Origin of the sequence: Nocardia carnea (assembly GCF_029869215.1) — a bacterium.
Taxonomy (GTDB): Bacteria; Actinomycetota; Actinomycetes; order Mycobacteriales; family Mycobacteriaceae; genus Nocardia; species Nocardia carnea_B.
Genome location: NZ_JARWPM010000449.1, coordinates 1 through 43,405, shown reverse-complemented (window position 1 = coordinate 43,405; position 43,405 = coordinate 1). Strand labels below are relative to the sequence as shown.

Sequence of the window (43,405 nt, the reverse complement as noted above, 5' to 3'; positions counted from 1 at the left end):
GGTCATTTCGATGGTTTGGTGCAGTGGGTGTTTCATCAGGCCGTTGAGCCCGTAGAAGCGGGTGACGCTGTGGTGCACGGCGTGGAACCGCCACAGGATCCCGATCTTGTGGCTGGCGTAGTGGGCCAGGGTGATCCCGAGGTCGGCGACCAGAACCGCGAGCGACACCTGCACCAGGAATGGCCAGCCGTGCGGCCAGATCCCGTTTCCGGGGATGAGCGCGGCCAAGGCGGGGATGGCGGCGATGCTGGCGAGGATGAGGGTTTCGTTGACGAAGGTGTGGACGGTGTCGCGGCCGGTGTCGCCGTGGGAGGTGTTCCAGGAGTCTTGATACGGCAGGAGTCGTTCGGCGGTGAACGACACCGCGACTGCGACGGCGAGCAGGACGATCAGCCAGGCTTTGTTGGCGCCGGTGGCGGCCAGGGCGATGCCGGCGCCGTTGATGCCGAGCAGCATGAACGGTGCGTAGCCGTAGCGGATGAGTGGTCGGGCGAGCGTGGACATGGATTCAGCCTCGCGTCCGCGCAGTGGTGTGGGCTTGAAGAAATCAGCCGACTTCCGTGCGGCCCGCAGGTTCTGGCCGCCAGCCGGTGGCAATGAGTGCCTCAGTGGGAGTGATACCGATCAACGCGCGGCAGGTGCGGGTGAGGTGTGCACTGTCGGCGAACCCGGCGGTGTGCGCGGCCTCGGTCAGCGAACCGCCAGCGCGCACGACACCGAACGCCTGACGCAGCCGTGTCCAGCGTCGCCACGCCGCATAAGGCAACCCGACCTCCGCGGCGAACACATGTGATAGGCGGCTGCCCGAGATGCCCACCCGGGCGGCGAGTTCGCCCAGCGTGGGTGGGCCGCCCGGCCACTCTGCCGCGGCCCGCAGCGCGTCGGCGACGACCGGATGCGTCCGCTGCCGCGCCGGGGCGACCGGCGGCACCGATGGGCGCGGGCGGGCGGCCGCAACCCAGCTGTCGGCCTGAGCGGTAGGCAGACCAACTAAGCGTGACACCGCCGCGTGCGCAGGGGCGCTGTCGGGATCGAGAAACGCCACGAACCCGGTGGTGCCTGGCTCGGCGTTCACCTTATGGCTGACGCCTGGCGGGATGATCGCCGCCTGCGCCGCCGTGGTGTGCCCGGTCGCATCGGTGAGGGTAAGCGCCCCGTGAGCGACGAACAACATTTGGACCGCCGCATGCGCGTGCGCGGTCGCGTCCCCGATGCGGCCGGTGAATGCCATCAATCCCGGGGTGAACGCCACCCCGCCGCGCCACCGCGCCACCGCCCCAGGGGTGGTCGGTGGCGCGGCGACGGCGGTCATGACGGTGAACCGGCCAGCGCGGGCGCGGGTTTGGTCGCCGCGGGTGGGGCTGGGTCGAGGGGTTTGGTGCGGCCGGCGCGGACACCGTTGGCGATGACGACGATCTCGGCGAGCTCGTGCACCAGCACCACCGCCGCCAAGCCGAGGACCCCGAACAGCGCCAGCGGGATCAGCACTGTGATCAATACCAGGGATAGCCCGACGTTCTGCAGCATGATCAACCGGGCGCGGCGCGCATGGTCGAGTGCGCGGGGCAGGTGGCGCAGGTCTTCGCCCATCAATGCGACGTCGGCGGTTTCGATGGCCACGTCGGTGCCCATCGCGCCCATCGCGATCCCGAGATCGGCGGTGGCCAGGGCGGGTGCGTCGTTGACGCCGTCGCCGACCATCGCGGTGAATCGCTGTTTGCGCAGTTCGGTGACGATGCGGGCCTTGTCCTCGGGGCGCAGGTCGGCGTGCACGGTATCGATTCCCGCTTCGGTGGCCAGGGCTTCGGCGGTGCGGGTGTTGTCGCCGGTCAGCATCGACACCTTGGCTCCGCCGGCGTGCAGGCGGGCGATGACCTCGCGGGCCTCCGGTCGCAACTCATCGCGGACGGCGATCGCCCCGATTACGGTGCCGTTGTCCTCGATCAGGACCGCGGTCGCACCGGCGCGCTGCATGCGTTCCACGTCGGTGGCCAGCGCCGCGGCCTCGATCCAGCCGGGGCGGCCCAGCCGCGCCGGGCGTCCGTCGACCCGGCCGGTCAGCCCTGCGCCGGTGACGGCTTCGACGTCGGTGGCGGGGGTGACGGTGTCGGCGGCGGCGAGGATCGCGCGGGCGAGGGGGTGCTCGCTGCGCGATTCCAGCGCGGCCGCGACCGCCAGCACGCGGTCTCGATCGGCACCGTCGACGGTGGCGATTTCGACGACGGTGGGGTTGTTGGCGGTCAGGGTGCCGGTCTTGTCGAGCGCGACCTGGCGGACCTTGCCCATCGCTTCCAGGGCGGCGCCGCCCTTGACCAGCACACCCAGCTTGCTCGCCGCGCCGATCGCGGCGACGACGGTGACCGGCACCGAGATCGCCAGCGCACACGGCGAGGCCGCGACCAGCATCACCAGCGCGCGTTCGATCCAGACCACCGGATCACCCAGCAGCGTACCGATCACCGCGATCGCGGCGGCGGCCACCATGATCCCGGGGACCAGGGGTTTGGCGATCTTGTCGGCCAGGCGCTGGGCTTCGCCCTTGCGGGCCTGTTCGGCTTCCACGATCCGCACGATCCGGGCCAGGGAGTTGTCCTCGGCAGTGGTGGTGACCTCCACGTGCAGGGCGCCGGTGCCGTTGATCGACCCGGCGAACACCTCTGCGCCGGGGCCGGCTTCGACCGGCACCGATTCCCCGGTGATCGCCGAAACATCCAGCGCGCTACGCCCTTCGGTGATCACACCGTCGGTGGCGACCCGTTCGCCGGGGCGCACCAGCATCCGGTCTCCGACCCGCAACTCCGCCGGGGCGACGACGGTTTCGGTATCGTCGCGCAGCACGGTGGCGCGGTCGGGGACCAGGTTCAGCAGGGCGCGCAGGCCGCGGCGAGTGCGCGCGACCGCGTACTCCTCGAGGCCCTCGCTGATGGAGAACAGGAACGCCAGCATCGCGGCTTCGCCGACCTCGCCGAGGATCACCGCGCCGATCGCGGCGATCGTCATCAGCGTCCCGACGCCGATCTTGCCCTTCGCCAGCCGTTTCAAGGTCGAGGGCACGAAGGTATAGGCACCGGCCAGCAGCGCTGCGATCTCCAGACCCAGCTCCACCGGGCGCGGGCCGCCGGTCCAGCCGACGATCAGCGCCGCGACCAGCAACAGCCCGGCCACCGCGGCCGCGCGCAGCTCGGTGACCTCCCAGAGCTTTTCCGGCTCCCGCTCCTCGGCCTCATCGTTCTCGCCGGTCGGTTCGTCGTGGCCGCAGCCGCACGCGTCGCTCATCCCCGCACCTCCACGTTTTCTGTCGCCGAAGTTGCGGCGGAATCGGTACCGTAATTCGGGCACAATGCCACCGCGTTCCCGGTCGCGGCCAGCAAGGTCTCTGCGGAGGCCAGCAGGTCCATCAGCTCGGGTCGGGCCAGGCTGTAGAACACCTGACGACCCTGCGGGCGCCCGACGACCAGCCCGCAGTCGCGCAGGCACGCCACATGCGCCGACACCGTCGACTGCGCCAGCCCGAGCCCTGCCATCAGGTCCGCGACCCGCGCCTCACCGGCTGCCAGCCGATGCACGATCGCCAACCGCGTCCCGTCGGAGAGGCTGTGGAACAACGCCACCGCCGGATCCAGGCCTTGCGCACCGGCCAGGCATCCATCACCACTACTCATCGCCATAAGACGATGATAGCGTGAATTCAGAATCAATCGTGCTTTGGCGATCACATCGAGAGAAGGCGATACCGATGGCGGGTGGTCACAAAGGAGCCGCGTGGGCCGGCGTGAGCGGGCGGGGTGAGCGGTGATGGCGATCGCCGCACTCCTCGTGTTCGCGGTGTTCGCGCTGGTGGCCGGAGGTGCGCGGGTGCTGATCCAGCGCCGCCGCACCGGCGACACCGGTATCCGGCAGTTCCGTCCGGCGCCCGGATCGGTGCAGTGGTGGGCGCACTGGGGATTCGTCACCGGTGGCCTGATCACCGGGCTGGCGGCACCGCTGGCCGACCTGTCCGGGCTGGCACCGGTCCCGCTCGCCGACCGACCCGCCGTCACCGTCACCGGTGCGGTCGTGGCCGTGGCGGGGGTGGCGGCGACCTTCGCCGCGCAGCTGGCCATGGGCGCCTCCTGGCGCATCGGCGTCGACGACACCGAACGCACCCGCCTGGTCACCACCGGGGTGTTCGCCTACGTGCGCAACCCGATCTTCACCGCCATGCTCGCCACCTTCGCCGGTCTGGCACTGATGGTGCCCAACCCGGTCGCGGTCACCGGCTACGCGCTGCTGCTGGCAGGTGTGCAGGCGCAGGTCCGCGCCGTCGAGGAACCCTACCTGCAGCAGGTCCACGGCCCCGCCTACAACGCCTACGCGGCCCGGGTGGGCCGGTTCGTGCCCGGCGTGGGACGCGAGCGGCCGATCCGGTAGCGACCGGCTGCCAATCCTTCGCTGGGAGGCTTGTTGCCCAGCCGGCCGATAACCGTTCCCTGCAGTGACCCGATTGGGCAGTCGAACCGGTGCGGGTACCGTGTGGGCGTGCTCTCCGATTTGTCCTCTTTGGCTGGAATGTGACGCTATGACTTCTCCGGTGCGCTCGCGGCGCAAACTGCGGATTCTGACGACGATCGCCGCTGTGTTCGTAGTGGTGGTGGCAGCGGTACTGGTGACCGCTGCCCGCGACAACGAGGGCGCGAGGTCCAGTGGTGAGTCGTCGAGTGCCGCGCCGGTGTCGGCCGTGCGCCCGGACAGTCATCGGCTATCCACCGCCGCCGACGGCAGGGTGACGCTGGTGGAGTTCCTCGACTTCGAATGCGAAGCATGCCGGGCTGCTTACCCGCTGGTCGAGCGACTGCGCGAAGAGTATGGTGACCGCGTCAGTTTCGTGGTGCGCTATTTCCCGATCCCCTCGCATTTCAACGCCGAACGGGCCGCGCGGTCGGTGGAAGCTGCCGCCCAGCAGGGTCGCTTCGAGCAGATGTATCAGCGCATGTACGAGACGCAGGCCGGATGGGGCGAGCAACGCGTTCCCGCCGATGAGGTCTTCCGCGGTTTCGCTGCCGACCTCGGACTCGACCTGGCCGCCTATGACGCCGCCTACAACGATCCTGCCACCTTGGATCGAGTGCGCAGCGATTTCAACGACGGTATCGCCCTGGGTGTACAAGGCACCCCCACTTTCTTTGTCAACGACGAAATGGTGACCGCGAACAGCTACGAAGACCTCGCCGAGGCTCTGGACAGCGCGCTGGGCTGAACGAGGGTCTGGCAGCACGGGGCTATATCCGCACACTGCGGGGGCAGGTAGACGTTGTTTCTCCGTGGGTCAGCGTTCGGCCCGGACGGCGTCGAGGTCTGAACGTATGCGGCGTGAAGCGAAGGCGTAGCGCGGCAGTCCAGTGGCCGATGTGGACCACAGGGACTGGGCGGCAAGGAGTCGAATACTACGTTGTGTAGTAGATTGGTCTTGCTTCTGTCCAACCGTGAAGAAGGAATCACTCGTGCTCGTGCGGTCTGCGTCTCGATGGTTGGTCATTGCTGTAGTCGTGATCGGGGCGCTGATCGTGGCGATCTGGCCGCGGTTGACTTCGACCGGGACCGGGCCTCTGGAAGTGGGTGTGACGTCGGGTGCGGCCACAGATTCTTTCGTGGATGCTCCCGAGGCCGGCCTCGCAGGTGCTGAGCGCCTGAAGCCATGCCCTACTCCCACTGCGTCGTCACCCGCTGAGGCGCCCCTGCGTGGCGCCTCGGTGCGGTGCCTGGGATCGGCGGCATCGGTCGATCTGGCAGCCGCACTGAGCGGGAAGCCGACCCTGATCAATTTGTGGGCGTCGTGGTGCGGGCCATGTCGGGAAGAGATCCCTGCGCTCGATGCGTATGCGAACGAGCCCGATTCGGTCCGTGTGGTGGGGATCAATGTGCAAGACGACCCTGTCGCTGCTCTCGGGCTGTTGACCGGTCTGGGTGTCGGATACGCATCGTTCGTCGATACCGGTGATGTACGCAGGGCGTTGTCCGTGCCCGCGGTATTGCCGCTGAGCTTTCTTGTCCAGCCGGATGGTTCGGTCGAGCGCATCACCACACCGGCAGTGTTCGGCAATTCCGCCCAGGTTCGTGCCGCGGTCAGTGAGGTAACCCGATGAGCCGGAAGCACGGCAAGCGAGTCGATTCGCAATCCGCCCCGCCCCGATCTCGGCAAACCCGATGGGTCACCGTGCTCGCGTTGTGTACATGCCTGGTGATCGCTGTGACCGGTTGCGCTTCCGGTTCGGATTCGGTCGCCACGGGTGGCGGCACCTTCGAGTTCGTTTCACCAGGTGGGCAGACCGACATTTTCTACGACCCGCCGGACAGTCGCGGCAAGATCGGGACCCTATCGGGGCCCGATCTCATGTCCGAGGACAAGATGTTGTCGGTGGCCGACTACGCCGGGCAGGTGGTGGTGATCAACCTGTGGGGCCAATGGTGCGGTCCATGCCGTGCCGAGGCCGATGATCTCGAACGCGTATATGCCGCCACGAAAAGCTTGGGAGTGCAGTTTCTGGGGATCAATGTCCGCGATTCCCAGCGTGAGAAAGCGCAGGATTTCGTCATCTCCTACAAGGTCGGCTATCCGTCGATCTATGACCCGTCGATGCGCACGCTGATCGCGCTCGGCGGCACCTATCCCACCAGTGTCATCCCCTCCACCCTGATCCTGGATCGACAGCATCGGGTGGCGGCGGTATTCCTGCGTGCCCTGCTGGCCGAGGATCTGCAACCGGTGATCGAACGCGTGGCGGCGGAACAATGACGGCGCTCGCCCAGGGACTCGGTGCCAGTTTCCAGACCGCCGCCGCAACCGGGCCGCTATTGCTCGCGCTCGCCGCCTGCATGCTCGCCGGTCTGGTGTCGTTCGCCTCGCCGTGCGTGGTGCCCCTGGTACCCGGCTACCTGTCTTATCTCGCTGGTGTCTCCGGCGCCGGCGCCGCTCCGAACACCGTCTCAGGTGAGCGGCGCTTCTCCGGAGATCGGTGGCGGGTGGCAGGGGCGGCAGCGTTGTTCGTCGCCGGTTTCACCGTGGTCTTCGTCTTGGCCACCGCGTCGGTATTCGGCGTTATCGGAGTGCTGCGGCTCAACGAGGACTTGCTCCAGCGAGTCGGTGGAGTGATCACAATCGTGATGGGGCTGGTGTTCGTCGGATTCATCCCGGCAATGCAGAAAGACACCCGCCTCGCCCCGCTACGCATTCCTTCGCTCGCGGGCGCGCCGCTGCTCGGCGGAGTATTCGGGTTGGGCTGGACCCCGTGTCTGGGACCTACCCTCGCCGGAGTGCTTTCGGTCGCTGCCGGAACCGAAGGTACGACTGCCGCGCGGGGCGTGGTGCTGATCATCGCCTACTGCCTCGGGCTCGGATTACCGTTCATCGTTCTCGGTTTCGGCTCTGCGAAAGCTTTGCGGGGAATCGGTTGGTTGCGCCGGCACGCCCGCACGATCCAGATCGCCGGCGGCGTCATGCTCGTCCTGGTGGGCGCAGCCCTGGTGAGCGGCGTGTGGGCACTGTTCATCGGCTGGTTGCGCAATGAATTCGTCACCGCGGTGGTACTCCCGATATGACCCGCCCCGGCCGTCGCCTCCGCGAGGATCAGGCCCGCTGGTCAAGTGTTTCGAGTGCTGCTCGTAAGCGGGCGGTGGCGTCCGCGGCGACCGGGCGGAGCTGCGGGTCGCTGGTGACTCCGACCATGAGGTCGGGGTTCATGGCTTCGACGTGGATCAGATCCGTGTCGTGGGGGTCGCGGCGCACGACGACGTTGCAGGGCAGCAGCAGCCCGATCTGGCGGTTGATGTCGACCGCCTGGTGGGCCAGGGGTGGGTTGCAGGCGCCGAGGATTCGGTAGTTCTCCATGTCGTGGCCGAGTTTGGCCTTCAACGTGGCTGCCATATCGATGTCGGTGAGGATGCCGAATCCTTGTCCGGCCAGGGCTTCCCGGACCGCGTCCACGGCGTCGTCGAAGTCGGTGTGCAATGTGGTCGACAGGGCGATTTCCATGACGTGAAGCACCTTCCTTGCTCGAGATGTCAGGCGTGGCCGGGTGGGCAGATTCCGGAGGTGATGCCCGTGCGGCGCATGAGTAGCGTGGCCGGGCACCAGCCCACCGCGCTGTAGAGCAGCAGGTTGGCGCCGACGAGTGCCGGTACGATCAGCCACCACGCCGATATCGTCGCGGCTGCAGCGGTCCCGGCCAGGACCAGTGTCCCGGCCAGCAGCGGTACCAGCCGGGCAATGGTCCAGCCTCTACTGGTCAGCGGTGAGCTCGGCATGATCTTCCTTTCTCGGATCCGTCCTCGCGAGATGGTTCCCCGGGGTCAGGCGAGGGCGAGGAACAGTTTTTCCAGTTCGGCCACGGTCAACGGGTCGCCGGATTCTTTCGTTTCATCGAGGCATTCGCGCAGTCCTGTGGCCAGGATTTTGAACCCGGCTCGGTCCAGGGCGCGTGAGACGGCCGCGAGTTGGGTGACTACGTCTTTGCAGTCGCGTCCCTGCTCGATCATGGTGATCACTCCGGCGAGCTGCCCGTGGGCCCGGCGCAGCCGGTTGAGTACCTGGGTGATGCTGTCTTCGTCGCCGATCACGGCGTCCTCCTTCATAGCCATCCGAATAACCCACAATACCCCCCGGGGTATATATATCGGCCTGTCAGTGATGGGCGAAACTGACCCGCGGCAGGACCCGGCGCAGCCAGGCCGGCGACCACCAGGCGGCACGGCCGGTGAGCCGCAGGATGACCGGTAGCAGGACCAGCCGCACGATCAGGGCGTCCAGCAGGACCGCGACGCCGAGGATGATGCCCATTTCCTTCGGGGGCAGCGGTTCGGCGAGGGCGAAGGTGAAGAACACCGCGACCATCACCGCCGCCGCCGCGAAGATGACCCGCCCGGAATGGGCCAGCCCCTCCACCGCCGCGGTCGCGGCATCACCGGTGCGTTCGTACTGTTCTTTGGCGCTGGCCAGCAGGAACACGGTGTAGTCCATCGCGATAGCGAAGATCATGGCGAAGAAGAACACCGGACCCCACCCGTCGAGGAACCCTTGCGGAGTGAAGCCGAGTAACCCGGCGCCGTGGCCGTCCTGGAAGATCAGCTTCGCCACCCCGAACGCCGCGGCGGTGGAGCCGAGGCTGACCAGGGTCCCCAGCGCGGCGATCAGCGGGGCCTGCAGCGCCACCAGCAGCAACACGAACCCCAGAACCAGAATCACCGAGACCACGATCGGCAGGTAGTCGTTCAGGGCCTGCTGCAGATCCAGGTTCTCCGCGGGTGCGCCCCCGACCAGGGCTTGGTCGGGCAACCGTTCCCGCAACCCGTCCAGAACTGGGCCCATGCGCTCATCGGAGGGATCCATAGCCGGCAGGGCCTGCATCATGACCCACCCGGAATCGTCGACGGCGGGCTGGGCGGGCGTCACCATCGCGATGCCCGCACCCGTCGCCGCCTCGGCGGTGTGGCCGGCCTGATCGGCAGGGGTGATGATCTGCAGCGCACCGGGCGCACCGTCACCGAGCTGACGCTGGACCAGCTCATAGCCCTGTCGCACCGGCGCCTGCTCAGGCACCACCTGGATCGAGGGCATCGCGACCTTCAACCCGAGAACCGGCAGCGCCAGCACGATCAACACCCCCGCCCCGGCAATCGCGAACGGCCACGGACGCTCATGCAGCAACCGCGCCCACCGGGCGAAACACGGCGACCGGTGCTGCTGCCGGGCCGCATACGGCAACGCCGCCGCATTGATCCGCTTCCCGAGCGCGCCGAGCGCGGCCGGCAGCAACGTCAGCGTCGCCGCCAGAACGAACACAACCGCGAGCATGATCCCCACCGCCATCGTGCGCACCGCCGGCGCCGGCACCAGCAACACCGCAGACAGGCTCACCAGCACAGTCAGACCCGACAGCACCACGGCCTTACCCGCGGTGGCCATCGTCTCGGCGACCGCCCGCCGCGCATCGGCGGTCTTGCTCAGGGCGTCACGGAATCGGGCCACCATGAACAGCGCATAGTCGATACCCAGCGCGAGGGCGAACATCATCGCGAAGTTCATCGCCCACACCGAAATCGGGGTCACCTGGTTCAGCAGCACCAGCCCACCGGCCGAGGCCACCAACCCGGCCACGGTCAGCAACAGCGGTAGTCCCGCTGCGACCAGTGAACCGAACGCCAGCACCATGATCAGTAGCGTGACCGGCCACGAAAACAGCTCCGCCTGGATCATCGCGTCGTGATTGGCCTTGTTGAAATCACTCCACAGCGCCGAGGCTCCCGTCGGATACACCTCGACACCCTCGCCTGAGAGCGCCGTCAGCGCCGCTTTGTGTTCGTCGACAGCCCGGACCATGTCATCGGCCGAGGCGTTCGCCCCCGCGATCAGAATGCCGGTATGCCCATCCGGGCTGATCGTCATCCCCGGCTGCGGGTCGATCACCTGCCCGAACCGGGAATCACCGGCGAATACCGTCGACACCTCGTCCAGCACCGTCTGCATCCGCGGATCGGAGAGCTGTGCGGCATCGGAATGCACCACCACCTGCACCGCCGCCGAGGAATTGCCGCCGAAATGTTGCTGCGCCAGCTCCCGAACCTGCACGGATTCCGAACCGTTGGCCTGCCACCCCGCACCGGCCAAGGAACTGAACACACTGGGCGCCGCAGCACCGAGCGTGACCAGCACTACCAGCCAGACCCCGAACACCACCCGGGCACGACCGGCCATCACGGACCCCAGCCGCGCGAGCGCCCCCGCACTCGTCCGACCGGGTCCAGCTGTACTCGGCGGCCGGTCCGTCGTCGTCTCCGTCATGGTCTTCTGCCCTCTCGGCCTGCGCCAGTTCTGCGTCCTAATACCCCCGGGGGTATTTGCCATCGGCGTCCAAGATATACCCCCCGGGGTATTACTGAAATGGGACTCTCGCCACAGCAGGGGTCCGGACGCCGGAGGAACGGAGACCGCCGTTCGCCGCGATACCTCGATTCCGCCGCGGCTACCCCGGAGCTGTCGCCCACCGTGATGGAGTTGGCGATGCGCTCACCTGGCCGCATGCCTGGTGATCGCGGTCGCGGAGTTCCCGCCGATGGTCTTGTGTTGATCCCGGCCCGAGGAGTTCGGCGCCCCGGGGAGGGCGCAGGCCACAAGCTCTGCTGCCCCATGGATGCGGTGGCGTACCCGCGCATATGCGAGTGGCCTGCGATATTTCGGGGTTTCCCCTGATGTGTGAGTCCCGGCCGGCTGGTTGAGTTGTGTCATGTCCGGTGACGCAACCAACGGTGAACTGGACCGTGTGGAGCGGATTTTCGATCGCCTCGCGGCCGGCTACGACCGGCAGATCGGCTGGTCTGAACGCCTGCTACTCGGTGATGCCCGCCGATGGGCGATCGGGGAAGCCCGCGGGGAAGTGGTCGAGATCGGTGTCGGCAGTGGGTTGAACCTGCCGCTCTATGGTGCCGGTGTCACACGGGTGATCGGTGTGGAGTTGTCCGAGCGGATGCTCGATCTCGCGCGCGGCCGGTTGGCGGCGGTGCCGGTGGAGTTGCGTCAGGGTGATGCCCAACAGCTCGATCTTCCTGCAGAGTCGGCAGATTCGGTGGTCTCGACCTACACGTTCTGCACGATCCCCGATCCGGGCGCCGCCGCAGCGGCGGCGTGGCGGGTACTGCGCCCGGGCGGTGTCTTCGTCGCGGTCGAGCACGGTCCGGCCCGTGCTCGACCGGTCGCGGCGGCGATGCGGATGTTGGAGCCGCTGGCGGTACGGTTCGCCGCGGACTACCTGACCCGGGAACCGGTCGGCTACCTCACCGCCGCAGGCTTCACCATCGAGCACTACGCCCGCACCGGTCGCGGCGGCGTCGTGTTCCGTGTCCTGGCCCGTAAACCCGAGTAGAGCCGGGGCCCAGGCGGGGAGACGAATCCCGGTATCGGCTCGGTCGCCGAAGGCGCCGCAATCCGGCAGTTGCCGCCCTGGTCGCGAACCGAAACCGAACCCCTGTCGCTGGCCTCCTGGCCGGGCCGAGAGGAGGGGTGATCCGGTCAGCTGTCGGGTGACTCGCGGGCGAGGCGCGCGACGGTGTGGATCACGTCGTCGACGAGGCGTTCGAACAGTTCGTCTGTGTCGGGCAATGCCTCGCGCTGTGCGCGTCGTAGCAGCGGTAGGTCGAGGCCGGGGTGGCTGTCGAGCCAGGCCTGGGGTACCAGGTGCCGGCGGTGTTCGGGATCTTCGGCATCGGCTCTGTAGTCGATGAAGAGTGCGAACCCGTAGAGGCGCACCAAAAGGTCGCTGTGGACGAACAGGGCATCTCGCAGATCGAGCCCGATCGCGACCAGGAACTCCAAAAACAGTTCCGGGGCGGTGAGGCGCTGGGCAGGTATGCGCGCCTCACCCACGCGTTCGTCGAGTGAAACCAGTAATGCGCGGGGGTGGCGCCGCGCCGTGTCGCGCAGCTCGCGGCAGTAGTTGCGTAGTCCGGCGCGCCAGTCGCCGGGGTCGAGCCGGGGGACCGGCCAGTGCGATAACCACAGCTCGACTGCCCGGTCGACGACCTCCTCGCGGTCCTGTACGTGCCGGTACAGGGCGCGAACGGTAACGCCCAGCTCTGCGGCGAGATCGTGCATCGTCACCGACCCGAACCCGCGGCGTCCCGCCAGTTCGAGCATGGTGGCGGCGATCGAATCGGCGGTGAGCGTCGCCCGGCCGCCACGTGTCACGGGGCTGCGGCGTCGACGGCCCGGGGGCAGTGGCTGGGGCATTCTCGACACACTAGAACATAGTTGACGTTCATGGTGCATTGACTTCAATGGCTCCGGTCCAGCACACTCGGTTGGCCGAGAATCTGCTGTTCCACTTCTCCGATGCGAGAACTCATGCCCGAAAGGGGCACCCCGATGACCGCTACACCGCTGCAAAATCATGACCTCGACCGTTTGGTCGCCGATCTGCAACAGCGCAGCGCAGCCCAGGTTCCGGCGATCACCGGCTACTTCGCCGACCGGGCAGACCGCGGCGTCGCCACCGACCTCGCTGACCTCGACACCGCCGCCGATGAATTTCTCTCCGACAAACTCGTTGCCTTGGAACACGACAAGGCACTGCTGTGCCATCGGTTGTGCCTGGCGATGCGCGCCCGGCGGGTTGTCGAGGTCGGTACTTCCTACGGTGTGTCGACGCTCTATCTTGCCCAGGCCGTCCGCCTGGTGGTCGAAGCCGACGGTGGAACCGGTGTGGTGGTCGGCACCGAGCACGAACCGGCCAAGGCTGCCGCCGCGCGCGATCACTTCATCGCCGCGGGACTCGACTCCTATATCGATTTGCGCGAGGGCGATGTTCGAGTGTCCCTACGAGATCTGGACACACCTGTCGACCTTGTGTTGATCGACATCTGGCCGGGCGTGGCCCGGCCCGCGCTCGAGGTGGTCGTCCCGAAGCTGCGCCGCGGCGGGGTGGTGTTGATCGACAACACCGAAAACCGGCCCGAGATCTACCGCGATGTCTTCGACTACATCGATGACCCCGCAAATGGCCTGGTCACTCAAACCTTGCCGTTTCGAGGGGGTTTGGAGATGGTGGTCAAAGGGTGAACACCGGACCAGGCGCCCAGCGAGTGGGCGCCTGGTCACGGACGTCGGGTGTGCTCGGCTTTCGGAGGTGGACCTCATGTTGTCGAGCAGGACCCAGTGGTTGCTCGGTCAGCTGGTCACCGAGACGCTGACGCCAGGAGTGCTGATCACCGGTTGATCGATCACCACCGTGAGAGTCGAGCCGGGGGTTCGCGCCGCTCGCTCGGCGAACTGGGAGATGTTCTCGGCGAGACGCTGTTTGGCCTGCGGCGTGAAGCTGGGCGGCAGCGTGCCCAGAACGGGGCCGAGGTTCATAGCGGTGATCGCCGCGGCTTCGGTGTGTGTCAGCTTCACGGTAACCGTGCTGTCGGAAGGCGTTACCGACACCGCCGACGCCGGTGCGCTTGTCAGCAGGAGACAGCCGAGGGGAGCGGTGATTGCGGTCAATGGGGCGAAGATTCTCACAGGATTCCTTTGCTGCTGTTGTGGAACGGGATCGATTGGGGAATCCGCCGGGCGTGTCCCGGGCCGTTCGGCGGATGAAAATTGCGTGTAGCGGCCGGTCTCGGCCTTGTATGCGGCGCAGCGGGGTGATCGCTCTCCGCGCCAGGTCACGGGGTGAGAAGGAGCCGATCGGTCAGGCCGGCGCCGGCTCCGGTTGGGCAGGTTTGGTGGGGCGCGACCGGTCGAGGTGATGCAGAGCCAGTGCGGAGATCGCGCCGATGGCGGCGAGACCGACCCAGACGAGGATTTCGGCACCGGCTTCCCGCGCCGCTCCCAGAACGGCTCCGGTCGCCAGGTTGCCGAGCAGGATGCCGACACCGACGATGGTGTTGTAGAAACCGTAATGGGTGGCTACGAGCCGGTTCCCGGCCAGCGATACGACAGTGTCCATTTCGAACGGGAACACCGTGGCCGTGCCGACGGCGAGCAGAGCCGCCGAGATCAGCAGCGCCGTGTAGGCAGCAACGACGCCGAAAGTGCCGACACCTGGCGCGATGGCCAGTGGTATGAACGCGACCGCGAGGATGCACATGCCGATCACCAGGGCGCGCCCGGTTCCGAATCGTCCGGCGAAGAACGTGGTGATGCGCAACTGGCCGGCGATTGCCACAATCGCGGACACCACGAACACCGCGGAAACCAATACCTGGGCGTGGGTGCCTGCGATGGCCTCGGCCTGCAGCGGCAGCGCCAAGTAGGTCTGGAACGACAACACGTAAGACCCGATCATCGCGACGGAGAACCACGCGAAGCGGCGATTGCCGGCAACGGTCCGCCAGTCGTGGAGCACCGAGGTCTTCTCCGCAGCCTCCGGGGCACGCCGGGTAGGCAGCGCACACAGTTGCGCTACGGTCAGCGCGGCGAAGACCACCGCCGCAACACCGGCCGTGGTTTGAAAGTCCAGGGCCATCAGCGCCAGACCCACCAGGGGACCTGCCAGTATTCCGGCCTGGTAGAACACGTTGAACACCGCGAAGGCTTCCACGCGGCGCTCTCCGGTATCGGCGGCCAGGTAGGCCCGGACAGCCGGATTGAACAAGGCGCCCGCGAAACCGGTCGCGGCCGACGCGATCAGCAAGGCTGGTAGTGAAGTCGCGAAGACGAGCAGCGCGAAGCCACCGGTGCGCAATAGGCATCCGGCGACGATGAGCGGTTTGTAACCCAGCCGGTCGGCGAGGGTGCCGCCGATGAGGAACATGCCCTGCTGAGAGAAGTTGCGGACGCCCAGCACCAGGCCCACGGCCCATGCGGCAAGGCCGAGCGGACCGGCCAGATACCCGGCCAGATACGGCATGAGCATGTAGAAGCCGAGGTTGATGCCGAATTGGTTGATCATCAGCAGTCGCGCCGGCAGGTCGAAGCTGCGGAATTTCGCCAGAAGCGTCACCGTGCCGCCTCCGAGTAGGTCGTGAGGGTGCGCGGGTCGATCACCGTGGTGCAGCGCGTCCAGGTCCGCACCACCCGTTGCTCGGGATGCTCGATGGTCTCCGGATCCAGCGGGGGTTCGGCATCGAGCAGGCCGTGCTCGGCGCAGTAGGCGTCGTTGTAGACCGTGTCGAAATAGCGGTGCGGACCATCGGGGAACACCGCGGCGATCCTTGTGCCCGGCTCGTGCATACGCGCTACCCATCCGGCCACCAGCGCCGCCGCGCCCACGCTCCAGCCACCGCTGGCGTAGTGGGTCGAGGCCAGGGCGCGGCAGGCCCAGACCGCGTCGGCCGGCCCGACCCAGTGCACCTCGTCGAAGGCGCCGTAGTCGACGTTGGCCGGGTAGATGCTCGAGCCCAGACCCCGCATCAGGCGAGGTTGGGCCGGCTGGCCGAAGATGGTGGAGCCTACGGTGTCTACACCGATGAGCTTCATCTCCGGCTGGAACCGTCGTAGTACTCGGGCCACTCCGGCGGAGTGCCCGCCCGTGCCGACCGCGCAGACCAGCACGTCGACTCCACCCACCTGATTGATCAGCTCCAAGGCGAGCGATTCGTAACCGGCGACGTTGTCGGGGTTGGTGTACTGGTCCGGGCACCATGAGCCGGGTTCGGCCGCCAGCAATTCCTCGACCCGTTCCCGGCGTGCCTGCTGCCAGCCGCCGGCCGGATGAGGTTCGGTCACCAGCTCGACCTGCGCCCCGTAGGCGGCCAGCATTCGGGAGACGATCGGTTCGAGTCCTGGATCGGTCACCACCGTGGTCGGATGCCCGGTGACGATCCCTGCCAGGGCCAAGCCGAGGCCCAGGGTTCCGCTGGTGGATTCGATGATGCGCGCTCCGGGCGCCAGATCGCCGCGTATCTCGGCTTGCCGCACCATATGGAGAGCGGGCCGGTCCTTCATACCGCCCGGGTTGGCGCCTTCGAGTTTCGCCCAGAAACCCCGGTCGGGTGGCGCCAAGGGGGGCCCGATCCACTGCACCGGGGTGTTACCGATCAATTCGTGGGGAGAACGGGCACAGCGTAGCGCCTCGCCCCAGGGTTCGGTGATATCCGCGAGAGACCGGGACATGACGACATCGTCCATGTGTGTCGCTTTCTGTATGAGCGCCGTGGCGGCGCCAGACGTATTTCGGGCAGCGGACACCGACCGCGCGGCCCTGTGGACCGTCGGCCTGGCGCTGGCCTGTCAGCGTCTGGAGATACAGAAACGGGTCAAGGTGTCACGGCCACCCGAAGACGTCGGCGGGCCGGTGGAGAAAGAAAATGCTGACGGTGGGAGGGGGCTCGCGACCACCGCTTGCACGCTTTGGCCGGGTGCGATGCGAGCTTTCGGTGTATCGGATCCGCCGGCCACGAACTCGTCGGCGGACATGTGACGGGCGTGCGGTTGCTCTTCGGGGGTACCGGCTGGAGTGCAGAACTCCGCCTCAGCGGCGCCGAAGGCCTCGACGCCGGAGGACGACGTGGTCGTCTGGTGAAGATGGTCGCGCTCGCTGTCGCAACCCGCGAGCGAGAACACCAGAACCAGGATCGCCATCACCCACGTCATGGCAAGGCGGTGGTGCGAGCGCTGCCGATCGCCCACCGGAACCTCCAATTGGTGACTCATTGCTATCGCGTGGGGTGCTGTTCTGTCCGGAGATGTACCGCCGCGGCGGAGGTTGATCTGCGGGCTGGGCGTGTCGCTGGTTGCCTGAGAGAAGTGGCCCACCCGGGTCGTTCCGCCCGGTTCCGCTTGGTGACGTGATGCGGCAATCGCTTGCCGCGTACCTCGTTTGGTGTGCGGAACGCCGTGAAAGCCGGAATGAAGCGGGCCTTCGATTTTTCCGGGGCCCGCAGCGCACAAGATGTGCCGGGTGAACCGGTGCGGGTGTCGAGCACGGGAGAACCATAGGCGCCCACGCGCCTCCAATCTGTGTCCGTGATCACCTTGTATGGCCATTCTCAGAAACTTCTCAGTCACGTGCCCGTAATGCGAGACGTGTAGCGGTGAAGTGATCATGATATTGCCGAATCGAAATGGGCAAAAGGTGTTTCGGCGTTGCCATCAGACGCCGAACCTGTCTGCGACTTCCGGAAGCGCGGCGGCGAGCCGATCCACGTGGTCGGCCGATGTGAACTGCGCCGGGGTGACACGCACACAATCGCCGCGCGCTACCCCGCCGCGCCGAACTGTGAAGATGCCGTGTTCGTCGAGCAGATGAGCGACGATGGCCTCGTTGTCGGCCTGCGACGTGCGGCCCCGGATTCGAAACGACGTGATCGCGCCGTGCATCGTGGGATCGTCGGGCGTCAATATTTCCAGGTTGCCGAGGTGCCGCACTCGCCGCACCCAGTAGTCGCGCAGGTACTGCAGGCGCGCTTGTTTCGCTGCCGCGCCGAGTGCGGTATGGCATTCCAGGGCGGTATTTATAGTCAGAAACGCTGCTGAGTCCAAGGTGCCGGAGTGCACCCGCGCGCGAATATCGTCGGGAGGATAGGTCCGGTCGCCGAACGCGATATCGGTATCGCCGAGGCGCTCATTGCGGATGTAGAGAAAACCGGTGCCGAGCGGGGCGTTGATCCACTTGTGCAACGAAAAACCGACGAAGTCGGCACCCAGATCGGCAATGGAGAAATCGAGCTGCCCCCAAGAATGCGCAGCGTCGACGATCACATCCACCCCGCGCTGCGCGGCCATCGCGACGATCTCCCGCACCGGGACGACCAGACCGGTGCGGTTGTTCATATGGCTGAGCAGCAGCAGTTTCACCCGACGGTGCTCGCTGAGCGCACGAGCGTAGGTGTCCAGGACGACTCGGTGTGTGGCCGGTTCGGGAATGGTGATCTCGACGACCTCTACCCCGCGTCGGTCGCGAAGGGAATCGACCGCGTATTGGCAGCTGTGGTAGTCCAGGTCGGCATACATCACCGCGTCGCCGGGCCGAAGCTTGTTGTACCCGGTGATGAGACTCTGCAGGGCCTCGGTTCCCCCGCGGGTCAGGGCGATCTCGTCGACTTTCGCGCCGACTGTGTCTGCGAGTTGCCGCCGAATATCCTCCAGCTCGGGCTTGTAGGTAGTTCTCAGCAGGTAGGAGTTGGATTCGTTGAGCCGATCCATATTGGTGAGATACGCCTGCCGCACGGGAGTCGACATGATGCCGTAATAGCCGTTTTCCAGGTTGACGATGTCCGGGGTCTTCGGGAACTGGCCCGCGACCCGGGCCCAGAACTGCTCATCGCGCGCCAGCTCCTCGGGCGCGATGCCCGCGGGGGCTGCGACAGGAGCCACATCGGGTGAGGCGTCCCGAGGGCGATCCGCGCGCAGAAGACTCGATGCCAGCAGGCCGATGCCGGCGCCGGTGAGCAGCCCGCGCCGTGAGGCGGTCATGGCGAAACCCCTTTCGATCTCTGTCGGCGTCGTGCCGGAAGCGTTCGGGTGGTGGTCGCACCGGAGAGGTGATTGCCCGGCGGGCTCCGCGATTCGTATCGGAAGCTTGGGGCGCTTGGTCTTGACCGGGCTGCAGTGACTCTGTGACGAACGTGGCTCGGCGATTGTCGGCATGAGTATCCACAGCTGTTGCCGCGGATGCAATTTCGGTGAACCGATGGTGAGTCGTTCGATTGATCGCGGCGCGATCCGCCGACTCGGGGTCGCAAGGGTTCGTACCACCGCCGCCTGGATACGCGACGGCCGCGCCTCGGTATGCGATCCGCTTCTAATGGTTATCGTTCGCTGACTTGCTCGCTTTGATCGACCTTGGGTGTCGCCGGTCCGGCGGCGCTCTCCAACTGTGGGTGACAGGTTGCCGCGCTTGGTAAGCGATCCGGTAATTCCTTGTCGCGGAACCCGATCGGGGGACATGTGGGCACAGTAGCTGGATGTGCGGAAGCCTTCGAAGGACTGTCCCCGGGGGTGGGAACGGCGTGCCGAGGATGCCGGTGAGTGCATCTGACGGTGAAGAACCGGAGACGCCCTCACGTGGGCGGGTGGTGTCCCGAATCACCCGATCTGTCTACCCTAGAAGCCTTTTCGGTTGTGCGCCAGTAGTACCGATTCTGTGCTGGCAGGGGTAACTGATACGTGGCCGAAATGGACACAACTGGGTGCCTGGCCGGATGGCCTCGGTCAGCTCTTCTTCCGTGAGCGGAGGAGTATCCAGGTCGAGCCGGCAACGCCCAGAATGCCGAACACGACGATCGTGCCGAGTAGGGCGGCGGAGGGCCCACCGGTGTCCGCCGGTTCCGGCTGCTCGGCTGCCGCCGACGGTGCCGGTGCGGGAGTTGCTGGGGCCGCCGTAGCGGCCGTGCCGGTCACCGTGAACGAATACGAGCCTGTGATGGGGTGACCATCAGCGGAGATCACCCGGTAGGCCGCGGTGTAGGAGCCCGGAGGCAAGGTTCCCTCGATTCCCGTGCGCACCCGCTCTCCGTCGGCTGTCGGGGCGCCGTCGTCGAACCGCCGACCGGACTGGTCGCTGATCGCCACGGTCAGGAACGACGAATTGATGACTTGATCGAACACCAGCTCGACCTCGGCGGGTGCGGCGGTCAGCGATTCCCCCTCGGCGGGGGAGGAGCTCACCAGGGAGCTGTGCGCGGTGGCAACCCCTGGGCTCATCAACAGCGCTGCCGCCGTCAGCAGCATGACGAAATGCAGAATACGTCTCACAACATCGATCCTTCCCGGTTCGGGCTCGGCCGGGCACCACCCTATTACTATGCGTAATAGTTTTTATTGTGGGGCGTCACGATGCTTTGGGTGACCATTCAGTGGACCGCTTTAAAACTATGTAGCGTAGTATTTCGCGTGGCTGTTTCGTAGCGATGACTTCCAGGAGGGCCGATGCCCCGACGTAGGGACGCACCACCGAGCCGCGGGAAAACCAGACCCGGCGCGGTTCGCGGACTCGGCAGGTCACGGCAGTTCCCCTGGCTGTCGATAGCGGGCAGTGCCGTAGTCCTCGCGCTGATCGCCGTACTGGCGATCGACCTCGTTCCCGACTATCAACGTAGTGCGGAGCGTGCCCGCTTCCTCCCCGATGCGGAGAACCCGGACCCATCGGTGAACATCGATGGTGTCCTGCGTGTGGACTACCCGCCGGCCAAACATGTACAGAGCCCGCAGCGCGTGGCCTATGAGATCACGCCGCCACTCGGCGGGCCGCACGATCAGTACTGGGCAACCTGCACCGGTGTCGTGTACTCCCAGCCGCTACGGCCGGAGAACGCCGTCCATTCCCTCGAGCACGGAGCTGTGTGGATCACCTACTCGCCACAACGGTTGTCCGCCGGAGATATCGAGGAGCTGAGCAGCAAGGTCGAAGGGGAGCAGTACATGATGATGTCGCCGCATCCCGCGCTGTCCGCGCCCGTGGTGGTGCAGTCCTGGGGCAGGCAACTCACAGTCGATTCGGTTGCCGACGAGCGGATCGACCGGTTCGTCAGCGCGCTACGGCAGAACCCGAATACCCACCCCGAGCCCGGTGCCAGCTGCTCGACGATTCCCGGAGGTTTCGATCCCGATCAGCCGCCACCGGCCGAAACGGAGCCGCCGGGTCCCGACGCCGTTCCGGTGGGGCAGGCCGGGGACGAGCCGCAGGGTGGCAACGGTGGCAACTGAGAATCCGGAGAACGCGGCAGCGCCGACGGTCCGTCGCGGGCTGGGGGGCTCTACCACGCTGGTCGTGCTCGCCGTCCTCATCGCACTCCTGTCGGGTGTGCTGATCGGGCGGCTGACGAACCAGTCGGAACAGGCTGTGCCCGAACCCGGCCGGGTGGATGTGGGTTTCGCGCAGGATATGTCGGCGCACCATGCACAAGCCGTGGAGATGTCGGGGATAGCTCTGGCTCGCTCGGTGACACCGGAGGTTCGCACGCTGGCCTACGACGTGGCCACGAGTCAGCAGAGCCAGATCGGCACCATGCAGGGCTGGCTCCGGTGGTGGAACCGGCCGGCGGTCAACGCCGAAGCGCCGATGCAATGGATGGACCAGGGATCCGGTGCCGGCCACTCCATGCCGGGGCAGAACGGATCGGCCATGCCCGGCATGGCTACGCCGGACGAGCTGCGCACATTGCGCCAAACCTCGGGCTCGGACTTCGACGCTCTGTATCTGCGGTTGCTGCTGCGCCACCATGAAGGTGGGCTGCCGATGGCCGACTATGCGCGGGTGAACGCCGAGACGGCGTTGGTGGCGGAGTTCGCCGACCGAATCGGCCAGACGCAGACCGCGGAGTCGGACTCGATCCGGCAACTGCTCGCGATGCGCGATCTGGGGCCCCTGCCGCTCGAGCAGCCACACCGATGAGCGCCGTATCGGTCGGCGCCGGTTCATGCCCAACGACCTCGATGCTCGGTGATCATCTTCTATGGGTCTGAATCTTCCCGCAGCACCGCCGTCATGGCTGTCGTACCTGGCGTGGGACCCGGACTCCGTCCCTGTCCTGCCGATTCTGGGCACGGGGCTCATCGCGTTGTACCTGGCGGGGGTTTACCGGGTACGTAGCGCGGGGCGTCGATGGCCGTGGTGGCGGACCGTCAGCTTCGTGTGTGGATGCCTGGTGCTCATCGCGGTCACCGGGCTGGCAATCGACGGGTACGGCCATCGATTGTTCAGTGCCTGGATGATCCAGCACCTGACCTTGTCCATGCTGATCCCACCACTGTGGGTCCTCGGCTGCCCCGGTGTGCTTCTGCTGCGTGCCACCCCCCACCGCGGCTGGGGCCGGTCAGTGCTGGGGGTCGCTCTCGCCGGGCTCCGTAGCCGGGCGACCCGTGTGCTACTGCACCCGGGGTGCACCGTGCCGCTTTTCCTGTTCAGTTACTACGGGCTGTATTTGACTCCGCTGCTGGACTGGCTGGGCACAAGTCCACTCGGCCACCTCGGCCTGCAATTGTTCTTCCTGGCGACGGGCTTGCTGTTCATCGTCCCGGTGCTTTCAACCGGGCCCTTGCCCATGCGGCAGACCAACCTGGGCCGCTTCTTCGACATCTTCGTCGAGATGCCCCTGCACGTCTTCATCGGCGTCATTCTCATGATGGCCACCTCGCCCATGGTCGAACTGTTCGCGGCACCGCCACCGGAATGGGGCGTGGACCCGATGGACGACCAGCAGACGGCCGGTGCTCTGGCGTGGTCCTACGGCGAACCCATTGCGCTGGTCATCGTGCTCCTCTTCGCGAGACGTTGGTACACCGACGAGCTGCGGGAGAATGCACTGGCCGAGCGGTATCCACCCGCGGGGCCCGACGGTACCGACGAGTTGAGCGCCTACAACGCATACCTTCGGGGTTTACACGGTCTCCCGGTACCTGGCAGCACCGCCGATGTCACCGGCCGGGGGCACTCGCCCGTCGGCGCCGAAAATCTGTGAGCTGGTGTGGATCTCGGCCGCGGCTGCTGGCTTCACCAGGCCGGGTTCTCGCCGGTGCAGCGACCTGCTCCCCGCTCCGGCTCGATCTGGACGGTGACGTGGGACAGCCCGAACCGGTTTTCGAAGACTTCGCGAGATGCGGCGAGGACCGCGGCGGTATCGGCGTCGGTGTCGACGGTCAGGTGTACAGAGGCAACTTCCATACCGCTGGTCAATGTCCAGGCGTGGAAATCGTGCACTTCATGGACTCCGGGCAGTTCGGTGAGTGCGTTGACGGCGGCGGGTACGTCGAGCCCGGAGGGGGCATGCTGGAGCAGGATCCGTACCGCACGCCTACCCAGAGTGAACGCGCGTGGAAGAACGAACAAGGCGATGCCGACGCCGATCAGGGGGTCGGCGTAGCGCCACCCGAAAAGCACGGTGAGCAGGCCGCTGATCAGGACCCCGAACGAGCCGAGCATATCGGCCATCACCTCGAGGTAGGCGCCGCGCACGTTGAGGCTCTCCTCGGCGCCGGACCGCAGGGCCAGGAAGGCGGCGACATTCATGGCCAGCCCGATCACGGCAACGATCGTGACCGGCCACCCCGGCACCTCGGGAGGCGCGGCGAGTCGCGAAACCGCTTCGTAGAGAACCCATCCGGCGACTCCGAACAGCAGCAGTGAGTTCAGTAGGGCCGCGAACACCTCACCGCGGTGCAACCCGAAGGTGCGGTCGGGGCGAGAGGCTGCTCGAAGGGCGATCAGCACCGCAGCCAACGCCATGACGATCCCGAACACGTCGGTGAAAACATGCGCCGAATCCGACAGTAGGGCCAGCGAGGAAGTCGACAGCCCCACTGTCACCTGGGTCACGAGCGTTACCGCTCCCAGACCGGCCGCGATGGCCAGCCGCGGGATATATCGCGCGGATGCGCTGGTTCCAGGGGCCGGTGCGGTGTGAGTGTGGTCGTGCCCGCTCATCAGGTTGCCTCCTCAGGCTTCGAGATTGTCACATAGTAACATGCGCATATATACGATGAGTACGGTCAAGATGTCCCGTCCTGCATGTTCCTCTTGGCTTGCCGTGTGGACGTCGGCGCATAAAACTATGCTGCATAGTAATATTTTCGTTGTTGTCCGGTTACCGCCCACGCACGAAGGAACTCGATTGGCGCGACATCGCAAAACCGAGTTGCCGGTCCCGGTATCTCGCCTGCAATTGCCTGCGGCGGAGGCACGCCCGGCCGGGCAAGCATGGTGGCCGGTGATCTCGGACGAACGGGGGCATCGCTGCCGAGCGGGAACCGAACTCGACACGACCCAGCCTGTGCCGCGTACCGCCTCTGCTGTGGAGCGCTGGGGAAAGGCACGCGACATCCAGTCGGGCAACGCCGGAAAGCAACACCCTCCGCGATCCGGAAGGAATCGGGCGAGCCGTCACCGCGCGCCCTCGCGTTCCACGGTTCAGGTGGTGCTCGCGTCGGTGGCGGCCGGTGCGATCCTGGCCGGCGGAACGTCGACCGCGCATGCCGGGTCCGGTAAGAACCACGGTCACAATCGCATAGTGGACGGCGATGACGATGTGGCATCGGCCGACAATGGGGGCGGAGCTGCGCTGCTGCTCGAGATGCCCGCGGCGCCGCGGATGGCCGAGTGGGCGGATCAGCTGGCGCGGGCGCGCGACCGTCTCATCAAGCAAGCCGAACGCGAGGCCGAAGCGCGTCGTCCGCGGACGCTGGCCCCGGTGAGTGGCACGCTGACCTCGAGTTTCGGGCCCCGGTGGGGCACTAATCACAATGGTCTGGATATCGCCAATGCCATCGGTACGCCGATCGTCGCCGTCACCGACGGCACCGTGCTCGAGGCGGGGCCCGCTCAGGGGTTCGGCCTCTGGATCCGGGTACAGCAGGACGATGGCACGATCGGTGTGTACGGGCATATGAACGAGATATTCGTCGGTGCCGGACAGCGCGTACGCGCCGGAGAGACAATCGCCACGGTGGGCAACCGTGGCCAGTCGACAGGCCCGCATCTCCATTACGAGGTGTGGAACCCGGACGGAGGTCAGTCCGACCCGCTGGCATGGCTGCGTGCCCGCGGTGTCGATATGTAATCATCGCTGTGGACATTGGGTCGCAGAAAGGGAAGGTCATGTACGGGCTCGGCGGTCTCGAGGCCGAAGTGATGGAGATCCTCTGGGACGCCCCGGATGCGATGTCGGTCCACGACCTGGTCGAGGTGCTCGCGAGGCGTAAGCAACTCGCGTACACGACCATATTGACCGTCGTTACCCACCTGTATGAGAAGGGGTGGGTGACCCGGGAAAAACGGAGCCGGGCCTATTATTACTCCCCGCGCAACAGCCGCGCGGAGGCGACTTCGCTGGCCCTGCGTGAGCTGCTCGACGGCAGCAACGATCCCGCCGCGGTCCTGCTGCACTTCGCGGGTACGGTCACCGAGCACGAGGAGCAGGCATTGCGCAAAGGGCTTCGCAAGGGCCGTCGCCGGTGAGTCTCGCACTCTTGTTGCTGGTCGCCGCCGCGCTGATCGCCACCGTCATGCCACGGGTGCTCGAATCGACGCGCCTGGCGGTGACGCGACCGGCGGTCGTGCTGGTGGCCTGGTTGACCAGTATCGGCGCGGTGCTGTTGTTCACCGGTTCGGCCGTCCTGATGTTGCTGGGACCGGAGCATCCCCCGGCCGAGGCCGCTGTCGACGCGGTGCTGCGATGTCTGTCGGCATTTCACCACACCACTCGGCCGTGGGTTTCGGATGTGATGACGATCGTCACTACGTGTGCGGCAATGGCGTTGACCGCGCGAGCCGTGGTGTTCTCACGGCGACACCGCGCTGTCCGGCAGCGGGTGCAGCAACGACACCGCGACACATTGTCGGTCGTCGCTCGTCGCCGTAGTGAAAGCGACGTCATGTGGCTCGACCACGCGGTGCCCCTGGCCTACGCGGTCGGCGGCCGCCCGGGTTTCGTCGTCGCCACCGACGGGCTCTCATCGATGCTGACACATCGTGAACGCGACGCCGTTCTGGCACACGAACGAGCCCACCTGCGCGGGCATCACCATCGAATCGCGGCGTTCTGCGACGTGCTGGCGACGGCTCTGCCGTTTGTGCCTCTCTTCCGTCGTGCGCCCCGCGCGGTCCGGACCCTTCTCGAGCTGCTCGCCGATCACCACGCCGCTCGGGCGACGAGCCCCGCGGTGGTGCGCTCGGCGCTGGCGGCGGTCACTTCCGCCGGAACACCGCTGGCACCGGAATGGAGCCTGCGGGCAGGCGACGACACGGCAGTGCGCCTGGAGAGCCTGGCCTTCGATGTACCCCGCCGGTTCCCGAGGTTTGCCTGCTTGTCGGCAGCAATCACTGTCGTCACGGTCCCCGCGCTGGCTTCACTCGCATTTGTCACGCTCTCCTCGGTGGGAGCCTGCCTGCTGCTGTCGTGAGTCGATGTAGAGCGGCTGGTGGTATGGCGTTCGTTGTCACGGTGCAGGGCGGTTGACCGCTGTCGGCGTAGTAGGGCACGTCGGTAGTCGGAATCGCGGCGGAGGCGCGAGCCCGAAGTCGCGGGAGAGTGATCCCGTGGGGATCGGAAGCGGGAGCCGATCGCTCCCCGGTCCCGGCTCTGTGCCAGGGTATTACTACTATGGATAGTATTTCGCGGGCGAGTGGCCGTGGCGCTCGCACCCCGTTGTCACTGGCCCGCACAGTGCCTCGGCACCTGCTGCTGTGGATGGTGGTCGGCGCGGCCGTTGCGGCTGTGCTGGCGCGGCTGTCCACCGGGGAGGCGCTGCGGTTGCTCGGGCTCCCCGATCCGGGTGTGGTGACCACTGTCGGGTTGCCTGTTGCCATGGCAGTGGGGGAGATCGCGGCGGTGGTGATGGTGGGCTCGTTGCTGCTGGCCGCGGTTCTGGTGCCACCGCAACCGTCCGGTGTACTCGACGTAGACGGCTGCCTGGCCGTGCGGACCGCCGGCATCGCGGCGTCGGTCTGGGCGGGCAGCGCCGTCCTGCTGGTGCCGCTGACGCTGTCGGATACATCCGGGCGGCCGCTAGGGGACGTCGTCACCGATCCACTGCCATTTCTGCGCACGGTCGGCGATATCGAGGTGACCCGGGCATGGGCCTGGACAGCGGTCCTGGGCATTGTCGTCGCGGTGGGTTGCGTGGTGACGCTGCGGCATCGATGGACACCTGTACTGCTGGCCCTGGCGGTGATCTCGTTGCTACCGAGAGCGGTATCGGGGCATTCGGCCACAGGTGGCGACCACGACATCGCCACCAACAGCCTGGTATTGCACCTGATCGCGGCCACCGTGTGGGTCGGTGGCCTGGCCGCACTGGTGTTGCACGTGCGCCGCGGCGGAGAGCATCTCGACGTTGCCCTGCGGCGATTCTCCGTCATCGCGACGGCCGCGTTCGCCGTGGTGGCTGTATCCGGTGTCGTCAACGCCCTGGTCCGCGTGCCGATCGGAGACCTGCTGACCAGCGCCTACGGCGTGCTGGTGTTCGCCAAGGTCGCTGCGCTCGTCCTGGGCGGAACCTTGGGGTGGCGCCAGCGTCGATTCGCAGTCCGCGCGGTCACGGACGATCCCGACGATCGGAGCGCCTTTGCCCGGCTCGCTGTGGCAGAGACCCTGCTGCTGGTGGCGACGGTGGGGCTGGCGGTGGCGCTCGGCCGAACCCCGCCCCCGCCGCCGCGGGAGCGTCGTGAGCCGAGTGTCGTCGAGGAGGTGCTGGGTTACGCGCTCAGCGGCCCGCCGAGTGCGTCGCGTCTTGCTCTCGAGTGGCGTGTGGATCTGCTGTTCGGCGCTGTCGCGGTGGCGCTGGTGGTCTGCTATCTGCTCGGCGTCCGGAAGATGGCCCGGGCCGGGTTGGTCTGGTCACGCGGGCGAACCACAAGCTGGCTGTGTGGCTGCGCGCTGGTGTTGGTGGCGACCTCCTCGGGGCTGGGGCGTTTCGCTCCGGCGGTGTTCAGCGTGCACTCGAGCGCGATTGCCATCCTGGGGTTGGCCGCTCCGCTCTGCCTTGCGGCCGGTGCACCACTCACCCTGGCCCGGTACGCGCTCGGACCGTCGGGTCCCGCAGCGGTTCCCGGGCTCCGGGAGTGGCTGAAAGCACTGCACCGGGGATGGCCGGTCCGCGCGTTGACCCGGCCGCTGGTGGTCTGGGCCCTGTTCGCCGGCGGTTTCGCCTGGTTTCATCTCGGTGGCGTTTACGACTCGGTAGCCGGTTCGCACGTCTGGCACGTGCTCGCCAATGCCTATGTCCTCACCACCGGATACCTGGTGTTCTGGGTCGGGCTCGGCACCGATCCCACCGGTCATCCGCGACTGAGCCGGAGGGACTCCCTGTTTTTCATGGGCTCGGCTTTGGTCGCGTACGTTGCGGTGGCGGCGATCCTGCGAACCGGTGGTCCGCTTGTTGCCGCCGACTATTACACCTCGTTGCGGCGGGACTGGCTCAGCGATCTGGCTGCGGATCAGCGGCTCGGCAGTACCATCGCCCTCGTCGCCGGGCTCGGCGTGTGCATCACCGCCGTGGTGATGCGCCTGCGCGGCGGTGCGGATGAACAATCAGCGGCTGCTAGCCGTCGGCGTGTACGTGATCTTGTGTGAGTCGATCTCCTGGTCTGCCGGAATGGCTGGACGAATCGTCTTGCCGGCCATGAAGTTCACGCGGTCTGTGCAGTGGCCAACGATCGGAGATCGCTGAAATGGATGGTCGAGCCGCGCTCCCTCCGACCGGATTTACGCTGGGCCAGCGTGAGTGGCGGCGGCCTCGAGTGTCGGTCGCCGCGGGTACACAGCGTACGACGACTGAGCGTGGCGTGCTGTGATCATCGCCTACTGCTGCGGGCTGGGCGCGTAGTTTCATACCCGTTCGACGGTCCGAGTGCCGTCCTCCGGATCAGGAGACGCTCTGTGCTTGCGGCGTGGCAGTGTGGGCAGCCACCAGTTCCACTGGCCGAGTACGCGCATGAGCGCGGGGACCAGGACCAGCCGGATGAGGACGGCATCGATGGCCACCGCGACGGCCAGGGCGAATCCGAGTTGTTTCAATTCCAGGATCTGGGCGGTGGTGAAGCTGCCGAAGACCGCAACCATGATCGCCGCCGCGGCGGTGATCGGCCGCGCGGTACGGGCCAGCCCGCCGGCGACAGCGGAAGTGTTGTCCGCCCCGGCGTCGATGTGTTCGCGCATGCGCCGGATCAGGAAGACCTCGTAATCCATCGACAGCCCGAACAGGATCGCGAAAACCATTGTCGGCAGATACACCTGCAGGAATCCGGTACTGGTGAACCCCAGTAGCGACTGGCCCCACCCCCACTGGAACACCGCAACCGTCAGCCCCAGTGCGGCACCGGTGGCGAGCAGGTTCATCACGATCGCCTTGATCGGAAGCGCGAGGCTCGCGAAGGCGATGAGCAGGAACACCAGAGACGCGGCCAGTACGAGGGCGATCACAAGCGGTAGCTTGCTTGTCATCTCGTCGGCGAGATCGACGAATTCTGCGGTGGTGCCGCCGACAAGTATCTGTGGGCCCCCTTTCGCGGACGCCACTTCAGCGGCCTCGCGTAGGTCCCGTACCAGCGTCTCGGCTTGTGCGGAGTCGAAGGGCACGGCCGGGATCACGGCGGCCAGCACCCGGCCGTTGCTCGGCTGAGCGGGGGTCACGGCCTCTACGCGGGCATCGGCGGCGGTAGCGGTGAGGAACTGTTGAACCTGCGCGGATTGCTCGGCGCTGAGCGGGGTGTCGCCGGCGCCGGTTGCGACGACCTCGACCGGTGAGAGGGCTCCTGGCGCAAAATTCTCGGCGAGCACGGTGCCGGCGCGACCGGACGGCGCGTCCCCGAGCGAGTTCGTGCCCATGTCGAGCCCGTAGCGGATACCCAGCAACGGGGCCGCAGCCAGCAACAGCACCGCCACCGTGCCGCCACCGAACAGCACCGGCCGTGCCATGACTATGCGCGCCCATCGAGCCCACCGGCTCGCGGAAGCGTCCGCGTCGGCGGTCATCTCCCGTGGGCGCAGCCGGCGCGGCAGCGCGCCACGGTTCAGGGCGGGCCCGAGTACGGCAAGTAACGCCGGGAGCAGGGTCAGGCCGGCGGTGAGGGTGGCCAGTACCGCGGTGGATACGCCGAGCGCGGCGCCACGGAAGACCGGGGCGTCCATCACCAGCAACGCCGACAGCGAGATCATCACGATGATCCCCGATGCCAGGATGGTCCTGCCCGAGGTCGCCAGAGTGCGCCCCAGCGCCGCGGCGATCCCCGGGTGATCGCGCCGCTCGCTGATCCCAGCGCGGGACAGTTCTTCTCGGAACCGTGCCACCACGAACATCGCGTAGTCGATGCCGATTCCGATGCCGATCATTGTCGCCATCGACATCACCAGCTGATCGAAGTCCAGCACCCCGCTGAGCAGTAACAGCCCACCGACGGCGAGTAGCAAGCCCGCAACAGCGACCACGATCGGCACCACCGCCGCACCCAGGGCCCCCAACGCCAGGACCAGCACCACCAGCGCGATCGGCAGGCCGATGGCCTCGGCGCGTCCGAGATCGCGTTCCTGAATCGCGGTGGCATCGTTCTGCACCGGCGAATAGCCGGTCACCGCCGCAGACACTACGTCGTTACCCGCGGCGCCGACCGCCGCCTGCAGGCGAGCCGCGACTTCGGCGCGAGCGGCCATATCGCCGTCGATACCGACCGGCGCGATCGCCACGCGCCGGTCCTCCGCGATCTGCCCGGGACCGGTGAACGGATCGATCACCCCCACTACGCCTGGGACTGCACGTGCCTCCCGCACCACCTCGCCCACGGTGTCGCGGTAGACCTCGTCGTCGACGACGGCGGTATCCGAGCGGAACACGATCACGTCCTGTTCGGCGCCGAAGGATGGGAAGTGCTCACCCACCAGCGCGTCGACCTGCTGTGATTGGGAGCCCTCCACGCCGAAATCCATGCCTCCGAGTCGGTCCGACAAGGCGGGATAACTTGCGGCACCGGCCAGCGTGACCAGTCCCCATACCGTGAGCACCAGCCATCGCCGGCGCGCCATCAACATTCCCCAACGCCACAGCCGGCCGCGGACGATACCGCCACTATTAGATGCAGACATGCGAATATGTTAATTCGATCGGGTCGCGTGTGTACAGGGGCTTGCCCACTTTCGAAGCCGATCGCGCGGGGTGGTAGCCAGAAGAGCCGCGCTCGGTGCGATGCCGGCGCTTCTCACGCACCGGCACCGCACCGCTGATTCCGCTACACCCCGGCGGGTTCTCGCGAGGTGTTGCCGAGTTCCACGACTTCGGCTTCGGTGATGTGCAGGACCCGGGCCGAGGCGATATCGAAGAACAGGCCCGCGACCTCGACCCGCCCGGCCGCTACCGCTGCGGCAACGGTCGGGTGGTTCATTCGCAGGGTGCGGACCTGCAGGGCAACGTTGATCATGCCGAGCTGGTCTACCTCATCGAATCCGGCCGCGGCCGCGGCCCGTCCCACCGGATGTCCATCGAGCCACGCTTGGCGCGTAGGCGCGGCGTGGCGAAGCCATTCGCCGATCGGATCGGTGTCGTGCTGCCCGTCGCCGTCCGGAGCATTCGCAATCGCCTGCATTGCACCGCAACCGGAATGGCCACATACGACCACAGCGCTCACCCCCACAGTGTCGATGCCGAACGCCAGCGCGGCTTCCAGTGAGGTATCGAGTGCATCGGGGGCGACGATGTTTCCGATATTGCGCACGGTGAACAGGTCACCCGGCCCGCTGCCGGTGATCACGTTGGGCACGAGCCGCGAGTCCGAGCAGGCCAGGAACAACGAATGGGGCGACTGCCCGTCACGCAATTCGTGCAGATGCTCGCGCAGCAACGTCGCGTGACGACGATGGTAGTTATCGATCCCGCTGATCATCGGCCGCAACAGGTCGGTTGCGGAGCCGTCGGACCCGCGGTGCTGGCGCTTGTTCCACGGCGCGAATCCGCGGGCGAGTGCCGCGGTCAGGTGCCGTTGCGGCGTGCGATGCGGGGCGGCGGTGATCGCCGCGGTGCCGATCTCGTCGACGAGCACGGTACCGCCGGTTTCGCGGTGCCGGCGTGCCCATTCCTCGATTGCCTCGGCCACGGCGTGGTCCAGGTAGTCGGCGGTGAGCTCGATCGTGACATCGCTGCCCGCCGGTACGGTGGCCAGGGTCTTGGTCAGTCGTGGCAGCGACAGGAAGCTGCACGTTCCCTCGATCGCGACGTGCCAGTGCCTCGAGTCCTGCGCGCCGACGGGCTCGGCATGAACCGAAGCGCGCACCGAGCGCCACAGCACCAGTATCACGGCGAGTACCAAGCCGAGCAGAACTCCTTCCAGCAGGTTCAGCAGCATGACTCCGGCGATCGTGGTGACATACACCGGCAGATCGCCGGTCCGGCGTGCCAGACGGATGTGCGCGATCTTGATCAACTGGATGCCGATGACGATCAGGAGCCCAGCCAGCACCGATTTCGGGATCTGCTGCACCAGCCCGGCCAGGGCCAGGGAGAAGACCAGGATCCATACCCCGTGCAGCACCGTGGACGCCTTCGAGCGCGCACCCGCGCTGACATTGGTCGCCGAGCGCACGATGACCCCGGTGACCGGCAGGCCACCGAGCATCCCGGAGGCCACGTTCGCCGCCCCCTGGCCGATCATCTCCCGGTTCAGATCCGAACGCGGCCCCGAATGCATTTTGTCCACCGCCACCGCCGAAAGCAGGCTCTCCACGCTGGCGATGAGCGCCATCGTCAGCACACCTCCGAAGAACGCGCCCCACGCGCCCTGCGGCAGCGCCGGCACAGCGATGGCATCGAGAATGGAGCCGTTCATCTCCACCCGCTCGACCTCGAGGGGGAAGATCAGCGAGACCGCGGTCGCGGCCACCACGCCCACCAGCGCCGCGGGCACTTTGCCCAGTGGCCCGGGCACGTAGCGCCACCCGAACAGCACGACGATCACACACAACCCCACCACCACATCGCCGAAGTGTGCCGAGCCGAGTTGCCCGGGCAATTGAACGACGTTCTGCCATACCGAGCTCTGTGACGATCCGCCCAGCAGCACGTGCACCTGTTGCAGGGCGATGATCGCGCCGATACCTGCCAGCATGGCGTGTACCACCACCGGCGAAATGGCGAGCGCGGCCCGGGCGACCCGGCTCAGCCCCAGCAGAATCTGGAGCACCCCCGCTCCCACCGTGATCGCACAGGTCACCTTCCATCCGAAACGGCCCACCAGTTCGGCCACGACGACGGTGAGCCCAGCCGCGGGGCCACTGGCCAGCAGCGGTGAACCGCCGAGCAGGCCCGCTACGATCCCGCCGATGGCGGCGGCGATCAGTCCGGCCATGATCGGTGCGTCCGAGGCGATCGCGATGCCCAGCGACAGCGGCAACGCGACGAGAAACACCACCACCGACGCGGGCAGGTCGTAGCGGAGCAGGGTCTGCATCCGCCCTTTCAGCAAGCCGGTCCCGGCACCCGATGATTCTCCGAACATCTACATCCTTGTCGGTTTCGGACCGTGGTCCACGTGGGCAGTAGCGAGCGCCGGCTGTTCGCCTCGGATCCACGGGTGCGGTGAGCCGGCACTGCGCGACTGTACGAACACACCTTGCTTACGGCGCGTGACGGCCGTCACAAGTAGGGCGATTATCAGGCGATTCTCAGTGAAAAACTATTCTACATAGTATTTAAAGGCCTGCTTGTGGCGCGGAGATTGCCGGAAAGGGGTGTCTGCCGACATCGGGCTGTGGAAAGCTTCGCATCCGCGAAAGCCGGACCTGTGGCTCGTCGTCGAATTTCCGGCTGATACGCGATCGACGAAGTACCTTCCGTGGTGACGTGGACCGTTCGTCAATTCATAAATACTATGACACGTAGTAACAACTGAGAAGTTACTTAGAATCAACCTGAATGTGGTTGTTCACACTGTGGGTTTCGCGTCGTGGCGCCTAGGGTGGCGTCGTGCGCCGAGCCACCCCTCATCAGGTTCGGAGCACACTTCCGGCCGTAGGAAGGGTCTGGACAACCCTTCGTGTCGGATTCCGTGGCCTCGACGCCGGGCCGGCACCTGGCGTCGAGGCCATCGGGCCGAATATCTACTCCCAGAAAATTTTTCGGACTGCACCGTATGGTGCAGTCGGCAGGGCGGCACCAGCGAAGTTGCTCGGTTATCCGCGGGATTGCCGGCGATGCCGCGGTCGTGGGAGAAATGATCATTTGCCGGTGACGGCGTGTGGGGTCCAGTGACGAGAAAAGTCGCGCTAAGCGGTATCTGACTTCCCTCGGTTGTCGAGATGGGTTGTGTAGCAGTTGGTTTCGGATGGATGGGCACGATGCTCGGCCCAAATCCGGGAAAAGTCGCGCTAAGGAGTTGCCGCAGACAATGGCCTATTATCTGCGGTAGCTTCGATGGCGAGCTGGCGCGATGCCTCTTCCCGGGCGGAGCGACTCCGTAAATTATCTGTGGTAGCGCCGATCGGGTCCGGTGACCGGGGGGCGGAAGGACTGATCGTGGGACAGGTGCGGGCGCTGCCGGTGCGGGGCGTGCGATTGAAGGATGCGGTGGATCACTTCTTGTCCACGATCCCGAGCGCCAACACCCGCCGCGGGTATGCCGTGGCCCTCAACCGGCTGGTGAGCGATTTCGGTGCCGATTCGGATGTGGGCCTGCTGGAGGCCGAGCGGGTCGGTGGCTGGTTCGTGTTCAAGTGGGGCGGTAGTTCAGCGCAGACGTTCAATGTCCGCCTCGCGTCGCTGCGCGCGGCGTGTGAGTACTGGCGTGCGCAGCAGTGGCTGGTCGGCGATCCTCTCGTCCGGCTGGTGCCGCGGAAGGTGCCGCCGGATCACTCGCGGGCGCTGACCCGCGACGAGGTGACCTGGTTGCTCGCGGCGGATGTGCCGCTACGGGAACGGGTGCTGTGGACGATGCTGTACGAGACCGCGGCTCGTGCCGAGGAGCTGCTGATGCTCGACATCCCGGACCTGGACATGGGCAACCGGTGCGCCGTGGTGACCCGCAAGGGCGGGGCCCGCGACGTGGTCGCGTGGCAGAGCGGCACCGCGCGGCTGCTGCCCCGGCTTCTGGCCGGGCGGAAGTCCGGGCCGGTGTTCCTGACCGACCGCAAGGCGAAACCCGGTGTTGCTGTGGGCGATATCGACCCTTCCACGCTGCGGGGGAGGTTGTCGTACCGGCGGGCCCTGGAATTGTTCGAGCACCACACCGGCGGGTTCGCGCGTGGACCGTTCACGCTGCATCAGTTGCGTCATTCGAAACTCACACACGCCGCCGAGGACGGGGCGTCGACACCGATGCTGATGCGGATGAGCGGGCACACCTCGGTGCGATCCCTGGGTAAGTACTCGCGGCCATCCGCGGAGGCGCTGATCCGGTGGCAGGCCCAGACCGACCCTGCCGCGCGGCGGCGGCGCTGAGCGGTCCGGGCCCAGGGTTCCCACCGCGCAGTCATCGGACATGACGGCCTCGCACTGCGCGGCCGGTGCCGTCGGCGCGGATCTTCATGATCGCTTCATCGGGGGTGTCTACCGTCGGTTCGGCAAGCATCCGAATCGATCGAGAAAGGGAGTGGGTTCGATGAACCGTAGGGCGAGGATCGCCACCACTGCCGCTGCCGGCGTCGCGATTGTGGCGGCGGCCGGGGTGGGTATCGGGTACGCCTTCGACGGTGACGATGACGAGGTGACCGGGCCGGCCGCCGATCGGGCGCGTGCCGCGGCCGTGGAGGCGGTGCCCGGCGGCACGACCGGTGAGGTCGAAACCGAATCCGATGAGGGCGCTGCCGCCTATGGGGTGCAGGTCACCGCCCCCGACGGCTCGGTGCTCGAGGTGCACTTGGACAAGGACATGAAAGTCCTGGGGACAGAACCGGCCGACGACGACGAATGACCCCGGCGGTCGGTGACGCGGATCTGGGGTAGACCGCGTGCACCACCCGTGTGGCCAGGGTCGCGGCCGGGCCCGTACTCGGCTGCGGCCTGGTCATGTGACGGGTAGTCCGAGTGCTGCGGCGGCCGCGCCGAGTGCGGCGCAAACGGTGAGTACACGCAGCATGGGCCATTTCAGCCCGAACACGAGGACTGCCGCGACGGCGGTGAGGGCGAGGGCGACGGGTTTGGCGGTGTCGAGGGCGGGCAGGGCGATGCGCAGTGGCCCGGTGTGGATGTCGCGGGTGCCGGTGAACAGGGTGTGGGTGGCGAAGAAGACGGCGAGGTTGGCGATGACGCCGACGACGGCGGCGGTGATGCCGGTCAGGGCGCCGGACAGGGTGGTGTTGTGGCGTAGTCGTTCGACGTAGGGGGCGCCGAGGAAGATGAACAGGAAGCACGGCACGAAGGTCACCCAGGTGGTGAGCAGGGCGGCGATGATGGCGGCGAGCCAGGGGTTCAGGCCGCCGGGGTGGTGGTAGGCGCCGAGGAACGCGACGAATTGCACGACCATGATCAACGGTCCCGGGGTGGATTCGGCCAGTGCCAGGCCGCGCACCATCTCCGTGGGGGTGAGCCAGGCGTAGACCTCGACGGCGCGTTGGGCCACGAAGGCGAGCACGGCGTAGGCGCCGCCGAAGGTGACCAGTGCGGTGCCGGAGAAGAAGACGGCTTGGGTGGTGAAGATGCTGTGCGCGCCGGTGAGCACGGCGACCGCGATGATCGGCAGCGCCCACGCCACCAGCCCGACGGTCAGTATTCGCAGGTTGCGGCGCGCGGAGGGGGGTTCGTGGTGCAGGGTGTCGTCGTTGATCACGGGTGCGGGGCCGTCGTCGCCGGTGTCCTTTTGGGGGTGGATGGTGTGCGGGGCCAGGCGGCTCAATGCCCACCCGATGCCCGCGGCGGCGGCGATCACGAGGGGGAAGGGGATCGCGAACAGGGTCAGGGCCGCGAACGCGGCGACGGCGATCGCCACCAGGGCGGGGTGGTGCAGGGCGCGGCGGCCGACCCGGATGACGGCTTGGGCGACGATGACGACCACGGCCGGGCCGAGCCCGGCGAAGACGGCGGTGACGGCGGTGGTGTCGCCGACGGTGACGTAGATCGCCGACAGCGCGAGCAGCGTGAGCACGCCGGGCAGTACGAACAGGGTGCCGGCGGCCAGGCCGCCGCGGGTGCCGTTGAGCAGCCAGCCGACATAGATCGCCAGCTGTTGGGCTTCGGGTCCGGGCAGCAGCATGCAGTAGGACAGGGCGTGGTTGAACCGCCGCTGTCCGATCCAGCGTTTGTCCTCCACCAGGGTGCGTTGCATGACCGCGATCTGCCCGGCCGGTCCGCCGAAGGTCTGCAACGAGATCACGAACCAGGTGCGCAGCGCGTGGCGGAACGGGACCAGATCACGCCGCGGTGGCGGTCCCGGCTTCCCGGATCCGGTGTCGTTGGGCGGTGGTGAGGCGTGGTCGGGGGCGGTCACCGGCGGGTCTCCTTCGGACGAGCGTGAGGTCGCAGCGGTAGTCGTTCGCTGTGGGCCTTTGCGACCCGTTCCTTTTGATGTAACCATGGTTGCATTGATGTAGTGAAGTGAGGGAGCGCGGCAGTGACGAACGCGACGCAGGCCGGGTGGGTGCTGCTGTGCTATCGGATGCCGCGCGAGCCGTCCACCGCCCGTATCGCGGTGTGGCGCAACCTCAAACGGCTCGGTGTCGCGCAGCTGGGCGACGGGCTGGTGGGGTTGCCTGCCGATGCCCGCACGCGCGAGCATTTGGAGTGGATCGCCGAGGAAGTCCTCGCCGCGGGCGGGGACGCGACGATCTGGCTGGCCCAGCCAACCGTCACTGCACAGGAACGTGCGCTGGCCCGGGAGCTGGCCGCTGCCCGGGCCGCCGAATACGGCGCGGTGCTGGCCGAGGCCGAGCAGGCGCGCGCCGCCGATGCGGCGACCCGGCGGCGGGTGCTGCGCAGGCTGCGCGCCGAGCTGCGGCGCATTCACCGCCGTGACTACTTCCCGCCCGCCGAGCGGCGCGCCGCCGTCGCCGCCGTTGATGCCCTGCATCCCGATCATTCCGACCGCGAGGAGATTGAATCCGCATGAAATGGGCCACCCGTGCCGGAATCCATATCGACCGCGCCGCCTGCGCGTGGTTGATCCGCCGCTTTATCGACCCCGATGCCGTGTTCGTGTTCGTCACCGACCCCGACCAGGTTCCCGATGAGGCGACCGCGTTCGACATGCGCGGAGTGGAGCTGGGCCACCATGGTGGCGATTGCAGTTTCGAGACCATCGTGGCGCGCTATGAGCTCACCGGCGACGCCGCCCTGGCTCGGATCGCCGAGATCGTCCACGAAGCCGATATCGACGACGAACGCTACGACGCTCCCGAAGCCCCGGGCCTCGATGTCGTCCTGCGCGGGCTGTCGATGATCGGCGACGACGAACACACCCTCGCCGTCACCGCACCGGTCTTCGACGGCCTCTACGAGTTCTACCGGCGCGCTACCCTCCTCGGCCGCGAACCCGCCTGACCGGCACAGACCACACCATGCCCGCCATCACCCTGGATCAGGTCAGCGTCAGTCATGGCTGCGCACCGGTGCTCGTCGAGGTCGATGCGACGTTTCCCGGTGGTGAGTGTGCGGCGGTGGTCGGGGCCAGCGGGGCCGGGAAGACCACCCTGCTGCGGCTGCTCAACCGGCTCGCCGAGCCCGACCGGGGCCGGATCCTGCTCGACGCCACCCCGATCACCCGCCTCGACGTCCTGGAACTGCGCCGCCGTATCGGACTGGTTTCCCAGCACCCGACCCTGCTCACCGACACCGTCGCCGACGAACTCCGCACCGCCCGCCCCGGCCTGTCGGACGACCGGGTCGCGGCGCTGCTGACCCGGGCGGGGTTGGCGCCGACGTTCGGGGACCGCCGCTGCGCGGAACTGTCCGGCGGTCAGGCGCAGCGGGTGTGCCTGGCACGCTCACACGCTCGAGCGCATGATCGACGGCCGACTCGACACCGTGCTGGGTGCCTGCATCGACAACACCCACAGCCCGCACTCACCCGCCGGGCAGCCGTGCCGGGCCTCGTTCATATTGTGCCTGCAATGCCCCTGTGCGCGGGCGCTACCCCGGCATCTGCCGGTGCAAGTACTCGTCCACGATCAGCTCGCCGAACGCCGTGGTGAAATGACACCGCTGCGGTGGGCGCAGGCGTTTCGCCCGTCCCCACGCTCAACTGTCGGACCTGCTCGACCAACACAGCCGCGCCGCCATCGACACCGCCCGCGCGAACGCCTCCGATGCCGAGCGCGACTTGGTGAGCCGACTTCTGAACAGAGAGCTGGACCTGCGATGATCTCACCCCACCATGCATCGATCCCCGGCACCGACACCGATGTGCCACAGCCGAATACCCGCGTACTCGAGTCGCGTCCGCTACGGCCCGGGACGGGCAGCGATCGGCTGTCTCTGCTCGCTGCCGACCGATGGGACCTTGACCCGGCGATCTTCGAGGACCACTTCAGTGGTCACAGCCTCAACTTCGCGGCCATCCCCTCGCCCTTACGGCAGGAGGTGAAGATCTACTTCTGGCACCTGCTCAACCACACCGGCGCCGCGCGGCTGCGTGGTGGGAACTCCCGGCCGTCGGTGCGCACGGTCATGACAGCGCTGGGCTTGCTGCGGCCGTTCCTCACCTGGATGCACGAGCGGGGCCACAGCAGCTTCGGTCGGGTCACCAACCCGATGCTCGACGACTACCTGGCCGCCCTTGCCCAGGAGCCGATTCGACTGCAAATGAAGTACCAGCGGTTGATGGAGGTCAAACGATTGTGGGCCTACCGCACCGTGCTTCCCGAGTGCCTGCGCTTGCCGCCCGCACCGCCCTGGGGTGGTGAGGAATCCTTCGAAATCTTCGGTCGCGCAGTCAACTACCTCGAAAACCGCACACCACGCATCGCCGAGACCACGATGCAACACCTGCTGTGCTGGGCGATCCGGTTCGTCGACGACTTCGCCGCCGACATCCTTACCGCCCACGCCGAGCACATGCGGTTGCACGACGAAGAACCCGCCCAGCGGGACAACGCCGGGCGCAGCAGCCGCCCGCCACCCGGCGATGTACCCCGCCGCTTGAACGAGTATGTCGCGCGGCTGCAGCGATGTGGCGGTGCCCTGCCCGGCAGCCTCGACGACAATGGGTGCGCGGTGGTGGATTGGCACCCCGTCGGTTTGATCATCGGAGCGGTCGGCGATGGACTGGGCGACACGGTGGCCGGCCGCCGGGTCCTTGAGGCCGGTCTTCCGGTCTCGGATCAAGCCAACCTCGATACCCCGATCTCCGCACTGCTCGACGAGCGGCCGTGGCGGGACCGTCCGATCAGCTACCACGAGGCGCCGAAACTGGCGCGGCTGCTCAGCACCGCCTGCTTCGTGGTGATCGCCTACCTCTCCGGAGCCCGCCCCGGTGAGGTGCTGAATCTGCAACGCGACTGCCTGGAATACGATGCGGTCAACGATCTGTGGTCGATGCAGGGCCTGTATTTCAAGAACGCCGTCGACGCCGACGGTAACAAGTTGGTGGAAGGACAACTTCGCCGTATCCCGTGGGTGGTCATCGGTGTCGTCGCCCGTGCCATCGAGGTCCTCGAGCAGTTGCACTCCCAGCCTCTGCTGTTCCCGACCTGGCTCGAACCCTACCGACGGCCGCGCGATACACCCGCCAAGGCAAGGCCCGCACGTCGACCACCATGGCCCGCGACATTGCCCGCTTCGTCACCTGGGTCAACGACGAATGTCGTCGGCGTGGGCGAGCCGACGCGATCCCCGCCGATCCGAACGGAGGATTGAACGCGTCCCGGTTTCGCAGAACTCTCGCGTGGTTCATTCGGCGCCGTCCGCGCGGCCTGATCGCCGCCTCGATCCAGTACGGCCACGCCCACACCCGCATGCTGCAGGGATACGCCGGAACCTACGAATCCGGATTCCCCGACGACTACGCTTTCGAGGACTGGCTCTGCCGGCTCGAGAACATCGCCGCCGATCGCCGCGCGCTCGATGCCGGTGAACATGTCAGCGGCCCTGCCGACACCGCCTACCGCCACCGCATCGCAGCGGCCGACGCTCAATTCGCCGGCCACGTTTTGCGAAGCCCGCGCCAAACCCGCGATCTACTGGGCAACCCGCTGCTTCAGATCCATCACGGCGAGGGCATGACCTGCGTATTCGACCCCGCACACGCCGCCTGCCAGCTCCGCGGCACCGCCGACGATCCGCTGGTCACTCCCGATCTTGAGGACTGCCGACCCAAATGCCGCAACATCGCCCGCACCGACCGGGACATCGTAGTGATCCGTGCCCGCTACGACGCGCTTACCCGCGTGGTCTCCGATCCACTGGCTCCACCGATCCGCCACGAACGCGAACTGCACGAATTGCACCGTCTGGCAACGATACTCGACATCCACGACCGGCCGCCACGACAGAGGAGCGCAGGTGACTGAATCCGCCTCCGAACCTGACGCGACCCGGGTAGCGATCATCGCGGCAATGGATCGCCTGCTCACCGGCACTCCGCTCCGCGCTACGGGACGGCTGAGCGTGTCCCAACTGGCAGTCGAAGCGGGTGTCAAACGCTGGCAGTTGACCCACCGGCACCTCGATCTGAAGGAGAAGTTCCAGGCGAGGGTGAGAACCACCGTGTCCCAACCAGCGGTGAGCTGCCGATGCGGCAGCGACGTTCCTCGCCTTCGCGCCGAGCGCGCCGCCCTGCTCGAGCAGGTCGCGGACCTGGAACAACGACTCCGGTTGTACGCGACAGTGATCAACACCCTCGCCGGCGAGAATGCGGCCCTAACCTCGATCCCTCACGCCAATTCCGGCACAAGGTGCCGGAATTGGCGAAAAGGTGCTCTGAACTGCGATAATTCGGCTTGTCTAAGGTCGAATCGAACAGTTTCAGGAGCACCTTTTCGGTGAGTGAGTCTATGTCGTGGTATCCGTCGCTGAAAATCGAGGTCGGCGGGTCGCCGGTCGTGTCGCAGGCCGGGGCGGGATTGCTGCTACGGACCGTGGAGAAGACCGGGTTGAGCAGGGGTTTGTCCGAGAGGCTGTCGCCGTGGCGTAGCTCGGGTGCGGTGCATGATCCGGGCAAGGTCGTGTGTGATCTGGCGGTGATGCTCGCACTCGGCGGGGACTGCGTGTCAGACCTGGCGCTGCTGCGGGCCGAGCCCTGTGTGTTCGGTGCGGTGGCCTCGGACCCGACGGTATCGCGGCTGATCACAGTGTTGGCTGGTGATTCGCGCAAAGCGTTGGCGGCCATTGCTTCCGCTCGCGCGCAGGCGCGAGCACGGGCGTGGGAATTGGCGGGAACGGCCGCCCCGGATTACGGGGTCGACGCGGCGGCGCCGTTGACGATCGATCTCGATGCCACCTTGACCGAGGCCCACTCGGACAAGGAACACGCGGCCCCGACCTTCAAACGCGGTTTCGGGTTTCACCCGTTGCGGGCGTTCGTCGACCACGGCGAGACCGGCACCGGGGAACCGGCCGCGGTCATGCTGCGCCCGGGAAACGCCGGCTCCAATACCGCGCACGACCACAAACAACTACTGGCCGACGCGTTGACGCAGCTACCGCGGGTCGACCGGTGGCGGATCGGTCGCAAAGTCCTGGTCCGCGCCGATTCCGGCGGCGGCACCCACGAATTCCTCGACTACTGCCACCGCCGCCGCGTTCAGTATTCGATCGGTTTCGTTCTCACCGACGACATCGTCGCTGCCCTCGACAACCTCATCGACACCGACTGGATCCCCGCCCTCGATGCCGGCGGGAAGACCCGGCCCGGCGCCTGGGTTACCGAGGTCACCGGCCTGCTGGACCTGTCGGGTTGGCCGCGCGGGATGCGGCTGGTGGTGCGCAAGGAACGCCCGCACCCCGGCGCGCAGTTGCGGTTCACCGACCACGACGGGCTGCGGCTGACCGCGTTCGTCACCAACACCACGACAGGGCCGCTGCCGGAATTGGAGTTACGGCACCGTCGCCGCGCCCGCTGCGAGGACCGCATCCGCGCCGCGAAAGACACCGGCCTGCGCAACCTTCCGTTCCACAGCTACAACGCCAACCGCATCTGGACAGCGATCGTCGCACTCGCCATGGACCTGACCGCCTGGACGCAAATACTGGCCTTCGGACCGGATTCCGCACGCCGCTGGGAACCGAAAACACTACGACTGCGACTGTTCTCGATCCCCGCACGCCTGGCCCGTCACGCCCGCCGGGTCCACCTGCGCCTACCCGCTCACAACCCGTGGACCGGTCTCGCTCTCACCGCTTTCGCCCGCCTCGCAGCACCCTGACCAGCAAAAACCCGCCCCTACGAAGCAAGAAAGACACCCTCCGGACTTGTGGAACCCGGCAGCCCACCCGCGGGTGGGGGGGGGGGGGGGGGGGGGGGGGGCGCGGCGGGCCCCGCCCCCCCACCACCACACCCCCCCCACCCCCCCCAGCCGCCATTCTCATTGTTAATGCCAAAATCCACGCCCCCGCCCCGGCGCGACTCGATCAACTGCGGCCCGGCCGAGATGCCGACACCGGTCGCCGCGAGCC

Annotated in this window: 42 protein-coding genes; 23 read left to right on the top strand and 19 right to left on the bottom strand. The window is 67.0% G+C overall.

The features are described 5' to 3' along the window. The 4 genes from QH276_RS34340 to QH276_RS34325 form a co-directional block, all read right to left on the bottom strand. Positions 1–504: sterol desaturase family protein (locus tag QH276_RS34340; RefSeq protein ID WP_432278814.1), on the bottom strand; the 504-nt coding region annotated here is incomplete at its 3' end. Positions 505–547: 43 nt separating this feature from the next. After that, the gene (locus QH276_RS34335; RefSeq protein WP_163844507.1) at positions 548–1,312 is read right to left on the bottom strand and encodes an AraC family transcriptional regulator; all 765 of its coding nucleotides are present in this window, start codon (positions 1,310–1,312) and stop codon (positions 548–550) included. After that, positions 1,309–3,276, bottom strand: a complete 1,968-nt coding sequence (locus QH276_RS34330; RefSeq protein WP_163844505.1) for a heavy metal translocating P-type ATPase — start codon at positions 3,274–3,276, stop codon at positions 1,309–1,311. Before QH276_RS34330 ends, QH276_RS34335 begins: the two co-directional genes overlap by 4 nt. Then, positions 3,273–3,668 carry an ArsR/SmtB family transcription factor gene (locus tag QH276_RS34325; protein WP_163844504.1) on the bottom strand — a complete coding sequence of 132 codons (396 nt, stop codon included), beginning with the start codon at positions 3,666–3,668 and terminating at the stop codon, positions 3,273–3,275. The genes QH276_RS34330 and QH276_RS34325 overlap by 4 nt, the downstream gene beginning before the upstream one ends. A gap of 127 nt (positions 3,669–3,795) precedes the next feature. Between QH276_RS34325 and QH276_RS34320 the strand changes: the two genes are divergently transcribed. From QH276_RS34320 to QH276_RS34300, 5 genes are all read left to right on the top strand, one after another. After that, positions 3,796–4,410 (top strand): methyltransferase family protein, encoded by a 615-nt coding sequence (locus QH276_RS34320; RefSeq protein ID WP_163844502.1) that lies wholly within the window; start codon positions 3,796–3,798, stop codon positions 4,408–4,410. Positions 4,411–4,558: 148 nt separating this feature from the next. Next, entirely contained in the window at positions 4,559–5,236 is a 678-nt protein-coding gene (locus QH276_RS34315) for a DsbA family protein (RefSeq protein WP_163844500.1), read from the top strand. A 226-nt stretch (positions 5,237–5,462) separates the two neighbouring features. After that, positions 5,463–6,122: a TlpA family protein disulfide reductase gene (locus tag QH276_RS34310; protein ID WP_280396637.1), complete on the top strand. Its 660-nt coding sequence runs from the start codon at positions 5,463–5,465 to the stop codon at positions 6,120–6,122. 95 nt (positions 6,123–6,217) lie between these two features. Next, positions 6,218–6,772 carry a TlpA disulfide reductase family protein gene (locus tag QH276_RS34305; protein WP_432278160.1) on the top strand — a complete coding sequence of 185 codons (555 nt, stop codon included), beginning with the start codon at positions 6,218–6,220 and terminating at the stop codon, positions 6,770–6,772. Then, positions 6,769–7,575 carry a cytochrome c biogenesis CcdA family protein gene (locus QH276_RS34300; RefSeq protein ID WP_163844496.1) on the top strand — a complete coding sequence of 269 codons (807 nt, stop codon included), beginning with the start codon at positions 6,769–6,771 and terminating at the stop codon, positions 7,573–7,575. Before QH276_RS34305 ends, QH276_RS34300 begins: the two co-directional genes overlap by 4 nt. Positions 7,576–7,603: 28 nt before the next feature. Here the strand turns inward: QH276_RS34300 and QH276_RS34295 are convergent, their stop codons facing one another. The 4 genes from QH276_RS34295 to QH276_RS34280 all read right to left on the bottom strand — a co-directional run bounded on the left by QH276_RS34295 (position 7,604) and on the right by QH276_RS34280 (position 10,813). Further along, complete coding sequence (locus QH276_RS34295) at positions 7,604–8,008, bottom strand: DUF302 domain-containing protein (protein WP_163844494.1); 405 nt, start codon at positions 8,006–8,008, stop codon at positions 7,604–7,606. A 29-nt stretch (positions 8,009–8,037) separates the two neighbouring features. Further along, positions 8,038–8,280 (bottom strand): YgaP family membrane protein, encoded by a 243-nt coding sequence (locus QH276_RS34290; RefSeq protein WP_163844492.1) that lies wholly within the window; start codon positions 8,278–8,280, stop codon positions 8,038–8,040. Positions 8,281–8,325: 45 nt separating this feature from the next. Then, positions 8,326–8,592 carry a metal-sensitive transcriptional regulator gene (locus QH276_RS34285; RefSeq protein WP_163844670.1) on the bottom strand — a complete coding sequence of 89 codons (267 nt, stop codon included), beginning with the start codon at positions 8,590–8,592 and terminating at the stop codon, positions 8,326–8,328. Between the two features lie 64 nt (positions 8,593–8,656). Next, positions 8,657–10,813, bottom strand: a complete 2,157-nt coding sequence (locus QH276_RS34280) for an MMPL family transporter (RefSeq protein ID WP_163844490.1) — start codon at positions 10,811–10,813, stop codon at positions 8,657–8,659. A 442-nt stretch (positions 10,814–11,255) separates the two neighbouring features. On the opposite strand from QH276_RS34280, the gene QH276_RS34275 reads away from it, so the two are divergent. After that, positions 11,256–11,891, top strand: a complete 636-nt coding sequence (locus QH276_RS34275; RefSeq protein WP_163844488.1) for a class I SAM-dependent methyltransferase — start codon at positions 11,256–11,258, stop codon at positions 11,889–11,891. Positions 11,892–12,037: 146 nt separating this feature from the next. Here the strand turns inward: QH276_RS34275 and QH276_RS34270 are convergent, their stop codons facing one another. Then, positions 12,038–12,712 carry a TetR/AcrR family transcriptional regulator gene (locus QH276_RS34270; RefSeq protein WP_280407027.1) on the bottom strand — a complete coding sequence of 225 codons (675 nt, stop codon included), beginning with the start codon at positions 12,710–12,712 and terminating at the stop codon, positions 12,038–12,040. 177 nt (positions 12,713–12,889) lie between these two features. Between QH276_RS34270 and QH276_RS34265 the strand changes: the two genes are divergently transcribed. After that, on the top strand, positions 12,890–13,582 hold the full coding sequence (locus tag QH276_RS34265) for an O-methyltransferase (protein ID WP_163844486.1): 693 nt from the start codon (positions 12,890–12,892) through the stop codon (positions 13,580–13,582). A gap of 108 nt (positions 13,583–13,690) precedes the next feature. Here the strand turns inward: QH276_RS34265 and QH276_RS34260 are convergent, their stop codons facing one another. The 6 genes from QH276_RS34260 to QH276_RS34235 form a co-directional block, all read right to left on the bottom strand. Next, a complete protein-coding gene (locus QH276_RS34260; protein ID WP_163844484.1) occupies positions 13,691–13,915 on the bottom strand; it encodes a hypothetical protein in 225 nt (74 codons plus the stop codon). 283 nt (positions 13,916–14,198) lie between these two features. Beyond that, on the bottom strand, positions 14,199–15,452 hold the full coding sequence (locus QH276_RS34255) for an MFS transporter (protein ID WP_163844482.1): 1,254 nt from the start codon (positions 15,450–15,452) through the stop codon (positions 14,199–14,201). After that, positions 15,449–16,564, bottom strand: coding sequence for a PLP-dependent cysteine synthase family protein (locus QH276_RS34250; RefSeq protein WP_256666652.1), 1,116 nt, complete (start codon positions 16,562–16,564; stop codon positions 15,449–15,451). Before QH276_RS34250 ends, QH276_RS34255 begins: the two co-directional genes overlap by 4 nt. Positions 16,565–16,681: 117 nt before the next feature. After that, positions 16,682–17,080, bottom strand: a complete 399-nt coding sequence (locus QH276_RS34245) for a hypothetical protein (protein ID WP_163844478.1) — start codon at positions 17,078–17,080, stop codon at positions 16,682–16,684. A 462-nt stretch (positions 17,081–17,542) separates the two neighbouring features. Beyond that, positions 17,543–18,865 carry an aminotransferase class V-fold PLP-dependent enzyme gene (locus QH276_RS34240; RefSeq protein ID WP_163844666.1) on the bottom strand — a complete coding sequence of 441 codons (1,323 nt, stop codon included), beginning with the start codon at positions 18,863–18,865 and terminating at the stop codon, positions 17,543–17,545. A 738-nt stretch (positions 18,866–19,603) separates the two neighbouring features. Then, the gene (locus QH276_RS34235) at positions 19,604–20,146 is read right to left on the bottom strand and encodes a copper resistance CopC family protein (protein WP_163844476.1); all 543 of its coding nucleotides are present in this window, start codon (positions 20,144–20,146) and stop codon (positions 19,604–19,606) included. A 174-nt stretch (positions 20,147–20,320) separates the two neighbouring features. Between QH276_RS34235 and QH276_RS34230 the strand changes: the two genes are divergently transcribed. From QH276_RS34230 to QH276_RS34220, 3 genes are all read left to right on the top strand, one after another. Then, a complete protein-coding gene (locus tag QH276_RS34230) occupies positions 20,321–21,097 on the top strand; it encodes a DUF3105 domain-containing protein (RefSeq protein ID WP_163844474.1) in 777 nt (258 codons plus the stop codon). Then, positions 21,087–21,785 (top strand): DUF305 domain-containing protein, encoded by a 699-nt coding sequence (locus QH276_RS34225; RefSeq protein ID WP_280399473.1) that lies wholly within the window; start codon positions 21,087–21,089, stop codon positions 21,783–21,785. Before QH276_RS34230 ends, QH276_RS34225 begins: the two co-directional genes overlap by 11 nt. A gap of 61 nt (positions 21,786–21,846) precedes the next feature. Next, positions 21,847–22,851: a cytochrome c oxidase assembly protein gene (locus QH276_RS34220; protein WP_163844472.1), complete on the top strand. Its 1,005-nt coding sequence runs from the start codon at positions 21,847–21,849 to the stop codon at positions 22,849–22,851. Positions 22,852–22,883: 32 nt separating this feature from the next. Here the strand turns inward: QH276_RS34220 and QH276_RS34215 are convergent, their stop codons facing one another. After that, on the bottom strand, positions 22,884–23,816 hold the full coding sequence (locus QH276_RS34215) for a cation diffusion facilitator family transporter (RefSeq protein ID WP_375154810.1): 933 nt from the start codon (positions 23,814–23,816) through the stop codon (positions 22,884–22,886). Positions 23,817–24,300: 484 nt separating this feature from the next. Here QH276_RS34215 and QH276_RS34210 point away from each other — a divergent pair, with 484 nt between their 5' ends. The 4 genes from QH276_RS34210 to QH276_RS34195 all read left to right on the top strand — a co-directional run bounded on the left by QH276_RS34210 (position 24,301) and on the right by QH276_RS34195 (position 28,458). Then, a complete protein-coding gene (locus QH276_RS34210; RefSeq protein ID WP_280199030.1) occupies positions 24,301–24,945 on the top strand; it encodes a M23 family metallopeptidase in 645 nt (214 codons plus the stop codon). 38 nt (positions 24,946–24,983) lie between these two features. Beyond that, on the top strand, positions 24,984–25,343 hold the full coding sequence (locus QH276_RS34205) for a BlaI/MecI/CopY family transcriptional regulator (RefSeq protein WP_163844469.1): 360 nt from the start codon (positions 24,984–24,986) through the stop codon (positions 25,341–25,343). Then, positions 25,340–26,287: a M56 family metallopeptidase gene (locus QH276_RS34200; protein WP_163844467.1), complete on the top strand. Its 948-nt coding sequence runs from the start codon at positions 25,340–25,342 to the stop codon at positions 26,285–26,287. The genes QH276_RS34205 and QH276_RS34200 overlap by 4 nt, the downstream gene beginning before the upstream one ends. A 200-nt stretch (positions 26,288–26,487) precedes the next feature. Then, positions 26,488–28,458, top strand: coding sequence for a cytochrome c oxidase assembly protein (locus tag QH276_RS34195; protein ID WP_218582428.1), 1,971 nt, complete (start codon positions 26,488–26,490; stop codon positions 28,456–28,458). A 255-nt stretch (positions 28,459–28,713) separates the two neighbouring features. Here QH276_RS34195 and QH276_RS34190 read toward each other — a convergent pair whose 3' ends face one another. Continuing rightward, entirely contained in the window at positions 28,714–30,963 is a 2,250-nt protein-coding gene (locus QH276_RS34190) for an MMPL family transporter (RefSeq protein ID WP_256666651.1), read from the bottom strand. A gap of 143 nt (positions 30,964–31,106) precedes the next feature. Continuing rightward, on the bottom strand, positions 31,107–33,365 hold the full coding sequence (locus QH276_RS34185; protein ID WP_163844465.1) for a SulP family inorganic anion transporter: 2,259 nt from the start codon (positions 33,363–33,365) through the stop codon (positions 31,107–31,109). A gap of 1,016 nt (positions 33,366–34,381) precedes the next feature. Here QH276_RS34185 and QH276_RS34180 point away from each other — a divergent pair. Together QH276_RS34180 and QH276_RS34175 are read left to right on the top strand one after the other, a co-directional pair. After that, entirely contained in the window at positions 34,382–35,302 is a 921-nt protein-coding gene (locus QH276_RS34180) for a tyrosine-type recombinase/integrase (RefSeq protein ID WP_072740120.1), read from the top strand. A 160-nt stretch (positions 35,303–35,462) separates the two neighbouring features. Then, the gene (locus QH276_RS34175) at positions 35,463–35,774 is read left to right on the top strand and encodes a PepSY domain-containing protein (protein WP_029930724.1); all 312 of its coding nucleotides are present in this window, start codon (positions 35,463–35,465) and stop codon (positions 35,772–35,774) included. Positions 35,775–35,867: 93 nt separating this feature from the next. Here QH276_RS34175 and chrA read toward each other — a convergent pair whose 3' ends face one another. Continuing rightward, the gene (gene chrA / locus QH276_RS34170; protein ID WP_307718306.1) at positions 35,868–37,286 is read right to left on the bottom strand and encodes a chromate efflux transporter; all 1,419 of its coding nucleotides are present in this window, start codon (positions 37,284–37,286) and stop codon (positions 35,868–35,870) included. 123 nt (positions 37,287–37,409) lie between these two features. Here chrA and QH276_RS34165 point away from each other — a divergent pair, with 123 nt between their 5' ends. The 7 genes from QH276_RS34165 to QH276_RS34135 all read left to right on the top strand — a co-directional run bounded on the left by QH276_RS34165 (position 37,410) and on the right by QH276_RS34135 (position 43,155). Next, on the top strand, positions 37,410–37,904 hold the full coding sequence (locus tag QH276_RS34165) for a Chromate resistance protein ChrB (RefSeq protein WP_235204492.1): 495 nt from the start codon (positions 37,410–37,412) through the stop codon (positions 37,902–37,904). Then, positions 37,901–38,335, top strand: coding sequence for a chromate resistance protein ChrB domain-containing protein (locus QH276_RS34160; protein WP_029930721.1), 435 nt, complete (start codon positions 37,901–37,903; stop codon positions 38,333–38,335). Before QH276_RS34165 ends, QH276_RS34160 begins: the two co-directional genes overlap by 4 nt. Before the next feature lie 17 nt (positions 38,336–38,352). Beyond that, a complete protein-coding gene (locus tag QH276_RS34155) occupies positions 38,353–38,985 on the top strand; it encodes an ATP-binding cassette domain-containing protein (protein WP_052373435.1) in 633 nt (210 codons plus the stop codon). Positions 38,986–39,151: 166 nt separating this feature from the next. Further along, a complete protein-coding gene (locus tag QH276_RS34150; RefSeq protein WP_218017189.1) occupies positions 39,152–40,648 on the top strand; it encodes a hypothetical protein in 1,497 nt (498 codons plus the stop codon). Continuing rightward, positions 40,645–41,301 carry a hypothetical protein gene (locus QH276_RS34145; protein ID WP_217631342.1) on the top strand — a complete coding sequence of 219 codons (657 nt, stop codon included), beginning with the start codon at positions 40,645–40,647 and terminating at the stop codon, positions 41,299–41,301. The genes QH276_RS34150 and QH276_RS34145 overlap by 4 nt, the downstream gene beginning before the upstream one ends. Further along, on the top strand, positions 41,294–41,776 hold the full coding sequence (locus tag QH276_RS34140; protein ID WP_139183358.1) for a hypothetical protein: 483 nt from the start codon (positions 41,294–41,296) through the stop codon (positions 41,774–41,776). Before QH276_RS34145 ends, QH276_RS34140 begins: the two co-directional genes overlap by 8 nt. Continuing rightward, positions 41,773–43,155 (top strand): IS1380 family transposase, encoded by a 1,383-nt coding sequence (locus QH276_RS34135; protein WP_072740121.1) that lies wholly within the window; start codon positions 41,773–41,775, stop codon positions 43,153–43,155. The genes QH276_RS34140 and QH276_RS34135 overlap by 4 nt, the downstream gene beginning before the upstream one ends. The last annotated feature ends 250 nt before the right edge of the window (positions 43,156–43,405 follow it).

Excerpts from the sequence above, each read along its gene's own strand:
- QH276_RS34335 (WP_163844507.1), bottom strand. The coding sequence starts at position 1,312 with ATGACCGCCGTCGCCGCGCCACCGACCACCCCTGGGGCGGTGGCGCGG.
- QH276_RS34330 (WP_163844505.1), bottom strand. The coding sequence starts at position 3,276 with ATGAGCGACGCGTGCGGCTGCGGCCACGACGAACCGACCGGCGAGAAC.
- QH276_RS34325 (WP_163844504.1), bottom strand. The coding sequence starts at position 3,668 with ATGGCGATGAGTAGTGGTGATGGATGCCTGGCCGGTGCGCAAGGCCTG.
- QH276_RS34320 (WP_163844502.1), top strand. The coding sequence starts at position 3,796 with ATGGCGATCGCCGCACTCCTCGTGTTCGCGGTGTTCGCGCTGGTGGCC.
- QH276_RS34315 (WP_163844500.1), top strand. The coding sequence starts at position 4,559 with ATGACTTCTCCGGTGCGCTCGCGGCGCAAACTGCGGATTCTGACGACG.
- QH276_RS34300 (WP_163844496.1), top strand. The coding sequence starts at position 6,769 with ATGACGGCGCTCGCCCAGGGACTCGGTGCCAGTTTCCAGACCGCCGCC.
- QH276_RS34295 (WP_163844494.1), bottom strand. The coding sequence starts at position 8,008 with ATGGAAATCGCCCTGTCGACCACATTGCACACCGACTTCGACGACGCC.
- QH276_RS34290 (WP_163844492.1), bottom strand. The coding sequence starts at position 8,280 with ATGCCGAGCTCACCGCTGACCAGTAGAGGCTGGACCATTGCCCGGCTG.
- QH276_RS34280 (WP_163844490.1), bottom strand. The coding sequence starts at position 10,813 with ATGACGGAGACGACGACGGACCGGCCGCCGAGTACAGCTGGACCCGGT.
- QH276_RS34275 (WP_163844488.1), top strand. The coding sequence starts at position 11,256 with ATGTCCGGTGACGCAACCAACGGTGAACTGGACCGTGTGGAGCGGATT.
- QH276_RS34265 (WP_163844486.1), top strand. The coding sequence starts at position 12,890 with ATGACCGCTACACCGCTGCAAAATCATGACCTCGACCGTTTGGTCGCC.
- QH276_RS34250 (WP_256666652.1), bottom strand. The coding sequence starts at position 16,564 with ATGTCCCGGTCTCTCGCGGATATCACCGAACCCTGGGGCGAGGCGCTA.
- QH276_RS34240 (WP_163844666.1), bottom strand. The coding sequence starts at position 18,865 with ATGACCGCCTCACGGCGCGGGCTGCTCACCGGCGCCGGCATCGGCCTG.
- QH276_RS34230 (WP_163844474.1), top strand. The coding sequence starts at position 20,321 with ATGCCCCGACGTAGGGACGCACCACCGAGCCGCGGGAAAACCAGACCC.
- QH276_RS34220 (WP_163844472.1), top strand. The coding sequence starts at position 21,847 with ATGGGTCTGAATCTTCCCGCAGCACCGCCGTCATGGCTGTCGTACCTG.
- QH276_RS34205 (WP_163844469.1), top strand. The coding sequence starts at position 24,984 with ATGTACGGGCTCGGCGGTCTCGAGGCCGAAGTGATGGAGATCCTCTGG.
- QH276_RS34195 (WP_218582428.1), top strand. The coding sequence starts at position 26,488 with ATGGATAGTATTTCGCGGGCGAGTGGCCGTGGCGCTCGCACCCCGTTG.
- QH276_RS34190 (WP_256666651.1), bottom strand. The coding sequence starts at position 30,963 with ATGTCTGCATCTAATAGTGGCGGTATCGTCCGCGGCCGGCTGTGGCGT.
- QH276_RS34185 (WP_163844465.1), bottom strand. The coding sequence starts at position 33,365 with ATGTTCGGAGAATCATCGGGTGCCGGGACCGGCTTGCTGAAAGGGCGG.
- QH276_RS34175 (WP_029930724.1), top strand. The coding sequence starts at position 35,463 with ATGAACCGTAGGGCGAGGATCGCCACCACTGCCGCTGCCGGCGTCGCG.
- QH276_RS34160 (WP_029930721.1), top strand. The coding sequence starts at position 37,901 with ATGAAATGGGCCACCCGTGCCGGAATCCATATCGACCGCGCCGCCTGC.
- QH276_RS34155 (WP_052373435.1), top strand. The coding sequence starts at position 38,353 with ATGCCCGCCATCACCCTGGATCAGGTCAGCGTCAGTCATGGCTGCGCA.
- QH276_RS34150 (WP_218017189.1), top strand. The coding sequence starts at position 39,152 with ATGATCTCACCCCACCATGCATCGATCCCCGGCACCGACACCGATGTG.